General features: G+C 57.9%; 36 protein-coding genes and 1 pseudogene. 36 read left to right on the top strand and 1 reads right to left on the bottom strand.

The window, feature by feature from the left end; genetic code table 11:
• From IJL83_04855 to IJL83_05030, 36 genes and pseudogenes are all read left to right on the top strand, one after another.
• On the top strand, positions 1 to 409 hold a 409-nt coding region (locus IJL83_04855), incomplete at its 5' end, for a GNAT family N-acetyltransferase (GenBank protein ID MBQ6552924.1).
• Positions 406 to 1,272, top strand: a complete 867-nt coding sequence (locus IJL83_04860) for a GNAT family N-acetyltransferase (protein MBQ6552925.1) — start codon at positions 406 to 408, stop codon at positions 1,270 to 1,272. The genes IJL83_04855 and IJL83_04860, both read left to right, overlap by 4 nt.
• 149 nt (positions 1,273 to 1,421) lie before the next feature.
• On the top strand, positions 1,422 to 1,958 hold the full coding sequence (locus IJL83_04865; protein MBQ6552926.1) for a GNAT family N-acetyltransferase: 537 nt from the start codon (positions 1,422 to 1,424) through the stop codon (positions 1,956 to 1,958).
• Between the two features lie 79 nt (positions 1,959 to 2,037).
• On the top strand, positions 2,038 to 2,544 hold the full coding sequence (locus IJL83_04870; protein ID MBQ6552927.1) for an HD domain-containing protein: 507 nt from the start codon (positions 2,038 to 2,040) through the stop codon (positions 2,542 to 2,544).
• Between the two features lie 59 nt (positions 2,545 to 2,603).
• A complete protein-coding gene (locus tag IJL83_04875; protein MBQ6552928.1) occupies positions 2,604 to 3,167 on the top strand; it encodes a flavin reductase family protein in 564 nt (187 codons plus the stop codon).
• Positions 3,168 to 3,178: 11 nt separating this feature from the next.
• Positions 3,179 to 4,120, top strand: a complete 942-nt coding sequence (locus tag IJL83_04880) for an MBL fold metallo-hydrolase (GenBank protein ID MBQ6552929.1) — start codon at positions 3,179 to 3,181, stop codon at positions 4,118 to 4,120.
• 41 nt (positions 4,121 to 4,161) lie between these two features.
• The gene (locus tag IJL83_04885; protein ID MBQ6552930.1) at positions 4,162 to 4,722 is read left to right on the top strand and encodes a YdeI/OmpD-associated family protein; all 561 of its coding nucleotides are present in this window, start codon (positions 4,162 to 4,164) and stop codon (positions 4,720 to 4,722) included.
• Positions 4,723 to 4,744: 22 nt separating this feature from the next.
• Positions 4,745 to 5,257: pseudogene (locus IJL83_04890) on the top strand (adenylate kinase).
• 18 nt (positions 5,258 to 5,275) lie between these two features.
• Positions 5,276 to 5,827 (top strand): GNAT family N-acetyltransferase, encoded by a 552-nt coding sequence (locus tag IJL83_04895; protein MBQ6552931.1) that lies wholly within the window; start codon positions 5,276 to 5,278, stop codon positions 5,825 to 5,827.
• A gap of 9 nt (positions 5,828 to 5,836) precedes the next feature.
• On the top strand, positions 5,837 to 6,775 hold the full coding sequence (locus IJL83_04900; GenBank protein MBQ6552932.1) for a hypothetical protein: 939 nt from the start codon (positions 5,837 to 5,839) through the stop codon (positions 6,773 to 6,775).
• A 93-nt stretch (positions 6,776 to 6,868) separates the two neighbouring features.
• Positions 6,869 to 7,168, top strand: coding sequence for an STAS domain-containing protein (locus IJL83_04905; GenBank protein MBQ6552933.1), 300 nt, complete (start codon positions 6,869 to 6,871; stop codon positions 7,166 to 7,168).
• Between the two features lie 46 nt (positions 7,169 to 7,214).
• Positions 7,215 to 8,888, top strand: a complete 1,674-nt coding sequence (locus IJL83_04910; GenBank protein MBQ6552934.1) for a serine/threonine-protein phosphatase — start codon at positions 7,215 to 7,217, stop codon at positions 8,886 to 8,888.
• A gap of 28 nt (positions 8,889 to 8,916) precedes the next feature.
• A complete protein-coding gene (locus tag IJL83_04915) occupies positions 8,917 to 10,485 on the top strand; it encodes an ATP-binding protein (protein MBQ6552935.1) in 1,569 nt (522 codons plus the stop codon).
• A 16-nt stretch (positions 10,486 to 10,501) separates the two neighbouring features.
• Positions 10,502 to 11,365, top strand: a complete 864-nt coding sequence (locus IJL83_04920; GenBank protein ID MBQ6552936.1) for a PHP domain-containing protein — start codon at positions 10,502 to 10,504, stop codon at positions 11,363 to 11,365.
• A 2-nt stretch (positions 11,366 to 11,367) separates the two neighbouring features.
• Positions 11,368 to 11,658, top strand: a complete 291-nt coding sequence (locus tag IJL83_04925) for a DUF4298 domain-containing protein (GenBank protein ID MBQ6552937.1) — start codon at positions 11,368 to 11,370, stop codon at positions 11,656 to 11,658.
• 23 nt (positions 11,659 to 11,681) lie between these two features.
• Positions 11,682 to 11,990, top strand: coding sequence for a hypothetical protein (locus IJL83_04930; GenBank protein MBQ6552938.1), 309 nt, complete (start codon positions 11,682 to 11,684; stop codon positions 11,988 to 11,990).
• 71 nt (positions 11,991 to 12,061) lie between these two features.
• Complete coding sequence (locus tag IJL83_04935) at positions 12,062 to 12,631, top strand: hypothetical protein (protein MBQ6552939.1); 570 nt, start codon at positions 12,062 to 12,064, stop codon at positions 12,629 to 12,631.
• Positions 12,628 to 13,041 carry a nucleoside 2-deoxyribosyltransferase gene (locus IJL83_04940; protein ID MBQ6552940.1) on the top strand — a complete coding sequence of 138 codons (414 nt, stop codon included), beginning with the start codon at positions 12,628 to 12,630 and terminating at the stop codon, positions 13,039 to 13,041. The genes IJL83_04935 and IJL83_04940 overlap by 4 nt, the downstream gene beginning before the upstream one ends.
• 18 nt (positions 13,042 to 13,059) lie before the next feature.
• Entirely contained in the window at positions 13,060 to 14,106 is a 1,047-nt protein-coding gene (locus IJL83_04945) for a M42 family metallopeptidase (GenBank protein ID MBQ6552941.1), read from the top strand.
• Positions 14,103 to 14,492 carry an MmcQ/YjbR family DNA-binding protein gene (locus IJL83_04950; protein ID MBQ6552942.1) on the top strand — a complete coding sequence of 130 codons (390 nt, stop codon included), beginning with the start codon at positions 14,103 to 14,105 and terminating at the stop codon, positions 14,490 to 14,492. Before IJL83_04945 ends, IJL83_04950 begins: the two co-directional genes overlap by 4 nt.
• 48 nt (positions 14,493 to 14,540) lie before the next feature.
• Entirely contained in the window at positions 14,541 to 14,933 is a 393-nt protein-coding gene (locus tag IJL83_04955) for an endonuclease domain-containing protein (GenBank protein MBQ6552943.1), read from the top strand.
• A gap of 64 nt (positions 14,934 to 14,997) precedes the next feature.
• Positions 14,998 to 16,464, top strand: coding sequence for a hypothetical protein (locus tag IJL83_04960; protein ID MBQ6552944.1), 1,467 nt, complete (start codon positions 14,998 to 15,000; stop codon positions 16,462 to 16,464).
• A 23-nt stretch (positions 16,465 to 16,487) separates the two neighbouring features.
• Positions 16,488 to 17,141: a hypothetical protein gene (locus IJL83_04965; protein MBQ6552945.1), complete on the top strand. Its 654-nt coding sequence runs from the start codon at positions 16,488 to 16,490 to the stop codon at positions 17,139 to 17,141.
• Between the two features lie 16 nt (positions 17,142 to 17,157).
• Positions 17,158 to 18,108, top strand: a complete 951-nt coding sequence (locus IJL83_04970) for a hypothetical protein (protein ID MBQ6552946.1) — start codon at positions 17,158 to 17,160, stop codon at positions 18,106 to 18,108.
• Positions 18,109 to 18,260: 152 nt separating this feature from the next.
• The gene (locus IJL83_04975; GenBank protein ID MBQ6552947.1) at positions 18,261 to 19,520 is read left to right on the top strand and encodes an adenylosuccinate synthase; all 1,260 of its coding nucleotides are present in this window, start codon (positions 18,261 to 18,263) and stop codon (positions 19,518 to 19,520) included.
• A 111-nt stretch (positions 19,521 to 19,631) separates the two neighbouring features.
• Positions 19,632 to 20,186, top strand: coding sequence for a biotin transporter BioY (locus tag IJL83_04980; protein MBQ6552948.1), 555 nt, complete (start codon positions 19,632 to 19,634; stop codon positions 20,184 to 20,186).
• Positions 20,187 to 20,195: 9 nt separating this feature from the next.
• On the top strand, positions 20,196 to 20,876 hold the full coding sequence (locus IJL83_04985) for a DNA alkylation repair protein (protein MBQ6552949.1): 681 nt from the start codon (positions 20,196 to 20,198) through the stop codon (positions 20,874 to 20,876).
• A 43-nt stretch (positions 20,877 to 20,919) separates the two neighbouring features.
• Positions 20,920 to 21,423 carry a hypothetical protein gene (locus IJL83_04990; protein MBQ6552950.1) on the top strand — a complete coding sequence of 168 codons (504 nt, stop codon included), beginning with the start codon at positions 20,920 to 20,922 and terminating at the stop codon, positions 21,421 to 21,423.
• A 69-nt stretch (positions 21,424 to 21,492) separates the two neighbouring features.
• Positions 21,493 to 21,771 (top strand): hypothetical protein, encoded by a 279-nt coding sequence (locus tag IJL83_04995; GenBank protein ID MBQ6552951.1) that lies wholly within the window; start codon positions 21,493 to 21,495, stop codon positions 21,769 to 21,771.
• A 24-nt stretch (positions 21,772 to 21,795) separates the two neighbouring features.
• Positions 21,796 to 23,982: a family 78 glycoside hydrolase catalytic domain gene (locus tag IJL83_05000; protein MBQ6552952.1), complete on the top strand. Its 2,187-nt coding sequence runs from the start codon at positions 21,796 to 21,798 to the stop codon at positions 23,980 to 23,982.
• Between the two features lie 5 nt (positions 23,983 to 23,987).
• A complete protein-coding gene (locus tag IJL83_05005) occupies positions 23,988 to 24,524 on the top strand; it encodes a DUF2284 domain-containing protein (GenBank protein ID MBQ6552953.1) in 537 nt (178 codons plus the stop codon).
• A 570-nt stretch (positions 24,525 to 25,094) separates the two neighbouring features.
• Positions 25,095 to 28,427 carry a tyrosine-protein phosphatase gene (locus IJL83_05010; GenBank protein ID MBQ6552954.1) on the top strand — a complete coding sequence of 1,111 codons (3,333 nt, stop codon included), beginning with the start codon at positions 25,095 to 25,097 and terminating at the stop codon, positions 28,425 to 28,427.
• 83 nt (positions 28,428 to 28,510) lie between these two features.
• Positions 28,511 to 31,405 carry a tyrosine-protein phosphatase gene (locus IJL83_05015; protein MBQ6552955.1) on the top strand — a complete coding sequence of 965 codons (2,895 nt, stop codon included), beginning with the start codon at positions 28,511 to 28,513 and terminating at the stop codon, positions 31,403 to 31,405.
• A 201-nt stretch (positions 31,406 to 31,606) separates the two neighbouring features.
• Positions 31,607 to 35,224, top strand: coding sequence for a tyrosine-protein phosphatase (locus IJL83_05020; GenBank protein ID MBQ6552956.1), 3,618 nt, complete (start codon positions 31,607 to 31,609; stop codon positions 35,222 to 35,224).
• A 201-nt stretch (positions 35,225 to 35,425) separates the two neighbouring features.
• Positions 35,426 to 37,849, top strand: a complete 2,424-nt coding sequence (locus IJL83_05025; GenBank protein ID MBQ6552957.1) for a tyrosine-protein phosphatase — start codon at positions 35,426 to 35,428, stop codon at positions 37,847 to 37,849.
• A gap of 135 nt (positions 37,850 to 37,984) precedes the next feature.
• Entirely contained in the window at positions 37,985 to 41,080 is a 3,096-nt protein-coding gene (locus IJL83_05030; protein MBQ6552958.1) for a tyrosine-protein phosphatase, read from the top strand.
• Positions 41,081 to 41,238: 158 nt separating this feature from the next.
• Here the strand turns inward: IJL83_05030 and groEL are convergent.
• Positions 41,239 to 42,096, bottom strand: an 858-nt coding sequence (gene groEL, locus IJL83_05035) for a chaperonin GroEL (GenBank protein MBQ6552959.1), incomplete at its 5' end; no start/stop codon positions are given.

The following is a 42,096-nucleotide window of genomic DNA, read 5'->3' on the forward strand; positions in this document are numbered from 1 at the left end:
GACCGAGGAGGACATGGAACTGATCGGCGATAAACTTTACGAGTATAATTTGCCTTTCCTTGCTCCAAAACACGATTACATCAAGATCAACCGGAAGCTTGTCGATGAAAGCGGCAAGGCCGTCGCCGCGATCATGGCGGGCGTGACCGAATCCGACGTGGGAGTTGTCTGGAAGATATGGGTCGATGAAGAATATCGTGATCAAGGACTCGGGACGCGGCTCATAAAACATTTTGAAAAGAAGGCAAAAGAAAAGGGCGCAAACAAAATAGTCATTGAAGAAGTATATGACTGGAACGTCGGTTTCTTCTTGAAAAGCGGTTATAATGTCGCCTGCGAATTGACTGATTTACCTAAAGGACATAGTTGCTACGTTGTTGATAAAGACCTTAGAGGCGATAGAGTATGACGGAATATAAAATCGAAGATCTGACAAAAGAAGAAGCCGCGTATATCGGCGAAAAGATAAATGAAATCGTGCCGCGTGAAGTTGACTCTGACGCAGAAGAATTCGTTCTCAAAGTCGAGAACGAAAACGGCGAGATCGTCGGCGGATGTATTGCCGAGGCGTACGAATACCACTGGTCGAGAATGCTTCTCAGCACGCTTTGGGTGGATGAGCGCTACCGCCGTCACGGGATCGGCTCAATGATCATCCGCGAAGTCGAGCGGCTCGCGAGAGAGAAGCGCTGCCGCGTTGTGACGCTCGGCACCGCCAGCTTTATGGCGAGGCCGTTCTATGAGAAGCACGGCTACACGGTTTTTACAACTCTTAAAAAGCCGAACGGCTATATCAGTTATTCTCTGGTCAAGTATCTTGACAAAGATACGCCCGAATACGTGCCGTCGGACAACAGCGGCGAGCGGTTCAAGGTTTCGCTCGGCGGCGAGGACGACGCGGAGGTCATCGAAAAGGGAATAGATACTTACAGCGAGGCCTACGAGCCGAAATATGAAAACGCCGGTTTTTACAAGAAACTTATCGATAAAGACGGCGGGTTAATTGCGGGCGTGATCGCGGACGTTGACAAAGACTCGTATGGCTTTGTCGACGCTCTGTTTGTGGAAGAGCCGCTGCGCCGCCGGGGACTGGGCACGCGTTTGTTGAAGGAAACGGAAGCATTCGCGAAGGAAAACGGCGCGTCAATGGTTTTGACGACCGCGGGCGACTGGAATGTCGGTTTCTTCAAAAAGAACGGCTATCTTGTCAGAGGCGAACTCAAAGACGTTCCCGAAGGACACGACTGCTACGAGCTTTATAAAATGATCTGAACGGGGAGAAAAACGCATGAGACCGGTTGAAGTCACAAGAAACAAAACGAAGAGGATCGTCGCTTTGGCGGCCGCGTCCGCCGCGTGACGTTACGCCCCGTATCTTTCCGGATACCGAACGGAAAGCGAAGGGTGAATACGCTTTTATTATGAAAACCATGACCAATCCCGTATTCACAAAAGTTGATACGTCGCAGTTCGACGCCGTCGCCGGAATGTACGAGCGCGCGGTGGAGAAGCTCGAGCGCACAGTAAATTACCCGAAGTGGTCGAAATACCACCCGAGCCGCGAATACGTCGCCGAAGCGATAAGGCGCGGCGAGCAGTTCGCCTGCGTCGACGGCGGAAGGATCCTCGGCGCGGTCGTGCTTAACGAAAGTCCGGAGGGCAAATACGAGCTCGGCGGCTGGAGCAGAGATCTGCGCGAAGGCGAATATCTGGTGCTCCACATCCTCGCCGTCGATCCGGAATACGAACGCCTCGGCGTCGGCGGATTCATGGTCGACGGCAGCATAGCTTTCGCTAAGGCGAAGGGCTACAAAGCCGTCCGTCTGGACATAGTTCCAGAGAATCTTCCCGCGGCGGAGCTTTACGTTTCGAGGGGCTTCGTCAGCGCGGGCAGGATCGACCGCCTGCGCGATATCGAAGGCATACCCGTTTTTGAAATATTCGAGTTGAACTTCTGAAGCGGTCTCATTATTCAAATTGCGGTCAAACCGTTTGAAAGGGTGAGGCGTTATGGGAACCGTTAAAAAGAGATAAGGCCTGTGGTGGAAGATACCTGTCGCCGTTCTTTCGGTGATACTGCTCGTCGCCGGCGGCTACGTGGCATACGTCTTCATCAGCTACAGCCGCACCGAAGACAACAAGGTACTTGAAGTCAAGGGCGGCGCCGCCGAAACCGCCGTCACCGGCAGGGAATACACCGCCGTCAGCTTCAACATCGGCTTCGGCGCGAGGATACTTGACAAGATCGAGGAAATGCCCGAGCTCGCCGTCGGAGCGCGGCGCCACCACGAGAGGATCGACGGCGCCGGCTATCCCTCCGGCCTGAAGGGCGACGAGATCCCCGTCGAGGCGCGGATCCTCGCCGTCGCGGACGCCTACGACGCTATGACCAGCAAGCGCAGCTACAGAGATGCGATGCCGCAGAGCAAGGTACGCGAGGAGATCGAGAACGGGCTCGGCGCACAGTTCGACGAGAAGTTCGGTGGGATCATGCTCGAGATGATAGACGAGGATAAGGATTTCCTGCTTCGCGAAAGCGCATAAATCTGTATACTACGCTTTAAGTATTCGGAGTAATAATCATTCAAACGGAGGAAAACACGATGAAAAAACAGATCAAAACAACGGAAGCGATCTTCCCGATGCCCGTGCTGCTCATTTCCACCTTCAACGAGGACGGCAGCGTCGACGTGATGAACGCCGCATGGGGCACGATGCTCGACCGCGACATGGTCGCTCTCAACCTGACCGAAACGCATAAAACCGTGCAGAACATCAAGGCGAGGGGCGGCTTCGTCGTCCATATCGCCGACGCGAAGCACGTTAAGGAGGCCGACTACTTCGGCGTCGTCAGCGGCAACAAGGTCGCGGATAAGTTCGCGAAAAGCGGCATGACCTTCGTGAAATCCGACCTCGTCGACGCGCCGGTCATAAACGAGCTGCCTATCGCCATGGAGTGCGGCTTCGTGGAGTTCCAGAACGACGCGACGGGACTCGGCGTGATCGGAAAGGTGCTTCGCACCTCCGTTGAAGAGGCGAATATGAAGGACGGCAAGGTCGATATCGACTCGCTCGAAGCGATCGCATTCGACCCCTACACTCACGGATATTACAAGGTCGGCGGCAGAGTCGGCGACGCGTTCAGCGACGGGCTGAAGATCAAATAAGGGGAATCGGTATGATAATCAAAGCTGTAAAATTCAGAAAAAACGGTTTTTACTCCCAGCCCTTCGCCTTCGGCGGCGAAGAGGGGCCTGAGAAATTCGATAAGAACGTCAGATACAGGGGCAGTCTGCAGAATTATCTCATAGACACCGGCGACGAGGTCATACTCGTCGATACCGGGCTTCCGGCCGGAACGCCGGAGGAGACGCCGGACGAAAACAGTCCCGCGTTCACCGGCAGGGATATATGCAGCTACGTTGAGGCGTTCGCCGCGCTCGGCTACAAGCCGGAGCAGGTCACGAAGATACTCCTCACTCACAAGCACGCGGATCACTCCGGAGAACTGCGCTCCTTCCCGAACGCGGGGATATTCGTCAACGCGGAAGAGATGAACGCGCCGGAGCTTCAGGGACTCGGAAACGTCGTCCCCGTCGAGTTCACCGACGGCGCGTACTATAATTTCCCTGCCTGCCAAAAGATCGCCGACGGCGTTTATTACGTGAAGGCGAAGGGGCACACGAACGGCAACAGCATAGTCGTCGCGGAAAGCGGCGGGCTGTTCTATATGCTCCACGGCGACGTGACCTACGTTGACGAGGCGCTTTACGAGAACAAGCTCTCCGTCGTTTTCGAGGACCTGCCCGCCGCGCGCGAAACGCTCGACCGCGTGCGCGAATTCATCCGCAATCACCCGACGGTGTACTGCGGCACGCACACTCCGCAGGGGTACGAAAACCTTGAGGATAAGCGCGTAGCGGACCTCGATAATCCGCCCGAAACGGTCTTTGACGAGATAGATTTCGGAGCGCGCGAGTCGAGCGGCAAATACGTCTGCTCGATCTGCGGATACGTTTACGATCCCGCCGAGAACGGCGGCGTCGCGTTTGAGGATCTGCCGGCCGACTGGAAATGCCCGCGCTGCAGGCAGGGCAAGGAAGAATTCAACAGAGCGTAGCTCTGCCGCGTAACGGCGCGGCATGGCTTTCGGGGTGATTTATGGAGACGTTTTACACGAGCGACAGACGCGAATGGCGCGAATATCTCGCTACGCATTTCAGGACGGATTCGGAGATATGGTTCATTTTCCCGACGAAAGCCGCCGGCGAGCCGGCGCTCTCCTACAACGACGCGGTCGAGGAGGCGCTCTGCTTCGGCTGGATAGACAGCACAAACAGCCGCCCGGACGAATTCCACTGCGCCCGCCGCTTCACGCCGCGGAAAAAGGGCAGCCCTTACTCCCGCCCGAATATCGAGCGTCTTATATGGCTCGACGCGCGCGGAATGATACACCCCTCGGTGCGCGAAAGCGTGCTCCCGATAATCAGAGCGCCGTTCGTTTTCCCGCGGGACATAACCGACGCGCTTAAAGCGGACGAAACGGCGTGGGCGAACTATCAGCGCTTTTCAGAGCCGTACAAGCGCATCCGCGTCGCCTATATCGAGGCGGCGAGAAAGCGCCCCGACGAGTTCGCGAAGCGGCTGAACAGCTTCATTGAGAAGACCCGCCGCGGCAAGCTCATCATGGGCTACGGCGGGATAGAGAAGTATTACCGTTGACTTTTTCGGGAGCGAAAGCAGTATGATAATCATAATAACCGGAGCGTCGCACACGGGCAAAACGCTGCTTGCGCAGCGGATGCTCGAGAAATACAAATACCCGTATCTTTCCGCAGACCATCTGAAGATGGGGCTCATCCGCAGCGGCAGCACGGACCTCACGCCCGAGGACGACGACGCGCTGACGGAATACCTGTGGCCGATCGTCCGCGAGATGATAAAGACGGCGATAGAGAATAAGCAGAATCTTATCGTCGAGGGCTGCTATATCCCGTTCGGATGGCGCGGGGACTTCAGCGAAGAATACCTTGCCGACGTTCGTTTTATCTGCCTCGCTTTCACCGACGCCTACGCGGACGCGCATTTCGAGGATATAAAGGCGCACGCCTCCGATATAGAAGCGCGGCTTTACGGCGAATGCGATATCGAAGAGATCAAGGCGGATAACCGCAGATACGCGGAGGGCTTTCGCGCCGCCGGCGAGCGCGTCGCGCTGATAGACGGCGACTATGAAGAGGCGATAAACGCGATTATCAACTTCTACGGAGGATCAATGATGATCGAGACCGAACGTCTCATCCTGCGTCCGTGGGAGGAATCGGACGCGGAGGATTTATACGAATACGCGAAGGACGAACGCGTCGGCCCCGCCGCCGGCTGGGAGGCGCACACGAGCGTGGAGAACAGCCGCGAGATAATCCGCACAGTGCTTTCCGCTCCCGAGACCTACGCCGTCTGCTTGAAAGAGGATAGCCGCCCGATAGGCAGCATCGGACTTTTCAAGCCGGAGAAGACGGACGGAGATATCGCCGACGGCGACCTCGAGGTCGGCTTCTGGGTAGCCGTTCCGTTCTGGGGCAACGGCTACATTCCCGAGGCGGTGCGCGCGCTGCAGAAGCGCGCCTTCACCGAGCTCGGCTGCGAAGCGCTCTGGTGCGGCTACTACGAGGGCAACGCGAAGTCGAAGCGCGCGCAGGAAAAGTGCGGCTTCGTTTACCACCACACCGTGCCCGATAAACCGTGTCGGATACCCGGCGTGAAACACACCGAGTATATGAACCGCCTGACGAAAGAGGACTGGCTCAGGTCCGGCGGACGTGAATAAAGGAGAAGTATGAAGGAACCGGAAACTCCGCGCGGTATCGTCCTTGACGACGTCGCGTACCGCGACGGACGCTATGCGCTCGGGTCGAAAGACGGATGCCCGTATCTCGCCGCGGACGGCAGGGCGTACAAGCTTACCTGCCATCCGTACGAGCCGTGCCTTTACGTAACAGGCGAAGACGGCTTCACGACCGCGGTGCACAACGCGTTCGATCCGTCGGCGCTGCTGGATATTTTCCGCGGCGGCGGAACGACGGCTTCGATAACCGGCCGCGAATACGACGCGCGCGACTTCTGCCGGATGGTCGAATACGCCGCCGGTATGGGAAATATCGGCATAGACGACGCGGAGCGCGTCTTCGGCGTCGAGCCGAAGAAGATTGCCGAAAAAGAGCGTCGCCAGAGTGAAAAGGTCGAATATCCCGAGACGGCCGGCGCTGACGAAGACAGATTCATAATCAATGACGAGCGTTTTTCCTCGCTGATCGCCGGATACCCCGACCTCGCCGTCGACTACTGCCTTGTGGAAAACGAGCGTAACGCGACCGGCGAAAACGCGCACCGGACGGCGCTCTTCCGCGCCTGCCGCAAGCTTTTCACCGATAGTGACGACGGCGAAGCGATATGGGATTACGACGCCGCCGAAGCGGAGGCAAAGCCGATTACGGCCGCGGAGCTTTTCGCTCCCGCGGACAAAGACGGTAAGCTCAACTACCGGATGGCGTTCCTTTCGCCGCCGTACGGGAGCGTGTATACCGACGCTGATTTTGACAAAGTCAACGCCGCGCTTTTCCCGAACGGGACGGACGGCCTCGAGGTATACGAATGGACGACCGACTGGTCGGAATACTTCGACGACGGCCGCGAGTGGTGGGGAACTCTCTGCCTGACGGTCTGCGACGAAACGCTCGACCGCTTCGCCGTGATCATGGCGTCGGCGACGGATTAGGGAAACAACAGATTAGTTTTTATTAAAGAGGGGAAAGCCCGCTTTAACCATTCCGCAAACCGCGGGATATATAAACAGAAAGGGAGAAAAATCATGCTGAACATCAACAAAACGTCCGAAAACGGAAAAGCCCGCTTCGCGCTCGAGGGACGCCTCGACACCGTCACCGCGCCCGAGCTGGAAGCCGCGCTGCAGGAGAGCATCGCCGGAGTCGGCGAGCTGACCCTCGACCTCGAAAAGCTGGAGTACGTCTCCTCCGCCGGCCTGCGCGTCCTGCTCTCGACGCAGAAGGCGATGGCGAAGCAGGGCGAGATGAAACTTATCAACGTCAGCGAGCCGATCATGGAGATATTCGATATCACCGGCTTCTCGGAGATCCTGACCATAGAGTAATTCCGTTACCGCCACACACTTACCCGAAAGGAGCGCTATGCGCCTGATGAAAGAAAAAAAGAAAAACAGATTCAAGATATTCGGCATATTGCGCACAAGTATGACCGTCAACATTATAGCCGCGGTCGTATTGCTCCTCATTACGCTGGGCGTTATCGTCAGTATCATCGGCCTTGTGAATTTTACAGATGCGTTCAAGGAAGAATACACCACGACGACCTACCACATGGCTGACACCGCCGCGATGCTCGTCAACGGGAATCACCTTGAGAATTACCTTGCCGGCCGGAACACGGAGGAGTACGAGCGCACGAAGAACTATCTCGATACCTACTGCAAAAAGATAAGCGTTTCGCTCGTCTACGTCATCGTCGTCGACCGTAGCGATTACGGCAGATTCGTTTCCGTATTCAACTCCGTCGACAATTCCGTCGACGATACGAGCTATACTCCGTGGGAGCTCGGCTTCAAGCGCGATACGACCAACGACGAATATCGGCAGAAGTATAAGCGGCTTTACGACAAGGAATCGCTTTACGAGACGCTTTTCCGTATAAACACGACCGACGGCCAGCATCCGCATATAACTACGCTGGTTCCTGTCAGGAACACCTCCGGCGAAGTCACCGGAATACTCTGTATGCAGCGCCCGACGCGCGAGCTTGCGGACGCGAGGCGGCCTTATATCATCAACGTCGTCATATGGACACTGGCCCTTGCGGTCATAGCCGGAGTTGTATTCTCGCTGTTCCTGCGCCGCCGTATCATGAGGCCGATACGCAGAGTTTCCGCGGAGACTACCCGTTTCGCTAAGGAGAATACGAAGGGTGAACCGCTGGGCGGCGTCAGCCGTTTCAAAGAGATACACGATATGGCGCTCTCCGTCGATACGCTGGAAACCGATATGGTCAATTACATCGACAACCTTACCGCTGCGACTGCGGAGAAGGAGCGTATCGGCACCGAGCTTTCGCTCGCCACCACGATACAGGTCAACTCGATCCCGAACGTTTTCCCGGCGTTCCCGGAAAGAGAGGATTTCGATATCTACGCTTCCATGACTCCGGCGAAGGCGGTCGGCGGCGACTTCTACAACTTCTATATGATTGACGAAACGCATCTGGGAATGGTCATCGGAGACGTTTCCGGCAAGGGCATTCCCGCGGCGCTGTTCATGATGGTAACGAACATACTTGTATCCGAAAAGATGCGCACCTGCCTCGCGCCGGAGGACGTTCTTACCGCCGTCAATAACGCCATATGCAAGCGCAACAAGGCGGATATGTTCGTCACGCTCTGGCTCGGCACACTCGACCTGAAGACCGGAACGCTCCGCGCGGCGAACGCCGGCCACGAATATCCGGCCGTAAAGCACGCGGACGGCTCCTTCGAGCTGCTGAAGGATAAGCACGGCCTGCCCGTCGGCGCTATGGACGGCGTGAAGTACAAGGGCTACGAGCTGCAGCTCGAGCCGGGGGCAAAGTTGTTCGTCTACACCGACGGCGCGCCGGAGGCAAACGACGCGGATAACAATATGTTCGGCGTCGAGCGTATGCTTGCCGCTCTGAACTCCGATCCGGACGCGTCGCCCGAAGGCATACTGAAAAACGTGCGCGACGCAATCGACGGATTCGTCGCGGGCGCCGAGCAGTTCGACGATCTGACGATGCTCTGCGTCGAATACAAGAACAAACCCGCCGAGGCGGAAAAGAAAGATTGACCGCTGAAGCGGAAAGGAGATAAACGTTATGGAAGGAAAAAACCTTACAATAAAAATGGCCGGCAGGATAGACTCCAACAACTCCGCCGAGGTCGAGCAGAACATCCTTGCTGATATAGGCGGCGCGCAGCTCGACACGCTCGTTATCGACGCTTCGGAGCTTGAGTACATCTCCAGCGCCGGACTGCGCGTTATCCTGCGCCTGAAAAAAACCTACCCCGATCTGCGCATCACCGGCGTCAGCTCCGAGGTATACGAGATTCTCGACATGACCGGCTTTACCGAAATGATGACGGTGGAGAAGGCGTACCGCGTCGTCTCCGTCGACGGCTGCGAAATACTCGGACGCGGCGCGAACGGAACGGTCTACCGCTACAACCGCGACACCGTGGTCAAGGTGTATCACAACGCCGACGCGCTCGACGACATCCGTCACGAGCGCGAGGTCGCCAAGCTCGCGCTTATACTCGGTATCCCGACTTCGATCTCCTATGACGTCGTCAAGGTCGGCGACTCTTACGGCACCGTCTTCGAGATGCTTGACGCCAACTCCTTCTCGAAGATAATCACGAACGAGCCGGAGAAGCGCGACTGGTGCGTCGGCGAATACGTGAAAATGCTGAAGACGATTCACGGCACGCTCGTTCCGGCGGGCAAGCTGCCCTCCATCCGCGATACCGTAATCTCCTGGGCGCGCTTTATGGTGGACTACCTGCCCGAAGGGCTCGGTAAAAAGCTCGTGGATATGGTCGAGGCCGTTCCGCACGACGACCACATGATCCACGGCGACTACCACACCGGCAACCTCATGCTGCAGAACGACGAGGTGCTTATCATCGATATGGATACCCTCGCCGTCGGCAACCCGATATTCGAGCTGGCGAGTATGTATAACGGCTTCGTCGGCTTCTACGAAGTCGACCGCGAATTGGTAAAGAAGTTCCAGGGCTATGACTACGAAACCTCAAAGGAGTTCTGGCGCAAGGCGCTCGCGGAATACCTCGGCACGAGGTGCGAGGTGAAGATTCGCGAGGTGGAGGAAAAGGCGCAGATCATCGGCTACACGCGCCTTGTGCGCCGTTCCATCCGCCGCGGCGGTATGGATACCGAAGAGGGCAGGAAGCAGATAGAATTCTGGCGCGGACGCCTCATCGAGCTGCTCGAGAAGAACGACACTCTGCTTTTTAACCCTGACGAGCTTGAGATCGAAGCGATTGCGGAAAATCTCGACGACGTTCAGGCGTTCGTCGACGAACGCCTCGAAGCCGCGGGCTGTCCGATGAAGGCGCAGATGCAGATCAACCTCGCGGTCGAGGAGATATTCGTCAATATCTCGAGCTACGCCTACGCGCCCGACAAGGGCAACGCGATAGTTCGCGTAGAGGTCTCCGGCGATCCGGTGACCGTGACGATAACCTTCGTCGACCACGGCGTGCCGTACGATCCGCTCGCCAAGGAGGATCCCGACGTGACGCTTTCCGCCGAGGAACGCGGCATCGGCGGTCTCGGCATCTTCATGACGAAGAAACTGATGGACGACGTCGCCTACGAATACAAGGACGGCAAAAACATTCTGACTCTCAAGAAAAACATCTGAAGGAATCGGGATAGAAATGAGTATTTCTCTTAAGATCGACCTGCATATGCACACTACGGTCTCCGACGGCACCGACACGCCGGAGGAGATCGTCGCGCGCGTCCGCGAAGCGGGGATAAACGTATTCTCGGTCACGGATCACGACGCGGTCAAGGCGTGCGGCGTCATACCCGCGCTGCTCGGCGAAGGGCTGACCTACGTCACCGGCGCGGAGTTCTCCACACGGGACGAGGACGGGAAGTATCACGTCCTCGGCTACGGCTTCGACCCGGATTCCGCGCCGATCCGCGAGCTGACCGAAACCGGCCACAACAACCGTATGAACAAGGTCCGCGCGCGGCTGGAGTTTCTTGAAACCGAGTTCGGCTTCACCTTCCCGGAGGATGAAGTCCGCGCGCTGCTCGCGCTGGACAACCCCGGCAAGCCGCACATCGCCAACCTCATGGTGAAGCTCGGCTACGCCGACGACAAAAAGCAGGCGATAGACGAATTCATCAACCGCAAGCGCTTCAGAAGCGAGTACATCCGTCCGGAATACGCGATAGAACGCATAATCGCGGGCGGTGGAATTCCCGTGCTGGCGCACCCGACCTACGGCGACGGCGACCAGCTCATCCTCGGCGACGAGATGGAGGAGCGGCTGAAAAAGCTTATCGGCTTCGGGCTCGCGGGCGTCGAGTGCTTCTATTCCGGCTTTACAACGAGGATGACCCGTGACATGCTCGCGTTCGCCGTGCGGTTCGGACTGTACGTTACCGCCGGCAGCGACTACCACGGGACGAACAAGATGGTGGCGCTCGGCGATACGGGGCTCGATCTCGCGGACGAAACGCCCGAGGGGCTGACCCGCTTCCTCGCCAGATGCGGTATCGAGGCGTGAGCATGGAACGCAAAAACAAACGGATACTCCGCATCGAGCGGTACGAAGAGATATACGACAAGCTCTCGCGAAGCGTCTGCGATGCGGAGTCCGCGCTCGAAGCGCTCGAGGCGCTCGCGCCGGAGCTCGCGGAGCTTGAGGCGTACTACACCGGTCCGGAGTGGAAAAAGGACTTCGCCGCCGACGAGGCGGGCAAGCTCCCGCCGGAGCTGAAGCGCGGAGTGCTCTCCGAGGACGGCGTTTACGACCTTCTTGCCGAAGCCGCGCGTCTGCGCGCTCTGAATAAAGACTAATAAAAACAGAAAGAGGTATGATTATGGGACTTTTCGGACGTTCCAAAGAAATCGCGCTGCCGAAGGTATCGGATCTTTTTTCCGTCGGCGCGCTCGAATTCGTGACCGAAACCGTCGCTCCCAAGGTGGAGAACGGTGAGTACGGCGTAAAGTACGGCGACGTAGCGAAAACGCTGCTGAACGCGATCAAAACTCCCGACAAGGAGCTGACCAAACGCGAGCTGAACGGCGTTATCTTTTCCGCCGGCGCGATGACGAAGATCGAGCCGAAGCTCGCGCCCGTGCTGAACGAAGCCATCGCCAGATTCAAGGCGTTCAAAAAGCAGAAGTGAGATAATAAACGAAGTGATCCGCGTTTCGCCGCGCTTTGCGATAACCGCGGCCGACCGCCTGAGGAGAAAGCATGAAAACAGAAACGCTGAAAAAGATATCGGCCGCGCTGCTCATCGCCGCGCTCGCCGTGTGCTGCTGCGCCTGCGGCGCGAAAGCGCCGTCCGCCCCGTCGTCGGAGCCGGACGTATCCTCGTCCGAGCCCGGCGAATGGGAGAAGGCGGAAGTGAGGTGGATTTCGGGCACCGAGCCGCCCGTGGAGCTTCGTATCAGGTACGGCGCCGCCTATTCGGCCGCGCCCGGCGGCTATGACTCCTGCGTCTTTACGACGGTAGACGGAAAGACGGTAGACGTCAGGATAGAAGGGCTTGATTACGAAAACGGCTTCGACGCGCTTGTAGGTTTCATGAAGAGCAAGGCGCCGGAAAAGCTTACCGTCGGGAAGCTTTCGAAAACGGTGATCGCGGTCTATAACGCGGAAGAAACCGAAATATGTGCAAAGCTTACCGATAAGAGATGCCTGACCGTGAAAACGTCCGACGTCGAAACGGCTGCCGCTTTCTTTTCGAACCTGATGATCGAAGTCGACGGCGCGGCCCTGCCTGCGCCCGATCTGAACGAGGAAGCGGAGGAGATCGTATGAATAAAAAAGTCTACTTCGCCGGCTCTATACGCGGCGGGCGCGTCGACGCGGAGCTTTACCGCCGCATCATCGCGTACATAAACCGTACCGATACCGTGCTTACCGAGCACGTCGGCGACCTTTCTTTGAGCGTGCTCGAGGGTTCCGCGTCCGCGGAAGCCGCGATATACGACCAGGACACCGCCTGGCTGCGCGAATGCGACCTGCTCGTCGCGGAATGCACCTGCCCGTCGCTCGGCGTCGGCTACGAACTCGCCTACGCGGAAAAGCTCGGCAAGCCCTGCCACGTCTTCTACGACCGCGGCAAGACGCAGCTTTCCGCGATGCTTACCGGCGATCCCTACTTCGTCATCCACCCGTATACGAGCGAGGACGAGATATACCCGCTCCTCGACGGGATACTGAAATAACCGAAGGGAAGTAATCTTATGACAAAGCTACCCGCCTTTGACGCGGACTACTGCCTCGAAACCTTCAAAAAACTGCTCGCCGTCGACAGCACTACCGGACAGTATGAAGAAATACAGTCCCTTATCTGCTCTGCGCTCGACGGGCTCGGATACGCCTATCACGTCACCCGCAAGGGAGGCGTGGTCGCCGACCTCGGCGGCGAAGGCGAAGCTCTCGCGGTCTCCGCGCACTTCGACGACATAGGCCTGATGGTGCGCAAGGTCAACCCCGACGGCACGCTGAACGTATGCCCCGTCGGCGGTCTATATCCCTTCTATTGCATGACCGAGAACGTCCGCGTCCACACGCGCGGCGGCAAGGTCTTCACCGGCACGGTATGCCGCACGCCGAACTCCGTCCACGTCACCGAGGAGGAGCTGCGCGACACGCCGCCGGACTTCCGCAAAAACGTCTGCGTCGTGCTCGACTGCGACGTGAAATCCGCCGAAGACGTCGCGAAACTCGGCGTAGCCACCGGCGATATGATCGCGCTCGAGCCGCGCCTCGAGCTTTCCGGCGGATATATCAAGGCGCGCTTCATCGACGACAAAGCCGCCGTCGCGATCCTGCTGACCGCGCTGAAGGCGCTGAAGGAATGCGGCGCCGCGCTCCCGCGCAGGACGTATTTCTATTTCGCCGCCTACGAAGAGATCGGCCACGGCACCTCCTGGCTGCCGGACGGCGTCTGCGATATGCTCGCCGTCGACATCGCGCCTACCGGCCCCGATCAGACCTCGGACGAGCACAAGGTAACGATCTTCGCGAAGGATTCGCGCTTCCCGTACCACTGGGGAATGACTAACGAACTGCGGCAGACCGCGCTCGAAGCGGGCGTCGACTTCGTAATGGATATCTTCACCCCGCATTACGGCACCGACTGCGACGTCAGTCTCGTCGCCGGCCACGATATCCGCCACGCCGCCATCGGCTTCGGCACCGCCAACAGCCACGGCTACGAGCGCACCCACGTCGACGGGCTGAAGGCGACCTACGACCTGCTCGCCGCGTACCTGCTGAAACGATGACAAGAGCCGAACTGACAGAATACATATCGGAGCAGTACGGCGCGTCGCCCGACGCGCCGTGGATGGATTATCCCGATAATCGCGTCTTCCGCCACGGCGGGAGCAAAAAGTGGTTCGCGCTGATAATGACGATTCCGCGCGCGAAGCTGAAGCTCGCGGGCGGGGGCGATATCGACGTAGTCAACCTGAAATGCGATCCGCTGCTCGTCGGCTCTGTGACGAAGCAGACCGGCGTTTTTCCCGCGTATCATATGAACAAGACGCACTGGATAACCGTCGCGCTCGACGGCTCCGCCGACGCGGAAACGGTGAAAATGCTCCTCGGCGCGAGCTTCGCGCTCACCGCGCCGAAGATAGAGACGAAGTGCGAAAAGCCTTCCCCTTGAGGGGAAGGTGGATTGCCGCCGCAGGCGGCAAGACGGATGAGGTGTAAAATGAACGAAACACGAAATCCGGATCTGAAACCAAATGCGCAAAGCTTGAGAAAGAATATGACAAAGGAAGAGCGCCATCTTTGGTATGACTTCCTTAAAACCCTGTCCGTTACCGTAAACAGACAAAAGGTAATAGGCAGGTATATTGTGGATTTCTATTGCGCGGATGCAAAACTGGTGATAGAGCTCGACGGTTCGCAGCATTATGCGGAAGCCGGCATAGCAGGCGATAAGGCGAGAGACAAGTTTTTGAGTAGTCTGGGATTGACTGTTTTAAGATACACTAATCTCGATGTGAAAAAGAATTTCAGAGGGGTATGTGAGGATATATTGAATCACATTGACACCTCATCCGCCCCTTCGGGGCACCTTCCCCTCAAGGGGAAGGCTTGAAACGGCTCGGCGCGAGCTTCGCGCTCACCGCGCCGAAGATAAAGAAACAACCGTGGAGGGACATATGAGAAAAACCATTGCTTTTATACTGACCGCGGCGCTGCTGCTTCCGGCGCTTGTCATAGCGCCCTTTTTCGCCGTGCATACTCACGCCGCCACGGTCTACGCCGTTTGCGTTATATGCGACGGCAGCGGCAGATGCGGGCTCTGCGACCCCAAGAATACGCCGGAGGGCACGGGAGACGGCTGGCTTCGCTGTGATTTCTGCGACGCGGACGGTATGAGAAAATGCGGCACTAACCACACCGGCGACGGCACCCCCATCGGCTGCGACGGCAGCGGCTATCTGTCTGACGGAAGCGTCTGCCCGAACTGCAACGGCACGGGCAAATACCTCTGCGACGCGTGCCACGGCGAGAAGAAGTTTAAGTGCAAGTGCAACGAGATGGGTCAGCCAGGCAAATGCACCGTCTGCTACGGCACCGGCTGGTACACAGTCGATTCGCAGGGGCAGAAGATCGAGATCGGGCACGGCGTCTACCCGCCGGACGGCGCAAAGCTTGACGCAGGCGCGTGGGGACGCCACGAATACTACACCTACAACGCCTCGCGCTTCGGCACGGGCGTAACGCCGTATCAGGCGATGGCGAAATACGGCGCGAGCACGAGGACGGAGTTCTACAAAGTCCTCGGCGGCGGCACTGTAAACGGAGGCGGCTCGGGGAGCGGAAACGGAGGAAACTCCGGCGGCTCCGGTAACGGAGGCGGCAACGGAGACAACGGCGGGACGGATAACCCCGGCGGCGACCCCGGCGACCCCGGCGACCCCGGCAACCCGCCGGAGAACCCGCCCGAAAACACCGGCCTCGAGGTCGTGATCCCGCCCGACGCACAGCTTGTCGAAGACGCCGCAAAGCAGGACCTCGACGAGATGTTCATCTTCTCGCGCCGCGTGGAAGGAACCTATCTGATGACCGTGCGTTTCATGAAAAGCTGGCTTTCGCCCGCGGAGCTGGAAACGCTGCATAACATGACCGAAGCGGACTTCGCCGCCCTGCGCGAAAAGCTCGGCGCGGCTGCGGACGGCTTCCGCTACCTGCGCAGGAGCGTAGAGCCGGCGGAAAAATACCGCGTGGACTTTGACTTCGGCGCCGGCGCCGAACTGCCGTTCCCGTGCGAAACGCTGCTGCAGCTCCCCGCGGGCAGCGTGCCTGCGGACGCGCGGCTTTACCGCGTCAAAAACGGCGACGTTGACTTCGCCGGCGACACTCGCCTCGAGCACGACGCTTACGGCGACTACCTCACCTTTACCGATACCTCGCTCGGCGGCTACGTCTACGCCGTCGGCGACCCCGGTGAGATCTTCGCGGACGAGCCGTCGTCCGGCGCGGAAGCCCCGCAGGGCAGCGAGCCCGCCGGGAACAAGCCGAACGGCGTCCTGCCGATCATACTTATCGCGGTCGGCGCGGCCGCCGCGGGCGCAGCGTCCGTCGCGATCCCCGTTGCGATAAAGAAACGCAAAGGGAAGTAGTCATTCGCTTGAAAGGAGCGACTATGAAATACGGTGAATCGACATTTGACATACTCTATCTGCTTTTCGCGATAATTGCCGGATGCGTCATGCTTGCGAAAGCGCGTGGCAAAACCGAAAAGCTGATGGGCTTTGCCGCGCTTATCCTCGGCGTCGGGGACGCGTTCCATCTCGTGCCGCGCGTGCTCAATTATTTTTGCGAAGCGGACTTTACCCTTTGGCTCGGCGTCGGCAAGCTCGTCACGTCGCTGACGATGACGGTCTTTTACGTGCTTATGTATCACATATGGCGCGGACTTTACGGCGCGAAGGAGACGAAGGGCGCAACCGCCGCGGTCTACGCGCTCGCCGCGCTGCGCTTCGCGCTCTGCGCCTTCCCGCAGAACGGCTGGCTGACGAATGAAAGCGGCGTGCTTTGGGGCGTGCTGCGCAACCTGCCTTTCGCGGCGCTCGGCGCGCTGATCGTCGTTTTGTATTTCCGCAGGCGCGGAGAGCTGAAACGCTTCCGTTTCGTCTGGCTTTACGTGACGCTGTCGTTTGTATTCTATTTGCCCGTCGCGGTCGCCGCGGGAATGCTGCCGATCCTCGGTATGCTGATGCTGCCGAAAACGGTCTGCTATATCCTGCTGATATGGACCTTCCTGCTCGCCGTTTTGAAAGACGAGCCGAAGAACTGACAAAAGGAGAATGGATATGAAAGAATCGCACGACGATCCCGCCGAGTTGACAGAACAAGAGATGATCCTCCGCGAAGCTCTTGGTGACGAGGGATACGAAAAGTTGGCGGCGGAACTGTTCGATAAGGCGCTGAAAGTAGCGCAGGACGACATCTTACATAATCATCCGATATTCAAGGAGCAAACGGCGTATTGTGAATCCGAGAAAAATCTCAAAGACTGCGAGCCGTATGATGAGCTGGATCGAAAATTTTTTGAGCTGAAACGGCAGTATGAAAGTTCGTTTGAAGATATGCGAAAAGCCGCGGAAGCTGCGGCTTACCGGAGCGAGTATTCAAAGGGCGGCGAGTGCATACACCGCGGCTACTATTCTCCGAGTGTGGCGGATATGTATGTCACAGGTAGCTGCAGAGGCAGACTGTATAAACGTACCCCAAAGCCCGGGCAGTACGATTATGAGTATGTTTTTGACAAAGACGGATATCTGATCTGTGTCAAGAAATACGCTGCCGACCTGGACGGCATATACAGCATCGAGCTCTTTCACCGAGAGCCGGAAAGGACGTTTTCGTTTATATTCAACGCCTTTGACAAAGATCTTGAAGGCATAACGGAATGCCGCTATGAGAACGGCAAGCTCATTAGATACGAATTTGCGCTGACTTTCTTTGATGACCGCTGTGTAGAAATCAACGTCGAATCATTTGAATATGATGGTGAAATGCTTAAAACCGCACACGTTGATTCTTACAGCACCCGAAGCAAGTTGTTGAAGAAAAACAAATACACCTTTTCCAGAAACGCCGAAGGATGCATAACCGAGTATGCGTCGGAGAATATGAGCGGCTATGTGATGTCACAGAACGGGAACAAACCGATGAAGTTCGAGCCGTGCCCCGTTTTCGGAGCGCATAAGCGTATTCCGTTTCTGTGGGAAGATATAACCAAAGAGCAGCACCGTAAATGAGCCGATAGGATAAAAGGAATAAAACAACGCCGCAGGGCGTAGTTTTTCATATTTTTTCATTATTTGCTTCTTGACATTAAAGCGTAAAAGTGATAACATTTTCCGTTGTTTGTTTTTTCTTTCAAGGCGATTTCGGAAAGGGGTAAAACGCTATGCTGACAGCAGTCGTGGGCATCAACTGGGGCGACGAAGGAAAGGGGCGCATGGTCGACCTGCTTTCGTCCGATTACGACGTCATCTGCCGCTATCAGGGCGGCAACAACGCGGGGCACACCGTCGTCAACGAGCGCGGCAAGTTCGTGCTCAACCTGCTGCCGTCCGGCATCCTGCGCGAAACGACGGTCAACGTGATGGGCAACGGTATGGTGATAGACCTCGAGCATCTGCACGGCGAGATCGCCTCCCTCGCGGAAAAGGGCGTGAGCGTCACCCCCGCCAACCTGAAAATAAGCAGCAAGGCGATCATCTGCCTGCCTTATCACAAGATGCAGGACATAATGGAGGAAGACCGTCTCGCAGACAAGAAATACGGCTCCACCCGCCGCGGCATCGGCCCCGTCTACGCCGATAAGTATATGAAAAAGGACCTGCGCATGGAGGACCTTTTCGACGACGGGCTCGAATCGAAGCTCGCCGACCTCGTGGAGTGGAAAAACATAACCTTCGCCGGCTACGGAAAGAAGATCGACGCCGCCGAGATAGCGCGTTGGCTGCGCGTCTACGGCGAAGCGGTCAAGCCGTTCATCACGGACGTCACCGCCTTCCTGACCGGCGCGGTCGCGGATGGCAAAAACGTGATGTTCGAGGCGCAGCTCGGCGCCCTGCGCGACGTCGAGTTCGGCATATATCCCTACACCTCGTCCTCCACAACTCTCGCCGCCTACGCGCCCATCGGCGCCGGCGTGCCGGGCATGAAGCTGGATAACGTCATCGGCATAATGAAGGCGTATTCCACCTGCGTGGGCGAAGGTCCCTTCACCGCCGAGATGTTCGGCGAAGAGGCGGAGAAGCTCCGCGCCGCCGGCGGCGAATACGGCGCCGCGACCGGACGTCCGCGCAGGGTAGGCCCCTTCGACGTGCCCGCCTCGCGCTACGGCGTGAAGATGCAGGGCGCGGACGAGCTCGCGCTGACGAAGCTCGACGTGCTCTCGTATATGGATAAGATCCCAGTCTGCGTCGCCTACGAGATCGACGGCGAGCGCACCTGCGAATTCCCCAGCGGAGCGCGCCTCGACCGCGCGAAGCCCGTGGTCGAATACGTCGACGGTTTCGGCGACGTTTCCGGCTGCCGCAGCTACTCGGAGCTGCCCGCGGCGGCGCGGCGTTACGTCGAATACCTCGAGGACGCTGTAAATTGCCGTATCGGCTACGTTTCGGTGGGAGCGGGCAGAGACGAGTATCTGAGAAAATAACGCGAAAAAACGCAAATAAGACGGCAGGGAGCGCCCTGCCGTCTTGACATATCCGGCCGCCGGTGGTATCATAAAAGTCAAGAAACCGATGCAAAACGGAGCGAAAAACAGATGGCCCTTACTGAAAGAAGAATCAAAGGCGCGGTGGAGATCGCGCTCGCGGCGGTGCTTATAACCGTATGCTCGTGGATAACGGTACCGATCCCGTCGGTGCCGTTCACGCTGCAGATATTCGGCGTATACGCGGCGATCTTCACGCTCGGAGGGCTGAAAGGCACTCTCTCCGTGGCGCTCTATATCGCGCTCGGGCTCGTCGGAGTGCCGGTCTTCTCCGGCTTCAAGCCGGGGCTTCCCGCGCTGCTCGGGCCGACCGGCGGCTATATCTGGGGCTTCCTGCTCTCCGCGCTCTTCTGCTGGCTGGCGGAGGCCGTGCTGATAAAGAAACCGACGGCGCTGAAAACGCTCGCCGCGGCGTTCGCTTCGCTGCTGCTCTGCTACGCCTTCGGCACCGGATGGTTCGTTTACGTTTATACGAGGAACACCGGCGGCATCGGCGTCTGGACGGCTTTGACGCTCTGCGTGCTGCCGTATATAATCCCCGACGTGCTCAAGATCCTCGGCGCGTACAAGCTCGCGCAGATCGTGAAAAAGCGCGTCGATTTGTAGGAGAAACAAATGAACGTTACCGAACGCCTTTCCGCGCTCGCGGAGCCGGAATACGCCGATTTCAGCGCGAAGCTGACGCCGAACCTGCCGCCTGAACGCTTCCTCGGGGTGCGCGTGCCGAAGATACGCGCGCTCGCCCGCGAGCTCGCCGGAACGCCGGAGGCGCGGGAGTTCCTGCGCTCGCTGCCGCATAAGTATCACGAGGAAAACCTGCTCCACGGTTTCCTCGTCGAGCGCGTGCGCGGCTTTGACGAATGCGCCGCGGAGCTGGAACGCTTCCTGCCGTATATCGATAACTGGGCGGTCTGCGATTGCGTTACGCCGCCCGCGCTGAAACGCGATCTGCCGCGGCTCGAGGCGCTTTCGCGCGGGTGGATCGCCTCCGGCGAGACCTATACCGTGCGCTTCGGCATACGGATGCTTATGGCGTTCTTTCTCGACGCCGCGTTCAAGCCGGAGTATCCCGCGCTCGTCGCCTCCGTGGAGAGCGGCGAGTATTACGTGAAGATGATGGCGGCGTGGTATTTCGCCACCGCGCTCGCGAAGCGTTACGCCGACGTGCTGCCCTTCATCGAGCGCGGCCTGCCGGACGTCTGGACGCACAACAAGGCGATACAGAAGGCGATCGAGAGCCGCCGCCTGACCGATGAGCAAAAAGAATACCTGCGCGGTCTTAAAAAGAATAAGTGAGACTGTTGGTTATTTGTCAATAACGTTCGAAGGAGGCGCTGAAATGAACAGGGTATATATTAATTTAGTACCATCCAAAAGAGTATACGGCGGAATAGAAACAGAGGGAGCAGACATTTTCAGATACTTTAACAAAAAGGATATCAAACAATATTTGAGTTTATTCGATGGCGAGCGTATACCGTTTTCGGAAAATAATCTGTTCGCTTTAATGAGTATAACCAATCATATAAAAGAGCTTGGTATAATTGTTTTCGGGGAGAACAAGGTCGATTTCCCCAAAGGTGTAAACGGCAATTTCCTTGGTTATGACGTATCCGGAGATTCGATGCATCTTTCTCCGCTGTATACTGCTTTTTTCGGGAACGACGGAGGACAGTATTTTCAAGACCTGCAATCCAAACTATCGTGTGGAGTGAACGAATACGGGTTGTTTGACAGCATTGAAAGTGCCATTGAGCTTATAGGGCTTGTCAACGCGGCAAAAGAGGATAACGTTTTTGAAGAAGACGGAAAACTCAAGCCCGTTTTTGTTTACAAATGCTGATTAAAGTATGTTTGACTAAAGCAATCCAGATGAGGTTGTTATAACTAATGATTGAGATGTGTTTATAGAATGAGAGACAGTATTGAAGAGTCAATCATATCAAGAGCGGTGATTCGCGCAAACACTCATTATTATGAGTATCAGGATGCCATAGAGTTGGTTGAGTTATGCCGTCAGGAAGGAATACCTGTTTTGGGTATTGATTCTTTTATCATTACTGAAACAAAAACGCAGCCGTTTTTGGAGCATAGTGTAGATCTTTCCGATTGTGAAGATACCCACGATAAAGCAAAGGGTTTTTTAGAGCAGAAGAAAGAATACGGTTTCCTTTTTGAAGTTGTTTATTAACCTGATCATAGGAGAGAAAACGCTATGAAGTTCAACGAGGTTTTCGGAAACGCCAAATGGGTAACCTGCGAGGAGGGGTGCATTTCGCCCTATATCCGCGCGGAGTTCGAGGCGCCCTGCAAAAGCGCCGAGATCACGCTCTGCGGCTTCGGCTACGCCAACCTTTATATCAACGGCCGCCGCGTCGGCGACGGGTTTTTCCTGCCGCTCAACAGCTGCTACCACTATAACCCCAATCTGCTCTGCGTCAAAAACAGCGGCGAAGAGCTCGGCAGCCGCACCTATCCCGTCAAATACGATATAAGCGATTACCTCGTCGACGGCAAAAACGCGCTCTGCGTGCATCTCGGCCCCGGCTGGTACGCCCACGGCGATATGGAGAAGCCGGAGGACGAGTGGATAAAGCCCTACGGCGTCGTGAAGGCGGCGTGGCGCGTCGTCTTCGCCGACGGCAGCGAGCTTGTCTCCGACGAAAGCGCCGTCTGGGCGCAGTCGCCGCTTTTGAGCTGCAATCTCTACTGCTGCGAGATACAGGACGACGCGTATTACATACCCGACGTTTCCGAGGCGGAATGCGCCTTCACCGGCTGGAAGCCGGTCAAGCTGACCGACGTGCCGGATACCGACTATTACTTCTCCGACTGCCCGCCCGACCGCATAATACGCACGATAATACCGAAGGAGATATCCCGCCGCGACGGGCATATAACCTACGACGTCGGCGAAAACGTCACCGGCAGGGTCGTTTTCACGACCGACGGCCCCTGCAAGGTCGGTATGCGCCACAGCGAGGGCGTGACGCCGGAGGGGGAGATAGACCCGAAATATCACCACTGGCAGTGGATGAAATACGACTGCCGCGGAGTCCGCGAATACAGCGAAATGTTCAAGTGGTCGGGCTTCCGCTACTTTGAGATAAGCGACTGCGCGAAGGTGCTGCGCGTCGAGGTCATACACACCGACGTCGCCGTGACCGCCGCCTTCGAGTGCGATAACGAAACGCTCAACTGGTATCACGACGCCTTCGTCCGCACGCAGCTGAACAATATGCACGGCGGCATTCCGTCCGACTGTCCGCATATGGAGCGCCGCGGCTACACCGGCGACGGCGAGCTCACCTGTGAGGCGGTCATGAATATCCTCGACTGCGAGAGCTTCTACCGCAAGTGGATGAAGGATATATCCGACTGCCAGGACAGAAAAAGCGGCCACGTTCAGCACACCGCGCCGTATATCCCTTCGGGCGGCGGCCCGGGCGGCTGGGGATGCGCGATAATCGAGGTGCCGTATCAGTTCTGGCGGCAATACGGCGATATCGCGCCGTTGAAGGAGATGTATCCGCAGGCGAAAAAGTACTTCGGGTATCTCGACAGCGTCAGCACGGACGGCGTTATGTACGTTGACGAAAACGACCGTATGAGCTGGCTCGGCGAGTGGGCGGTCCCGATCGGCTGGGGCGAGCGTATGAACGTCGCGCTCCCGCCGCCTTACGTCACCGCGTATTTCTACGTCCGTTCGCTTTGCAGGGCGATAGAAGCGGCGCGGGCGCTCGGCTTTGAAGAGGATATACCCGCCTTCGAGGCGAAAAAACGCTTTCTGCTCGACGTTATCGTCAAAAACTATTACGATCCCGCGACCGGAGATTTCGCGAAAAACACCCTTTTCGGCAACTGCTACGCGGTCGATCTCGGGCTCGGCGACGCGCGGACGTGGGATAACCTCGTCGCCTCCGTCGAGGCGGAACGGCGCCTTTACACCGGTATCTTCGGCACGGATATAACCCTGCGCCTGCTTTTCGAGCGCGGCAGGGAGGATCTGGCGTTTATGCTTATGACCTCCGAGAAGGAATGCAGCTTCGGCTGGTGGAAAAGCCACGGTATGACGACTCTCTGCGAGCACTGGGATATGGCGCGTTCGCTCGATCATCCGATGTTCGGCTCGTCCGACAGGTATTTGTTCAGATATATCCTCGGAATTCGTCAGCCGGAGGGCTCGCACGGCTGGGAAAAACTGATCGTCAAGCCGGTCGATATCCCGCAGGTAAGCAAGGCGTCGGGTCATATCGACACGCCGCGAGGCGCGGTATCCGTCAGCTTCGAGAAGACGGACGGCAACGCCGGCTTCGTTGTGGAAACGGATATCGAGGGCGAATTCGAGTTCCGCGGAATGTCTATGCATTTGAAGCGTGGACGGAACATAATAATACAGTAACTGCGATGGATAAAAGAGAACTTGCGGCGCGCGCCGCCGATGAAATCGGCTTTTTCCAATACGGTTTCGTGCCCGCTTCGGAGCTGAAAACGAGCGAAGAAGTCAGGAAAATGTGCGAAAGCAACGTATGCCGCCGCTACGGCACGACCTGGGCGTGTCCGCCGGCGTTCGGCACCGTTTCCGAATGCGCCGAGCGGCTCAAAAAGTACGCCGCGGCGATGATATTTTCACGTAAATACGACCTCGACGATTCCTTCGATTTCGAGGGGATGATGGCGGGCGCGAAGGATTTTCACGCCGCCGCGGAGCAGTTCTGGCAGCGCGTCAAAACGGATCTTCCGGAAGGTCTGCTTATGGCGAACGAGGGGTGCGTAAAGTGCGAAAAATGCACCTATCCGGACGCGCCCTGCAGATTTCCCGATTCGCTGCATCCCTCGCTCGAGGGCTACGGATTCATGGTCAGCGAAGTCGCCGCGCAGGCGGGAATAAACTATATTAACGGCGCGAACACGGTCACGTATTTCGGTGCGCTCTTTTTCTGACGCCGAAAACCAGCGAAAAACACCGGAAAAACGGCCCGCGCTTCCTCTGAGCCGACAGAAAAGTCCCAAACGGGGAAATTATCAAAAAGAAACTCCGTAAACGCTTCTCAAGGAGCGTTTTTTTATTTTGTTTTTGCCGAAGGAGATCTGAAGCAAAGCGTTTTTGCGCCGGAAAACGCAAAAATCATGCTCCGAAACGCAAAATTGCCGATTTTCAGGCGTAAAAATTGTAAACTCAGACAATCTCTTTATTTAAGCGGATTGTATAGCATATGAATAATACTTATATTAGTTATATTCATATGAATATTGTTCATAATAGTGTTTTTTCTGACTTTTTTAAAGGAAACGCCGTCCGTAAAACACCTTGTAAAAACAGGAGGTGGTTACCGTTGCAAAAACAGACTTTTTCTGGTTTTTTAAACAGGAATAAAACGGCAAAAATCGTTACAATTGACATGTTGACCGCGGACGCGTTTAATGCTATAATTAATTGTATAAAACTGTGGTGAAACAGTTGTCTTAATTCTGGATCAAAGCGCGTCCTTGTGACGCAGGGAGGGAAATGTTATGAAAAAGAACGGATTATTGTCAGCAAGCAGAGCAATCTCGTTTCTGCTCACACTGACGCTTATACTCTCATGTTTGGGAGTTCTTCCCGCGGGTCTGACCGCGTGCGCCGAAACTGCGGACGCCCCCGTCATAGTGAACGCCGGTTTCGAGACCGGCACGGCGAGCCCGTGGATACTCGGCGGCAACTCGGAAATCGTCGCGGGCGGCCGTGACGGCAGCGCATACGCGCTGAAGGTCGCGGGTGCAAAGTGGACTCACGTCAAGCAGCAGATTTCGGTCAGTCCGAACACCGACTACCGTATCACCGGCTGGGTGAAGCGCGTTTCCGGCACCGGCGCGCACTATCTCTACGCGAAGGGCGAAGGCGACAAGAGCATTCCCGCGATCAACGGAACGCGGCAGTATTTCACCTATATGGATTCCGACTGGGTTATGCACAAGTGGGAATTCAACAGCGGCAGCTTCACCACTATCAACATTGATATGGTTATAGAAGATCCCGACTCGGTCTTTCTTTACGACGATATTTCCATAAAAGAGCTCCTGCCGTCGAGCTTTGACGGTTACATCTACAACGGCAACTTTGAGACCGGCGACTACAATCCATGGAGCATAAAAAGCCCTGCGGGCGTCGTTGCCGGCGGCCGTAACGGGAGCGATTACGCCTTCAGAATGGAGGGCGGTCAATGGAGCTCGGCGTCACAGAACGTAGAGGTCGAGCCGCACACGGACTACCGCCTCACCGGCTGGGTGAAGCGCGTTTCCGGCACCGGCGCGCACTATCTTTACGCAAAGGATCAGAACGGCGGAAACATCTCCGCGATAAACGGAACGAAGCAGTGGTTCAACCAGACGACTACCGAATGGGTGGAGCACGTCTGGGAGTTCAACAGCGGCACGTTTTCGTACATAAAAATATACATGACCGTAGAAGACCCCAACTCCGTCTTCCTTTATGACGACATAACGCTTGAAAAGCTTTGCACCGCGAGCTTCGACGGCTATATCACGAACGGCGACCTTGAAACAGGCAGCGCGGGCGGCTGGGATCTCAACGACGGCAGCACTATCGTACCCGGCGGATACAACAGCGGCTACGCGCTGAAGGTAGGCGGCAGCGCCGGGACGGCCGTAACGCAGAACGTAAAGGTGGAGGGGCTCACCGATTACCGCCTTACCGTTCGCATCAAACGAATCAGCGGCAGGGGTGCGCACAGTATTCTCGCCAAAAAGGGCGACTCCGTTCTGGAGAATATCAACGGCACCGACGGAAAGATTACCTTCACCGACAGAAAGTGGCACGAACAAAGCATAGAGTTCAACAGCGGCAGAACGGCTGTGATAACTATTTGTCTTCATGTCGATGCCGCGAGCGCAGTATTTATTTATGACGACATAACTCTTGAAAAGATCGGAGCTGTCGATTACAGCGACGTGCTCAAGGGCGACGTAACGCTCGACGGAGTTATTGACGAAACCGACCTTGCCCTTGCGGAGCGCGCGATTAAAGGTGATACGGAGCTTGAAGGCGCCGCGGAATACGCCGCCGATATGAACTATGACGGCAAGGTCAATGAAGACGATGCTTCTCTGCTGCGCGTTTACCTCGGCAGCGGCTCCGCGTCGGCGGTGCTGCTTACGCCCGCGCGCGGCGAGACCGTTGCGAACGCTTCCTGGCAGATAGACGAGCTGCTCACGAATTACAGACCCGGCAAGTCGGATGAATACTCCGGCATCGGCAGCCGTCCGGATCAGTATATGCGAGATACGGTCGTACTGCACTGGATGTTCGCCGGCGAAGCGTCCGGATACACCGTGCTGCTCGCGGATAACCCGGAGCTGATCGGCGCGAAGGAGTATAACGTCACCGAGCCGACGCTTTCCATACAGAACCTTTTGGTAAACACCGACTACTACTGGGCGGTGGAAGTCGACGGAGCGCGCTCCGAGGTCGGTACCTTCCACACCGCCGATACCGTCCGCACACTCTGGATCGAGGGCGTTTCCAACACCCGAGACATCGGCGGCTGGAAGACTGTTGACGGCACTCAGCGCGTGAAGTACGGGATCGCCTACCGCGGCGCGAAGTTCGATGACTTCACCGAAGCGGGCAAGCAGGCGATAATCGACCTCGGCATAAAGACCGACGTCGACCTGCGCGGCAACAACGAGGGCGTCAACGAGCCGCTCAAGAAACTCGGCGTCACATGGTACCTCGCCGGATATTACGGCTGCGCGATGTATAACGGCACCGATTCGACGAGCATCGAGCGCATCGGCAGCAACCACGTCAACGGCATTATAAACGCGCTCCGCGCCTACGCGGACCCCGCGAACTACCCCGCCTATTTCCACTGCAGCTACGGCCGCGACCGCACCGGCACGCTCGGCCTGCTTCTGCTCGGCCTTCTCGGCGTTTCCAAGACCGACATACAGAAGGATTACGAGATGACCTTCCTCTCCGAATGGGGCGGCGGCGGACTCAGCGCCGAGGGGCACGTCTCGCTGCTCAACAGAACGATAAGCTGGATTCAGACGAACTATGCGCAGGGCGGAACGCTTCAGGAATCGATTGAGGCATACGTGCTCGCCGCCGGACTTTCCGCCGACGAGATCGCCGCGATCCGCGCGAATATGCTCGAGCCCGTTCCCGAGGAAGCCGCCGTTACCGGAATGGAGATCGCCTCCGAGCCCGATAAGACCGAATACACCGAGGGAGATCTGCTCGATCTCAACGGCGGCAAGCTTGCCGTTACATTCAGCGACGGCGCGGTCAAAGAGGTGAAGATGAGCATAGATATGGTAAGCGGTTTCGACAGAAACGCCGCCGGCGATCAGACGTTGACGGTCACATATGCCGGATTTACCGCGCAGTTCGACGTTGAGGTCAAGGGAAAGACAATGACTCGGATAGAGATCACCGCTCTGCCTGAGAAGCGCGAATACACCGAGGGTGAGGAGTTTGACCCGGCGGGTCTGGAGGTCACGGCGTATTACGACAACGATGCGCAGGAAGTGCTTTCCGCCGACGCTTATGAGATATCCGGCTATGAATCGACGGTAGGCGAACACACGATAACGATTACCGTGGGAGAGTTTACCGACAGCTTTAACGTGACCGTTGTCAGCGGCTTTATACGCGGCGATTTGGACGGCGACGGCGAAATCACCGTCGCGGACGCGCTCGCGGCGCTGCGCATAGCCGCGAAGCTGGCGGAAGAAACTCCGCGGGCGATCGCGATAGGCGACGCGGACGGCGACGGGCATATCACCGTCGCGGACGCGCTTGCGATACTGCGCGTAGCCGCGAAACTTGCGGATACGCTTTGATCACGATACGGCACCGCTGAACACCGAGGCGATGCTACGGTGTTTTTTCGCTGACGAGGCGATACGGGAAAGGAGCAGACAATATGAAAAAAACAATTCTCGGCAGACGTTTGCCGGCGCTTATTCTGGCTCTTGCGCTGGCGGTATCGTTTATCGGCGTACTGCCTGCCGCGGCGGAGACGGCGAGCTTCGACGGCTATATCTGTAACGGCGACTTCGAGACCGGAGAAGCCGGAGCGTGGAATATGGCGGGTACCTATTCGATCGTCGCCGGCGGACACGACGGCAGCGGCTACTGCGTCAGAGTCGCCGGAGCCGCGTATTCGAAGGCGTATCAGGACGTGACCGTCGAACCGAACACCGACTACCGTCTGTCCGGTTGGGTGAAACGCGAAGCGGGCGTCGGCGCGCATTACTTTTACGCGAAAGGCCTCAGCGGCGGCACGCTTGAAACGCTGAATAATACCAACCCGTGGCACAGATACGTGACGCCGGACTGGTACTGGTTCATATGGGATTTCAACAGCGGGGATAATACGCAGATCAACGTCCGCATAGAAATCGAAGACGCGGCGTCGGTATGCTTATACGACGATATAAACCTCCGCAAGCTGACGAACTCCGACAAGGCCGGCTATCTCACGAACGGCAACTTTGAAGCCGGCATCCCGAACGGCTGGCAGCCGAGCGGAAACTCCTCCGTAGTCGCCGGCGGTTATAACAGCAGCTACGCTATGCGGGTCGACGGCCTCGTCAAGCAGTACATCCGCGTCGACTCAATGAGCGACTACCGCGTCACCGTAATGGCGAAGCGCGTCAGCGGCACGGGCAGCCACGAGATCCGCGTGCAGAAAGGCACGAACGTCTACGAGGCGATAAACGGCACGAGCGGCGTTTTCAGCAACGCGACGGACGGCTGGGAGGAACGCTCCTTCGAGTTCAACTCCGGCAAGACGACGCAGGTTGCGCTTTTCCTCGCGGCGCTCGACGCGGGAACTGTCTACCTTTACGACAACGTGACCGTGAAAAAGATAAACAACCCCGCTCCCGACTACTCCGGCGTCATGAAGGGCGACGTCGACCTTAACGGCGAGGTCAACGCCGCCGACCTTGAGCTTATCCGTGAGCTCGGCGGTACCGCCGAAGGCGCCGCCGCCTACGCCGCGGATATGAACTGCGACGGCAGTATTACTCCCGACGATCTGCAAATGCTCGACGATTACCTCGCGATGGGGGACAACGCGATCATGGCGCTTTACCCGACGCGGGGCGAAACCGTCGCGCACGGCAACTGGCAGATAGACGAGCTGCTTCACGACTACTATCCCGGCAAGTCGGACGACTATTCCGGCATCTACTTCGGCATGGGAACTCACACCAACCAGTATGCGCGCGATCCGGTCACGCTGCGTTGGATAAGCAGTTCGGGAAAGAAGAGTTACACCGTTCTGCTTACTCACGAGGTCGATCCCGAGACCGGCGTGCCCGACTTCACTAACGCGAAATCGTACGTCGCCCGGGGCACCGAGCTGAGTATACAGAATCTGCTTGTCGATACGGACTACTACTGGATGATAGAAGGGGGCGGGGAATATGCCGGCGGCGTATTCCATACCGCGAAGACCGTCCGCACCTTCTATATCGACGGAGTCACCAACAGCCGCGACCTCGGCGGATGGCCGACAGAGGACGGCCTTGCGAGAGTGAGATACGACGTTGCGTTCCGCAGCGCGCACTTCGATCACATAACCGGCGCGGGCAGAGCCGCTGTCGCGGATATCGGTCTGAAGACGGATATCGACCTGCGCGCCGACGGCGAAGGAGTCGTCGCCCCGCTCGGCGACGACGTGGCCTGGCTCCGCGCGGGTCCGGACGGCACGGCGATGTACTACACGACCGGAGGCAACAGCATAAGCAACCTCAAGGGTTCGCACACCCAGGGCTCGCTCGCCGCGCTTCGCGTATTCACCAACGCCGCGAATCTGCCGGCGTGCTTCCATTGCGCCTACGGCCGCGACCGCACCGGCACGGTAGGATTCCTGCTGCTCGGTATGCTCGGCGTTTCGTATTACGATATAGTGAAGGATTATGAAATGACCTTCCTTTCATATGTGGGCGAGCAGAATCAGACGATAAGAGCCGATGAATCGGCCACAAAAACGCTGGACTGGATAATGGAAACCTATCCCGCGGATTCCCTCAAGGAATCTACGGAGAAGTACCTTCTCGCCGCAGGTCTCAAGGCGGACGAGATAACGGCGATACGCAAGAACCTGCTTGAAGCGGCGGACGGCTCGCCGCTCAAGGCGGACTCGATAGAAGTCACGACGCTGCCTCGCAAGCTTTCCTTCCTCGAGGGCAAGACGAAGCTCAACGTCATCGGCGGCAAGATAACCGTGCGTTACAACGTCGGCGTCACCGAGGAAATATGGATGGATAAGTCCATGGTCAGCGGCTTTGATAATACGATCGTCGGGCCTCAGACGCTGACGGTTGAGTATATGGGAGCGACGACTACCTACGAGGTCGAAATAACGCCTAAGAGCGTGATTCGGATAGAGATAACGTCCCTGCCTGAGAAGCGCGAATACGCCGCGGGTGAGGAGTTCGACCCGGCCGGTCTGGAGGTCACGGCGTATTACGACAACGATACGCAGGAAGTGCTTTCCGCCGACGCTTATGAGATATCCGGCTATGAATCGGCGGCAGGCGAACACACGATAACGGTTACCGTGGGAGAGTTTACCGATAACTTTACCGTGACCGTAATAAGCGGAGCGATGCGCTACGACTTCGACGGCGACGGCGAGATCACCGTCGCGGACGCGCTCGCGGCGCTGCGCATAGCCGCGAAGCTGGCGGAAGAAACGCCAGAAGCGATCGCGATAGGCGACGCGGACGGCGACGGGCATATCACCGTCGCGGACGCGCTTGCGATACTGCGCGTAGCCGCGGGTCTTTCGAAACTGACGTCCTGAGTGAAAGATCTTTCGCCGATAGATGTATTTATTGCGGTCCCTTCTTTTGAGGGGGCCGCAATTTTTCGGCTGAATGCAAGAATAAAGTAGGCAAAAATCCTCATATTTACACCTTGACTGCAAGCGTGAAAAATGGTAAAATATATTATGAAGATTTGCGCTGTGTTTATATGCGGCGCTGTTAAGGAAGGAGAATGCACTATGATGAAGAAAACGTTTATCGGCAGCCGCTTGCTCGCGGTAGTTCTGACGCTTGCGATGGTCCTTTCCTTCGCGGGAGTTCTCCCGCTGGGGATCACCGCGTCCGCGGCGGACCCGAGCTTTGACGGCTACATCTACAACGGTGACTTTGAAACGGGCACGGCAAGTCCGTGGAAACTGAACAGCGGATCGTCTATCGTTACCGGCGGCCATAACGGCAGCGGATACGCCGTTCGCTTTCAATCTTCCAACGCGTGGTCGTACTTTTATCAGAAAGTCAACATTCAGCCCGACACCGATTACCGCGTGACCTTCTGGGTCAAACGCGTTGCCGGAACGAGTTCACACAATATTTACATCTACGATCCGAATGACACCAATAACATTCGCCCCGGTATAAACGGCACAAAGCAGTGGTTCAATTATACCAGTGATGAATGGGTGAAGCACGTTTTTGAGTTTAACAGCGGAACGCTGACAACTGTTGGTATTTACTTTAAAAATTCAACAGCGGATGACGTCTTCCTTTATGACGACATAACTCTCAAGGCGCTGCCGAAACCCTCCTTCGACGGTTATATCTACAACGGCGACTTTGAAACGGGCGACGCCGCGCCATGGACTCTTCCCGCCGCCGCTTCCATCGTTGCCGGCGGCCACGACGGCAGCGACTACTGCGCACGCCTTGCCGCAAGCGCACCTGATAAACAGTGGGAGCACATAAAGCAGGAGATCACCGTCGAGCCGAATACGGACTACCGTCTTTCCGGCTGGGTCAAGCGTGAAGCAGGGACCGGTGCGCATTATCTCTACGCGCAGGGCCCCGGCAATGAAAAACTGTCTGTGCTCAACGACTGCCATCAGTGGTTCACGTATGCCAATCAGGAATGGACACAGCACATATGGGAATTCAACAGCGGCGCGTTCAGCACGATAAAACTCTATATGATGATCGAGGATCCGGCGTCCGTCTTCCTCTATGACGACATAACGCTCGAGAAACTCGCGACTGCGAATACCGACGGCTATATCACCAACGGCGATTTCGAGACCGGCGTCGGCAGCGGCTGGGTGATCAACAGCGCCTCCGCCATCATCGAGGGCGGCAGGAACGACAGCGACTACGCGCTGAAACTCGCCGGCTCCGCCGGTCAGAACGCCAGACAGGCGATCATCGTCGAAGGCATGACCGATTTCCGCCTGACCGTTTACGCCAAGCGCCTTTCCGGTACCGGTGCGCACGCGATCTTCGCTCAGAAGGGCGATACGGTGCTCGAGCCGATAAACGGCACCGAAGGTATCGTCAACGGCGGAGACGAATGGACGGAATACGTCTATGAATTCAACAGCACCGCGGCGACACAGGTGACGATATTCCTTCAGGTAACCGATCCCGGAACCGTCTTCCTCTATGACGACGTGAAGCTCGAAAAGCTCACCGGTCCGGATTACAGCGACGTGCTCAAGGGCGACGTCGACCTCGACGGCGAGCTGACGAATGAGGACGCCACGCTCATCGAGCAGCACATCGCGGGCGAAACGACGCTCGAAGACGCCGCCGCCTACGCCGCCGATATGGATTGCGACGGCGAGATAACCGAGACAGACCTTGCGATGCTGCGCAGCTTTATCAGCGGCGAAGCTTCCGCCGTACCGCTCTATCCGATAAACGGCGAGACCGTCGCTAAGGGCTCGTGGCAGATCGAAGAGCTCCTCGTTGATTATACTCCCGGCAAGTCGGACAGCTACTCCGGCCTCGGCTCGCGCAAGGATCAGTATATGCGCGATCCGGTCGTCCTGCGCTGGAAGGCGAACGAGGGCGGCGCACGCAGCTACAACGTTCTGGTCGCCGATAACTACAAGCTCGAGAACGCCAAGAGATACCTCATCCAGACCGACGGCTCTTCCGAAAAGACCCTTTCGATACAGAATCTGATGGTAGACACCGATTATTACTGGGCGATCGACCTCAACGGTAAGCGCTCCGAAGTCGGCACCTTCCACACCGCCAAGACGGTCCGCACCTTCTGGATCGAGGGCGTTTCCAACACCCGCGATCTCGGCGGCTGGCTGACCGAAGACGGACTTTACAGAGTCAAGTATAACGTCGCGTTCCGCGGCGCGAAGTTCGACGACGTGACAGAAGAAGGCAAGCAGGCGATAACCGACCTCGGCATAAAGACCGACGTTGACCTGCGCACCCATAACGAGGGCGTCCAGGCGCCGCTCGCCGATATCGGAGTCGAATGGTTCCTTGCCGGTCACAACGGCGCGGCGATGTATTATTCCACCGAAGCCAGCACGATCAGCGATCTGACGAGCTCCTACGTCGCGGGCACAATCAACGCTGTCCGCGTTTACGCCGATTCGACCAAGTTCCCGGCGTATTTCCACTGCAGCTACGGCCGCGACCGTACCGGCACGCTCGGCCTTATGCTGCTCGGTCTGCTCGGCGTCGGCAGGAACGACATCCTCGCCGATTACGAGATGACCTTCCTTTCCGAGTGGGGTGGCGGCAACCTCAGCGCCAGCGGCCACACCAGACTGCTTATCAATACGATGGACTGGCTGCAGGAGACATACGCTCCCGAAGGAACGCTCAAGGAAGCGGTCGAGGGCTATCTGCTCGCCGCGGGCCTTACTGCCGACGAGATCTCCGCGATCCGCGCCAATATGCTCGAGCGCGTCGGCGAGGAGCCGGAAGCGACCGGCATCGAGGTCACCATGCTTCCGGACAAAACCTCTTATCTCGAGGGCAAGGATGAGTTCGACGTTACCGGCGCAAAGCTGACCGTATATTACGACGACGATTCCTTCGAAGAGATTGACATCACCGCGGACATGGTCAGCGGCTTCGACAACACCGTCGTCGGTCCTCAGACACTGACGGTCACTTACGGCGAGTTCACCGCGACCTTTGAGATCGAGATAACCGCGAAATCGCTCACCCGCATAGACATCACCGGCCTGCCGGATACGCTCGACTATATCGAGGGCGAGGAGTTCGATCCCGCCGGACTTGAGATCACGGCGTATTACGATAACGAAACGAGCGAAGTGCTCGCCGCAGACGCGTATACGCTCGAGGGCTTTGAATCCACCGTCGGCGAGCACGTTATAACAGTCTCCTACGGCGGAAAGACCACCGCGTTTACGGTGAACGTTGCCGCAAAGACGCTCGAAAGCATCAAGGTTACCGCGTTCCCGAACAAGCTCGAATACGTTGAGGGTGAGGAGTTCGACGCGACCGGGATCGAAGTGACGGCGTACTATGACAATAAAACGAGCGAAGTGCTCGCCGCAGACGCGTACACGCTCGAGGGCTTTGAATCCACGGTGGGCGAGCACGTCATCACCGTTACGTACGGAGAAAAAACGGACGCCTTCACCGTGACGGTCATTAAGAAAGCCATCCCCGGCGACATCGACGGCGACGGAGAAATAAGCGTAAGCGACGCGCTTATGGCGCTTCGCGTCGCGGCGAAGCTCGCGACGTTTGAGGATGAGGCGCTGTTCGCACTTGCGGACGTTGACCACGATGGTGAGATCACCGTTTCCGATGTGCTGCGCATTCTCCGCGTTGCCGCAAAGCTGGCTGATCCGAGCACTCTCGCGTAATACGAACACGGGCTGTCATTTTCGCCTGAATAATGGGTTTTCGGCAGCTCCCTTTTTAAAAGGGAGCTGCCGTTTTTTGCCGTAATTACTCAATAACAAGGGCAGCCGTTTTTCCTTATTGATTTATCGGTCGTGAAATGTTATAATCATAATATAATGATCTCGCGCCGCGTCAATGACGCGGGGGAAGGAACATTGAATATGAAAAAGGCATTCATCGGAGGCCGCGTTCTTGCGGTCATTCTCACGCTTGCGGTGGTTATCACCTGCGCGGGAGTTGTTCCGCCCGCGCTGACCGCGTCCGCCGCGAACGCGAGCTTCGACGGCTTCATCTACAACGGCGACTTCGAGACGGGCGCCGCGAGCGGATGGACACTCGGCAAATCCGCGACGATCGTCGCCGGAGGCCATGACGGCAGCGCCTACGCGCTGCGCTTTGCCGGAACCGCCTGGGCGAACTGCAACCAGACGATAACCGTAAAGGCGAACACCGCCTACCGCATCTCCGGATGGGTAAAGCGCGTCGCCGGCACCGGCGCCCACCACTTTTACGCTCAGAGCACGAGCGGCCAGAACTGCGAAAAGATTAACGGCACGCAGACCTGGTTCGCTTACACCGGCGACATCTGGATTCAGCACGTGCTGGATTTCAACAGCGGCGCGAATACTACGCTGAAGTTTTATATCAGCATCGAGGATCCCGAATCGGTCTTCCTCTATGACGATGTGCAGATATACGAGCTCGGCCCCGACAGCGGCGAAGGCCGCATCAGCAACGGTGATTTCGAGCTCGGCGCCGCCGGCGGCTGGATGATCAACGGCGCCTCGACCTTCTATCCCGGCGGCAGGAACGGGAGCGATTATTCCGTCAGACTGCTCGGCGATCCGGGCGTCGCCTTAAGGCAGTTCGTCCGCGTCAAAGGTATGACCGACTACCGTCTTACCGTCTGCGCCAAGCGCTCAAGAGGCAGCGGCAGGAATCAGGTTTCCGTCCGCAGGGGCGACACGGTCATCGGGTTCGCGAACGGCGCAGACGGAATAATCGACGAGACCGAGCGCGAATGGTTCGAGCACGTTTACGAATTCAACAGCGGTCCCGCCACTCAGATAACCGTTTTTCTGCAGATACTTGACAGCGGCGCGAGCTTCTATTACGACGATATTTCTCTTGAAGAGATCACCGGTCCCGACTACAGCGGAGTAATCAAGGGCGACGCCGACCTTGACGGCGTACTCGGCGAAAACGACGCCGCGCTGCTCCGTCGGCACCTCGCGGGCGAAACCGCGCTGGAAGGCGAAGCCGCTTACGCCGCTGACATGGACTACGACGGCAGCGTGACCGCGGAAGACCTCGCACTTCTCGAGCTCGCGCTGAATCCCGAGAACACGGCTGCGATACCGCTCTATCCGATAAGAGGGGAGACCGTGGCGCGCGGTTCATGGCAGGTGGAAGAACTTTTTGCCGACGATTACGAGCCGGGCAAGTCTGACTCGTATTCCAACATCGCCGCGCGCAACGACCAGTACATGCGCGACGCGGTTGTCCTGCGCTGGATGTCCGCGATTCCGCAGCGCAGTTATACCGTTCTGCTCGCTGATAACCGTGAGCTGAAAAACGCAAAGAAGTACGTCGTTCAGGAGGAGTCGCTCTCGATACAGAACCTGCTCGTCGATACCGATTACTATTGGGCGGTTAAAACCTCCGGAGTGCGCTCCGCCGTCGGAACCTTCCATACGGCTAAGACCGTGCGCACCTTCCGGATCGACGGCGTTTCCAACACCCGCGACATCGGCGGCTGGCTGACCGAAGACGGACTTTACAGAGTCAAGTATAACGTTGCCTTCCGCGGCGCGAAATTCGACGACGTGACACAAGAAGGCAAGCAGGCGATACTCGACCTCGGTCTGAAGACGGACGTCGACCTGCGCACCGACGGCGAGGGCACCGCCGCTCCGCTCGGCAATCTCGCCGAGTGGTACCACGTCGGCCCGAACGGAGCCGCGATGTATTACACCGACAGATCAAGCTCGATTTCCAACCTCACGGGCGGACACGTCAGAGGCACTCTCAACGCCATACGGGTTTTTGCGGACACGAGCAAGTTCCCGGCGTATTTCCACTGCAGCTACGGCCGCGACCGCACCGGTACGCTGGCGTTCCTGCTGCTCGGTATGCTCGGCGTTTCCAAGCTTGATATACAGAGGGATTACGAAATGACCTTCCTTTCGCAGTTCGGCGGAGGTGGAGGCAGCGCGGCCGCCGCGTTGGCGTCGCTCAATAAGACGATAGACTGGGTGACGGCGAATTACGCCGTCGGCGGCACGCTGAAGGAGTCCTGCGAAGCGTACCTGCGCGCGGCGGGACTGACCGCCGCTGAAATCGAGGCCGTACGCGCGAATCTGCTCGAGCCGGTCGGCGGCGAAGAAACGCTTGCCGGTGATATCGACGGCGACGGCGAGGTCACGGTCGCGGACGCGCTCGCGGCGCTCCGCGTGGCGGTAGGACTTGCGCAGATCGGCGAAGAATCCTTCGCCGCCGCGGACCTCGACGCCGACGGCGCGATAACGGTATCGGATGCGCTCCGCATACTTCGCACCGCGGCAGGCATTGCGGCGGGAGTTTAACTGAAAAGCGGACTTCGCGGCGCCTCATTTTGAGGGCGCCGCGTTTTTTGCGCTTGATTTATTCGCGTTGAAATGCTATAATCAAATCATCAAATAATCTCGCGCCGCGTCGACGCGGCGGAAAGGGCGTTGAATATGAAAAAAACACTTATCGGCAGCCGCGTTCTCGCGGTCGTTCTCGCGCTTGTGATGCTTATTACCTGCGCGGGCGTACTCCCGCTCGGGCTGATCGCGTCCGCGGCTGACCCGAGCTTCGACGGTTATCTCTACAACGGTGACTTTGAGACCGGCAATATGTCGAACTGGTCGATCCTTTACGGAAATATGGAGGTCGTCTCCGGCGGTCATGACGGCAGCGGATACGCGTTGAAGGTCGCGGGAAGTCAATGGTCCTGCATCTATCAGGGCGTACAGATCGAGCCGAACACGGACTACCGCCTCTCGGGCTGGGTGAAGCGCGTTTCCGGCACCGGCGCTCACTACCTTTACGCGAAGGGCAGCGACGGCGCGAATATAAGCGCCATCAACGGCACGAAGCAGTATTTCAAGTATACCGATTCCGACTGGGTGTATCACAAGTGGGAGTTCAACTCCGGCAGTTACACAAGCGTTGAGCCGCGTATTACGATAGAAGACGCCAACTCCGTTTTCCTCTATGATGATATCAAGCTTGAGCCGCTGCCTAAACCGAGCAGCGACGGCTTCATCTCCAACGGCGACTTCGAGCTCGGCGACTTCGGCGCGTGGAGCAAGGCGAACACCTGCTCCGTGGTTGAAGGCGGCCACGACGGCAGCGGCTACTGCGCGAGAGTCGCGGGCAGCGCGTGGTCTAAGATCAATCAGAACGTCACCGTCGAACCGAACACGGACTACCGCCTCTCCGGCTGGGTGAAGCGCGAAGCCGGCGCCGGCGCGCACTATTTCAACGCCAAGGGCAACAACTCCGCCGCCTCATCTCTCACCACGCTCAACAAGACGAGCCCGTGGCACAGATATGCCGCCCCCGTCTGGGTGTGGCACGTCTGGGATTTCAACAGCGGCGACAACACTTCGATCAATATCCGCGTGGATATCGAGGACGCCGCGTCCGTCTGCCTCTACGACGACATTACTCTCCGCAAACTGACGGAGGCGGACAAGGCGGGCTACCTCAACAACGGCGACTTCGAGGCGGGCATACCGAACGGCTGGCAGCCGAACAGCACGTCGTCCGTCGTTGCCGGCGGCTTCGGCGGCAGCAATTACGCCATGAAGGTCGACGGTTTTGTTAAGCAGTATATCCGCGTCGACTCCATGAGCGATTACCGCGTGACCGCGCAGGTGAAGCGCGTCAAGGGCACGGGCAGCGGCGAGCTCCGCGTGCAGAAGGACGTGAACGTTTACGAGGCGATAAACGGCACGAGCGGCGTTTTCAGCAACGCGACGGACGGCTGGGAGGAGCACTCCTTCGAGTTCAACTCCGGCAGGACGACGCAGGTAACGCTGTTCCTCGCCACGCTCGACGCGGGCACGGTTTACGCATTCGACAACGTGACCGTTGAGAAAATTGCAAAGGTCGAGCCCGACTATTCAGGCGTTCTCAAGGGCGACGTCGACCTCAACGGCGAGGTCAACGCCGACGACCTCGCGCTTATACGCGACCTCGGCGGTACCGCCGAAGGCGCCGCCGCATACGCTGCGGATATGAACTGCGACGGCGGAATTACCCCCGATGATTTACAAATGCTCGACGATTACCTCGCGATGGGGGATAACGCGCTTATGGCGCTCTACCCGACGCAGGGCGAAACCGTCGCGAACGGCAACTGGCAGATAGACGAGCTGCTTCACGATTACTACCCCGGCAAGTCGGACGACTACTCCGGCATCTACTTCGGAATGGGATCGCACACCGACGCGTACGAACGCGACCCGGTCGTGCTGCGCTGGATCAGCCGCGCTCCGCAGGAGACCTATACCGTGCGCCTGACGAGCGACGTTGATCCCGTAACCGGGGACGCGGACTTCTCGAACGCGAAGGAATATACCGTGCAGGGCACGGAGCTTTCGCTTCAGAACCTGCTTGTCGATACCTGGTACGTCTGGCAGGTCGAAGGCGGCGGAAGCGTCAGCAGCGGCGTTTTCTACACCGCCGACACCGTCCGCACCCTCAGCATAGACGGCGTTACAAACACCCGCGACCTCGGCGGCTGGAAGACTATCGACGGCAAATACCGCATAAGATACGGCGTCGCCTACCGCGGCGCGGAGATGGAGGGCGTCACCGCGGACGGCATCGCGGCGGCCGCGGACCTCGGCATAAAGACCGACGTCGACCTGCGCGGAAGGGGCTCGCACACCGGCTCTCCGCTCGGCCCGGACGTCAACTGGTACCTCTCCGGCGAATACGGCGGCGCGATGTACTACAACTCCGAGAAGACGACGATATCCGACCTGACGAGCGTCTACGTTCAGGGAACGGTCAACGCCCTTCGCGCCTTCACCGACGCGGATAACTTCCCGGCGTACTTCCACTGCACCTACGGCCGCGACCGCACCGGAACTCTTGCGATGTTCCTGCTCGGCATCTGCGGCGTTTCGCTCGACGATATTCTGAAAGACTACGAAATGACCTTCCTGACCGAGTTCGCCGGCGGCACGGGCCGCACGATCACCGCTTATGAAGGAATAACGAAAACGGCGAAGTGGCTCATCGACAACTACGCGCCCGGCGGAACGCTGAAGCAGGGCTGCGAGGGATACCTCCGCGCGGTCGGACTGACCGACGGCGAGATGGACGCCATCCGGGCGAACCTCCTCGAGCGCGTCGCGGACGTTACCGGCATCGAGGTAACGCCTCCGACTAAGGTTTCGTACGTCGAAGGCAGGGAAGAGCTCGACCTTGCGGGCGGAAAGCTCACCGTCAGTTACGGCGACGGCGACAGCGAAGTGATAGACCTTACCGCCGACATGGTCAGCGGCTTCGACAACACCGCCTTCGGCCCGCAGACTCTGACGGTCAGGTATAACGGCTTTACCGCGTCTTTCGATATCGAGATAATCGCCAACCTCTTCGACGTTGACGGCGACGGAGAAGTCACCGTCGCGGACGCGCTTGCGGCGCTGCGCGCGGCGATCGGGCTTACTCAGCCCGAGGGACCGGAGTTCAGATCCGCGGACGTCGACAAGGACGGAGCGATAACCGTTTCCGACGCGCTGCGCATCCTGCGGAAAGCCGCGGGGCTCGTATGATTCCGCGCCTTACGCGGTCGACCGCAAGGATGCGTAATCATCCTGCGCAGCTTTCGCCGCTTCTCCGAAACGATCGTATCGCAGAATAAAAAACAGCCCCCGAATCGAGAGATTCGGGGGTCGTTTATTTATATTCGCCTGTATCCTGTCGCTTCGGCTTAATACATTCCGCCGGGCATTCCGCCGCCCTGGGGCATCGGAGGTTCGGGCTCCTTGATGTCCGCGACAAGCGACTCGGTGGTCAGCACCATCGCCGCGACGCTGGAAGCGTTCTGCAGCGCGGAGCGGGATACCTTGGTAGGATCGACGATGCCCGCCTTGAGCATATCGACGTATTCGCCCTTCTGCGCGTCGTAGCCGTAGCCGACCTTGCCGCTGCCGACGATGTTGCTCAGGATGACGGAGCCCTCGATACCGGCGTTCAGCGCGATCTGTCTGATCGGGGCTTCGAGCGCCTTGAGGACGATCTGTACGCCCGTCTTCTCGTCGCCTTCCGCGGTCTTCAGCAGCGCCTCGACGGCGGGGATGGCGTTGACGAAGGCGATGCCGCCGCCGGCGACTATGCCTTCCTCGACGGCCGCCTTGGTGGCCGCGAGCGCGTCTTCGATGCGGAGCTTCTTCTCCTTCATCTCGGTCTCGGTGGCCGCGCCCGCCTTGATGACGGCGACGCCGCCGGCGAGCTTCGCGAGACGCTCGTGGAGCTTCTCGCGGTCGAAGTCGGAGGTGCTCTCCTCGATCTGCGCGCGGATCTGCGCGACTCTGGCGGCTATGGCTTCCTTGTCGCCGCTGCCGTCGATGATGATGGTGTTCTCCTTCTGGACCTTGACCTGTCTGGCGGAGCCGAGCATATCGAGCGTGGCGTCCTTCAGCTCGAGGCCGAGGTCGGAGGTGATGACTTCGCCGCCGGTGAGGATGGCGATGTCGCGGTGCATCTCCTTGCGGCGATCGCCGAAGCCGGGGGCCTTGACCGCGACGCAGACGAAGGTGCCGCGCAGGCGGTTGACAAGCAGGGTGGC

The organism is Clostridia bacterium (assembly GCA_017438525.1).
In the GTDB taxonomy this organism is placed as follows: Bacteria; Bacillota; Clostridia; order Oscillospirales; family RGIG8002; genus RGIG8002.

Bases quoted from the DNA above. Each gene is read 5' to 3' on its own strand.
- IJL83_04860 (MBQ6552925.1), top strand. From the start codon at position 406: ATGACGGAATATAAAATCGAAGATCTGACAAAAGAAGAAGCCGCGTAT.
- IJL83_04865 (MBQ6552926.1), top strand. From the start codon at position 1,422: ATGAAAACCATGACCAATCCCGTATTCACAAAAGTTGATACGTCGCAG.
- IJL83_04875 (MBQ6552928.1), top strand. From the start codon at position 2,604: ATGAAAAAACAGATCAAAACAACGGAAGCGATCTTCCCGATGCCCGTG.
- IJL83_04880 (MBQ6552929.1), top strand. From the start codon at position 3,179: ATGATAATCAAAGCTGTAAAATTCAGAAAAAACGGTTTTTACTCCCAG.
- IJL83_04885 (MBQ6552930.1), top strand. From the start codon at position 4,162: ATGGAGACGTTTTACACGAGCGACAGACGCGAATGGCGCGAATATCTC.
- IJL83_04895 (MBQ6552931.1), top strand. From the start codon at position 5,276: ATGATGATCGAGACCGAACGTCTCATCCTGCGTCCGTGGGAGGAATCG.
- IJL83_04900 (MBQ6552932.1), top strand. From the start codon at position 5,837: ATGAAGGAACCGGAAACTCCGCGCGGTATCGTCCTTGACGACGTCGCG.
- IJL83_04905 (MBQ6552933.1), top strand. From the start codon at position 6,869: ATGCTGAACATCAACAAAACGTCCGAAAACGGAAAAGCCCGCTTCGCG.
- IJL83_04910 (MBQ6552934.1), top strand. From the start codon at position 7,215: ATGAAAGAAAAAAAGAAAAACAGATTCAAGATATTCGGCATATTGCGC.
- IJL83_04915 (MBQ6552935.1), top strand. From the start codon at position 8,917: ATGGAAGGAAAAAACCTTACAATAAAAATGGCCGGCAGGATAGACTCC.
- IJL83_04920 (MBQ6552936.1), top strand. From the start codon at position 10,502: ATGAGTATTTCTCTTAAGATCGACCTGCATATGCACACTACGGTCTCC.
- IJL83_04925 (MBQ6552937.1), top strand. From the start codon at position 11,368: ATGGAACGCAAAAACAAACGGATACTCCGCATCGAGCGGTACGAAGAG.
- IJL83_04930 (MBQ6552938.1), top strand. From the start codon at position 11,682: ATGGGACTTTTCGGACGTTCCAAAGAAATCGCGCTGCCGAAGGTATCG.
- IJL83_04935 (MBQ6552939.1), top strand. From the start codon at position 12,062: ATGAAAACAGAAACGCTGAAAAAGATATCGGCCGCGCTGCTCATCGCC.
- IJL83_04940 (MBQ6552940.1), top strand. From the start codon at position 12,628: ATGAATAAAAAAGTCTACTTCGCCGGCTCTATACGCGGCGGGCGCGTC.
- IJL83_04945 (MBQ6552941.1), top strand. From the start codon at position 13,060: ATGACAAAGCTACCCGCCTTTGACGCGGACTACTGCCTCGAAACCTTC.
- IJL83_04950 (MBQ6552942.1), top strand. From the start codon at position 14,103: ATGACAAGAGCCGAACTGACAGAATACATATCGGAGCAGTACGGCGCG.
- IJL83_04955 (MBQ6552943.1), top strand. From the start codon at position 14,541: ATGAACGAAACACGAAATCCGGATCTGAAACCAAATGCGCAAAGCTTG.
- IJL83_04960 (MBQ6552944.1), top strand. From the start codon at position 14,998: ATGAGAAAAACCATTGCTTTTATACTGACCGCGGCGCTGCTGCTTCCG.
- IJL83_04965 (MBQ6552945.1), top strand. From the start codon at position 16,488: ATGAAATACGGTGAATCGACATTTGACATACTCTATCTGCTTTTCGCG.
- IJL83_04970 (MBQ6552946.1), top strand. From the start codon at position 17,158: ATGAAAGAATCGCACGACGATCCCGCCGAGTTGACAGAACAAGAGATG.
- IJL83_04975 (MBQ6552947.1), top strand. From the start codon at position 18,261: ATGCTGACAGCAGTCGTGGGCATCAACTGGGGCGACGAAGGAAAGGGG.
- IJL83_04980 (MBQ6552948.1), top strand. From the start codon at position 19,632: ATGGCCCTTACTGAAAGAAGAATCAAAGGCGCGGTGGAGATCGCGCTC.
- IJL83_04985 (MBQ6552949.1), top strand. From the start codon at position 20,196: ATGAACGTTACCGAACGCCTTTCCGCGCTCGCGGAGCCGGAATACGCC.
- IJL83_04990 (MBQ6552950.1), top strand. From the start codon at position 20,920: ATGAACAGGGTATATATTAATTTAGTACCATCCAAAAGAGTATACGGC.
- IJL83_04995 (MBQ6552951.1), top strand. From the start codon at position 21,493: ATGAGAGACAGTATTGAAGAGTCAATCATATCAAGAGCGGTGATTCGC.
- IJL83_05000 (MBQ6552952.1), top strand. From the start codon at position 21,796: ATGAAGTTCAACGAGGTTTTCGGAAACGCCAAATGGGTAACCTGCGAG.
- IJL83_05005 (MBQ6552953.1), top strand. From the start codon at position 23,988: ATGGATAAAAGAGAACTTGCGGCGCGCGCCGCCGATGAAATCGGCTTT.
- IJL83_05010 (MBQ6552954.1), top strand. From the start codon at position 25,095: ATGAAAAAGAACGGATTATTGTCAGCAAGCAGAGCAATCTCGTTTCTG.
- IJL83_05015 (MBQ6552955.1), top strand. From the start codon at position 28,511: ATGAAAAAAACAATTCTCGGCAGACGTTTGCCGGCGCTTATTCTGGCT.
- IJL83_05020 (MBQ6552956.1), top strand. From the start codon at position 31,607: ATGATGAAGAAAACGTTTATCGGCAGCCGCTTGCTCGCGGTAGTTCTG.
- IJL83_05025 (MBQ6552957.1), top strand. From the start codon at position 35,426: ATGAAAAAGGCATTCATCGGAGGCCGCGTTCTTGCGGTCATTCTCACG.
- IJL83_05030 (MBQ6552958.1), top strand. From the start codon at position 37,985: ATGAAAAAAACACTTATCGGCAGCCGCGTTCTCGCGGTCGTTCTCGCG.